At 69.9% G+C, this 51,740-nt stretch carries 45 protein-coding genes and 4 pseudogenes; 20 read left to right on the top strand and 29 right to left on the bottom strand.

Going from position 1 to position 51,740, the window contains the following annotated elements; translation table 11 throughout:
* Positions 1-91 precede the first annotated feature (91 nt).
* The 4 genes and pseudogenes from ABZ070_RS07990 to ABZ070_RS07975 all read right to left on the bottom strand — a co-directional run.
* Positions 92-1,300 carry a cytochrome P450 gene (locus ABZ070_RS07990; protein WP_356631147.1) on the bottom strand — a complete coding sequence of 403 codons (1,209 nt, stop codon included), beginning with the start codon at positions 1,298-1,300 and terminating at the stop codon, positions 92-94.
* The gene (locus tag ABZ070_RS07985) at positions 1,290-2,039 is read right to left on the bottom strand and encodes a tRNA-dependent cyclodipeptide synthase (RefSeq protein WP_356631145.1); all 750 of its coding nucleotides are present in this window, start codon (positions 2,037-2,039) and stop codon (positions 1,290-1,292) included. Before ABZ070_RS07985 ends, ABZ070_RS07990 begins: the two co-directional genes overlap by 11 nt.
* A 308-nt stretch (positions 2,040-2,347) precedes the next feature.
* Positions 2,348-5,767: a CARDB domain-containing protein gene (locus ABZ070_RS07980; RefSeq protein ID WP_356631143.1), complete on the bottom strand. Its 3,420-nt coding sequence runs from the start codon at positions 5,765-5,767 to the stop codon at positions 2,348-2,350.
* A gap of 361 nt (positions 5,768-6,128) precedes the next feature.
* Positions 6,129-6,382: pseudogene (locus tag ABZ070_RS07975) on the bottom strand (DUF4032 domain-containing protein); the annotation flags it as partial.
* A 110-nt stretch (positions 6,383-6,492) separates the two neighbouring features.
* Between ABZ070_RS07975 and ABZ070_RS07970 the strand changes: the two are divergent.
* The 3 genes from ABZ070_RS07970 to ABZ070_RS07960 all read left to right on the top strand — a co-directional run bounded on the left by ABZ070_RS07970 (position 6,493) and on the right by ABZ070_RS07960 (position 9,685).
* The gene (locus ABZ070_RS07970) at positions 6,493-8,028 is read left to right on the top strand and encodes an SDR family oxidoreductase (RefSeq protein ID WP_356631141.1); all 1,536 of its coding nucleotides are present in this window, start codon (positions 6,493-6,495) and stop codon (positions 8,026-8,028) included.
* Positions 8,029-8,072: 44 nt separating this feature from the next.
* Positions 8,073-8,567, top strand: a complete 495-nt coding sequence (locus ABZ070_RS07965; protein WP_356631139.1) for an MSMEG_6728 family protein — start codon at positions 8,073-8,075, stop codon at positions 8,565-8,567.
* 212 nt (positions 8,568-8,779) lie between these two features.
* Positions 8,780-9,685: an SDR family oxidoreductase gene (locus tag ABZ070_RS07960; protein ID WP_356631137.1), complete on the top strand. Its 906-nt coding sequence runs from the start codon at positions 8,780-8,782 to the stop codon at positions 9,683-9,685.
* 197 nt (positions 9,686-9,882) lie between these two features.
* Here ABZ070_RS07960 and ABZ070_RS07955 read toward each other — a convergent pair whose 3' ends face one another.
* The 3 genes from ABZ070_RS07955 to ABZ070_RS07945 form a co-directional block, all read right to left on the bottom strand.
* Complete coding sequence (locus tag ABZ070_RS07955) at positions 9,883-10,551, bottom strand: dienelactone hydrolase family protein (protein WP_356631135.1); 669 nt, start codon at positions 10,549-10,551, stop codon at positions 9,883-9,885.
* Positions 10,552-10,668: 117 nt separating this feature from the next.
* Complete coding sequence (locus ABZ070_RS07950) at positions 10,669-11,031, bottom strand: hypothetical protein (protein WP_356631133.1); 363 nt, start codon at positions 11,029-11,031, stop codon at positions 10,669-10,671.
* A gap of 116 nt (positions 11,032-11,147) precedes the next feature.
* Positions 11,148-11,588: an ATP-binding protein gene (locus ABZ070_RS07945; protein ID WP_356631131.1), complete on the bottom strand. Its 441-nt coding sequence runs from the start codon at positions 11,586-11,588 to the stop codon at positions 11,148-11,150.
* A gap of 248 nt (positions 11,589-11,836) precedes the next feature.
* Here ABZ070_RS07945 and ABZ070_RS07940 point away from each other — a divergent pair, with 248 nt between their 5' ends.
* From ABZ070_RS07940 to sbnA, 7 genes are all read left to right on the top strand, one after another.
* Positions 11,837-13,384 carry a SpoIIE family protein phosphatase gene (locus ABZ070_RS07940; protein ID WP_356631129.1) on the top strand — a complete coding sequence of 516 codons (1,548 nt, stop codon included), beginning with the start codon at positions 11,837-11,839 and terminating at the stop codon, positions 13,382-13,384.
* Positions 13,384-14,148 carry a 4'-phosphopantetheinyl transferase superfamily protein gene (locus tag ABZ070_RS07935; RefSeq protein WP_356631127.1) on the top strand — a complete coding sequence of 255 codons (765 nt, stop codon included), beginning with the start codon at positions 13,384-13,386 and terminating at the stop codon, positions 14,146-14,148. Before ABZ070_RS07940 ends, ABZ070_RS07935 begins: the two co-directional genes overlap by 1 nt.
* Before the next feature lie 286 nt (positions 14,149-14,434).
* Positions 14,435-16,969 (top strand): Pls/PosA family non-ribosomal peptide synthetase, encoded by a 2,535-nt coding sequence (locus ABZ070_RS07930; RefSeq protein WP_356631125.1) that lies wholly within the window; start codon positions 14,435-14,437, stop codon positions 16,967-16,969.
* The gene (locus ABZ070_RS07925; protein WP_356631123.1) at positions 16,969-19,440 is read left to right on the top strand and encodes an amino acid adenylation domain-containing protein; all 2,472 of its coding nucleotides are present in this window, start codon (positions 16,969-16,971) and stop codon (positions 19,438-19,440) included. The genes ABZ070_RS07930 and ABZ070_RS07925 overlap by 1 nt, the downstream gene beginning before the upstream one ends.
* A gap of 21 nt (positions 19,441-19,461) precedes the next feature.
* Positions 19,462-20,451 (top strand): TauD/TfdA family dioxygenase, encoded by a 990-nt coding sequence (locus ABZ070_RS07920; RefSeq protein ID WP_356631121.1) that lies wholly within the window; start codon positions 19,462-19,464, stop codon positions 20,449-20,451.
* A complete protein-coding gene (sbnB, locus tag ABZ070_RS07915) occupies positions 20,448-21,515 on the top strand; it encodes a 2,3-diaminopropionate biosynthesis protein SbnB (protein ID WP_356631119.1) in 1,068 nt (355 codons plus the stop codon). The genes ABZ070_RS07920 and sbnB overlap by 4 nt, the downstream gene beginning before the upstream one ends.
* Before the next feature lie 165 nt (positions 21,516-21,680).
* Positions 21,681-22,688: a 2,3-diaminopropionate biosynthesis protein SbnA gene (gene sbnA, locus ABZ070_RS07910; RefSeq protein WP_356631117.1), complete on the top strand. Its 1,008-nt coding sequence runs from the start codon at positions 21,681-21,683 to the stop codon at positions 22,686-22,688.
* Between the two features lie 34 nt (positions 22,689-22,722).
* Here sbnA and ABZ070_RS07905 read toward each other — a convergent pair whose 3' ends face one another.
* The 4 genes from ABZ070_RS07905 to ABZ070_RS07890 all read right to left on the bottom strand — a co-directional run bounded on the left by ABZ070_RS07905 (position 22,723) and on the right by ABZ070_RS07890 (position 26,230).
* Positions 22,723-23,076: a transglycosylase family protein gene (locus tag ABZ070_RS07905; RefSeq protein WP_356631115.1), complete on the bottom strand. Its 354-nt coding sequence runs from the start codon at positions 23,074-23,076 to the stop codon at positions 22,723-22,725.
* Between the two features lie 157 nt (positions 23,077-23,233).
* Positions 23,234-24,025 carry a GntR family transcriptional regulator gene (locus ABZ070_RS07900; protein WP_356631113.1) on the bottom strand — a complete coding sequence of 264 codons (792 nt, stop codon included), beginning with the start codon at positions 24,023-24,025 and terminating at the stop codon, positions 23,234-23,236.
* A gap of 170 nt (positions 24,026-24,195) precedes the next feature.
* On the bottom strand, positions 24,196-24,852 hold the full coding sequence (locus tag ABZ070_RS07895; RefSeq protein ID WP_356631111.1) for a maleylpyruvate isomerase N-terminal domain-containing protein: 657 nt from the start codon (positions 24,850-24,852) through the stop codon (positions 24,196-24,198).
* A 100-nt stretch (positions 24,853-24,952) separates the two neighbouring features.
* On the bottom strand, positions 24,953-26,230 hold the full coding sequence (locus tag ABZ070_RS07890; RefSeq protein ID WP_356631108.1) for an FAD-dependent oxidoreductase: 1,278 nt from the start codon (positions 26,228-26,230) through the stop codon (positions 24,953-24,955).
* 103 nt (positions 26,231-26,333) lie between these two features.
* On the opposite strand from ABZ070_RS07890, the gene ABZ070_RS07885 reads away from it, so the two are divergent.
* Positions 26,334-27,563 (top strand): cytochrome P450, encoded by a 1,230-nt coding sequence (locus ABZ070_RS07885; protein WP_356631106.1) that lies wholly within the window; start codon positions 26,334-26,336, stop codon positions 27,561-27,563.
* Here the strand turns inward: ABZ070_RS07885 and ABZ070_RS07880 are convergent.
* The 3 genes and pseudogenes from ABZ070_RS07880 to ABZ070_RS07870 form a co-directional block, all read right to left on the bottom strand.
* Positions 27,538-27,930: pseudogene (locus tag ABZ070_RS07880) on the bottom strand (crosslink repair DNA glycosylase YcaQ family protein); the annotation flags it as partial. The gene ABZ070_RS07885 and the pseudogene ABZ070_RS07880 overlap by 26 nt on opposite strands.
* 2 nt (positions 27,931-27,932) lie before the next feature.
* Positions 27,933-28,940 carry an MASE1 domain-containing protein gene (locus tag ABZ070_RS07875; RefSeq protein WP_356631104.1) on the bottom strand — a complete coding sequence of 336 codons (1,008 nt, stop codon included), beginning with the start codon at positions 28,938-28,940 and terminating at the stop codon, positions 27,933-27,935.
* Between the two features lie 54 nt (positions 28,941-28,994).
* Complete coding sequence (locus ABZ070_RS07870) at positions 28,995-29,825, bottom strand: PP2C family protein-serine/threonine phosphatase (protein WP_356631102.1); 831 nt, start codon at positions 29,823-29,825, stop codon at positions 28,995-28,997.
* A gap of 270 nt (positions 29,826-30,095) precedes the next feature.
* Between ABZ070_RS07870 and ABZ070_RS07865 the strand changes: the two genes are divergently transcribed.
* On the top strand, positions 30,096-30,893 hold the full coding sequence (locus ABZ070_RS07865; protein ID WP_356631149.1) for an inositol monophosphatase family protein: 798 nt from the start codon (positions 30,096-30,098) through the stop codon (positions 30,891-30,893).
* Between the two features lie 283 nt (positions 30,894-31,176).
* Here the strand turns inward: ABZ070_RS07865 and ABZ070_RS07860 are convergent, their stop codons facing one another.
* A complete protein-coding gene (locus ABZ070_RS07860) occupies positions 31,177-31,467 on the bottom strand; it encodes a hypothetical protein (protein ID WP_356631100.1) in 291 nt (96 codons plus the stop codon).
* A gap of 363 nt (positions 31,468-31,830) precedes the next feature.
* Here ABZ070_RS07860 and ABZ070_RS07855 point away from each other — a divergent pair, with 363 nt between their 5' ends.
* Positions 31,831-33,888: a phosphocholine-specific phospholipase C gene (locus ABZ070_RS07855; RefSeq protein WP_356631098.1), complete on the top strand. Its 2,058-nt coding sequence runs from the start codon at positions 31,831-31,833 to the stop codon at positions 33,886-33,888.
* Between the two features lie 9 nt (positions 33,889-33,897).
* Here ABZ070_RS07855 and ABZ070_RS07850 read toward each other — a convergent pair.
* The 12 genes and pseudogenes from ABZ070_RS07850 to gvpO all read right to left on the bottom strand — a co-directional run bounded on the left by ABZ070_RS07850 (position 33,898) and on the right by gvpO (position 42,769).
* Positions 33,898-35,359, bottom strand: a pseudogene (locus tag ABZ070_RS07850) (3-hydroxybutyrate oligomer hydrolase family protein).
* 177 nt (positions 35,360-35,536) lie between these two features.
* The gene (locus ABZ070_RS07845; RefSeq protein WP_356631096.1) at positions 35,537-37,054 is read right to left on the bottom strand and encodes a PHB depolymerase family esterase; all 1,518 of its coding nucleotides are present in this window, start codon (positions 37,052-37,054) and stop codon (positions 35,537-35,539) included.
* Positions 37,055-37,289: 235 nt separating this feature from the next.
* On the bottom strand, positions 37,290-37,568 hold the full coding sequence (locus tag ABZ070_RS07840; protein WP_356631094.1) for a gas vesicle protein K: 279 nt from the start codon (positions 37,566-37,568) through the stop codon (positions 37,290-37,292).
* On the bottom strand, positions 37,565-37,792 hold the full coding sequence (locus ABZ070_RS07835; RefSeq protein ID WP_356631092.1) for a gas vesicle protein: 228 nt from the start codon (positions 37,790-37,792) through the stop codon (positions 37,565-37,567). The genes ABZ070_RS07840 and ABZ070_RS07835 overlap by 4 nt, the downstream gene beginning before the upstream one ends.
* Positions 37,793-37,795: 3 nt before the next feature.
* A complete protein-coding gene (locus ABZ070_RS07830; RefSeq protein WP_356631090.1) occupies positions 37,796-38,605 on the bottom strand; it encodes a GvpL/GvpF family gas vesicle protein in 810 nt (269 codons plus the stop codon).
* Positions 38,602-38,964 (bottom strand): gas vesicle protein, encoded by a 363-nt coding sequence (locus ABZ070_RS07825; RefSeq protein WP_356631088.1) that lies wholly within the window; start codon positions 38,962-38,964, stop codon positions 38,602-38,604. Before ABZ070_RS07825 ends, ABZ070_RS07830 begins: the two co-directional genes overlap by 4 nt.
* A gap of 9 nt (positions 38,965-38,973) precedes the next feature.
* A complete protein-coding gene (locus ABZ070_RS07820; protein ID WP_356631086.1) occupies positions 38,974-39,936 on the bottom strand; it encodes an SRPBCC family protein in 963 nt (320 codons plus the stop codon).
* 6 nt (positions 39,937-39,942) lie between these two features.
* On the bottom strand, positions 39,943-40,923 hold the full coding sequence (locus ABZ070_RS07815) for a histone H1-like repetitive region-containing protein (RefSeq protein WP_356631084.1): 981 nt from the start codon (positions 40,921-40,923) through the stop codon (positions 39,943-39,945).
* Complete coding sequence (locus tag ABZ070_RS07810; RefSeq protein ID WP_356631082.1) at positions 40,920-41,180, bottom strand: gas vesicle protein GvpG; 261 nt, start codon at positions 41,178-41,180, stop codon at positions 40,920-40,922. The genes ABZ070_RS07815 and ABZ070_RS07810 overlap by 4 nt, the downstream gene beginning before the upstream one ends.
* A gap of 1 nt (position 41,181) precedes the next feature.
* Positions 41,182-41,934 (bottom strand): GvpL/GvpF family gas vesicle protein, encoded by a 753-nt coding sequence (locus ABZ070_RS07805; protein WP_356631080.1) that lies wholly within the window; start codon positions 41,932-41,934, stop codon positions 41,182-41,184.
* A 1-nt stretch (position 41,935) separates the two neighbouring features.
* Complete coding sequence (gene gvpJ, locus ABZ070_RS07800; protein ID WP_356631078.1) at positions 41,936-42,412, bottom strand: gas vesicle protein GvpJ; 477 nt, start codon at positions 42,410-42,412, stop codon at positions 41,936-41,938.
* Positions 42,413-42,448: 36 nt separating this feature from the next.
* Entirely contained in the window at positions 42,449-42,769 is a 321-nt protein-coding gene (gene gvpO, locus ABZ070_RS07795; protein WP_356631076.1) for a gas vesicle protein GvpO, read from the bottom strand.
* A gap of 189 nt (positions 42,770-42,958) precedes the next feature.
* On the opposite strand from gvpO, the pseudogene ABZ070_RS07790 reads away from it, so the two are divergent.
* The 3 genes and pseudogenes from ABZ070_RS07790 to ABZ070_RS07780 all read left to right on the top strand — a co-directional run.
* Positions 42,959-43,084 (top strand): annotated as a pseudogene (locus tag ABZ070_RS07790) (helix-turn-helix domain-containing protein); the annotation flags it as partial.
* Between the two features lie 686 nt (positions 43,085-43,770).
* The gene (locus ABZ070_RS07785) at positions 43,771-44,928 is read left to right on the top strand and encodes a globin domain-containing protein (RefSeq protein WP_356631074.1); all 1,158 of its coding nucleotides are present in this window, start codon (positions 43,771-43,773) and stop codon (positions 44,926-44,928) included.
* Entirely contained in the window at positions 44,925-45,584 is a 660-nt protein-coding gene (locus ABZ070_RS07780; protein WP_356631072.1) for a pyridoxamine 5'-phosphate oxidase family protein, read from the top strand. The genes ABZ070_RS07785 and ABZ070_RS07780 overlap by 4 nt, the downstream gene beginning before the upstream one ends.
* A gap of 30 nt (positions 45,585-45,614) precedes the next feature.
* Here the strand turns inward: ABZ070_RS07780 and ABZ070_RS07775 are convergent, their stop codons facing one another.
* The gene (locus ABZ070_RS07775) at positions 45,615-46,727 is read right to left on the bottom strand and encodes an amidinotransferase (RefSeq protein ID WP_356631070.1); all 1,113 of its coding nucleotides are present in this window, start codon (positions 46,725-46,727) and stop codon (positions 45,615-45,617) included.
* Between the two features lie 21 nt (positions 46,728-46,748).
* A complete protein-coding gene (locus ABZ070_RS07770) occupies positions 46,749-47,327 on the bottom strand; it encodes a DNA starvation/stationary phase protection protein (protein ID WP_356631068.1) in 579 nt (192 codons plus the stop codon).
* A 196-nt stretch (positions 47,328-47,523) separates the two neighbouring features.
* Here ABZ070_RS07770 and ABZ070_RS07765 point away from each other — a divergent pair, with 196 nt between their 5' ends.
* The 4 genes from ABZ070_RS07765 to ABZ070_RS07750 form a co-directional block, all read left to right on the top strand.
* Positions 47,524-48,897 carry a deoxyribodipyrimidine photo-lyase gene (locus tag ABZ070_RS07765; RefSeq protein WP_356631066.1) on the top strand — a complete coding sequence of 458 codons (1,374 nt, stop codon included), beginning with the start codon at positions 47,524-47,526 and terminating at the stop codon, positions 48,895-48,897.
* 149 nt (positions 48,898-49,046) lie between these two features.
* Positions 49,047-49,265, top strand: a complete 219-nt coding sequence (locus ABZ070_RS07760; protein ID WP_356631064.1) for a hypothetical protein — start codon at positions 49,047-49,049, stop codon at positions 49,263-49,265.
* Positions 49,262-50,827, top strand: a complete 1,566-nt coding sequence (gene crtI / locus ABZ070_RS07755) for a phytoene desaturase family protein (protein WP_356631062.1) — start codon at positions 49,262-49,264, stop codon at positions 50,825-50,827. The genes ABZ070_RS07760 and crtI overlap by 4 nt, the downstream gene beginning before the upstream one ends.
* Positions 50,814-51,740 (top strand): phytoene/squalene synthase family protein (locus ABZ070_RS07750; RefSeq protein WP_356631060.1); only part of this gene is annotated, 927 nt, incomplete at its 3' end. The genes crtI and ABZ070_RS07750, both read left to right, overlap by 14 nt.

Raw genomic sequence — 51,740 nt, 5'->3', positions numbered from 1 at the left:
ACGCCCGGGACGCGGACCAGTCGGCGCGAGGCCGGGCACATCGGGGAAGGCCTTCCGGGCGAAAACCCGGAGGCTTCCATCCGATGGTCGATCACCACATGACGGGAAGCCTTTCCGGTATCCGCTTCATGAATCCGGTCCGCCACACGAGCTGTTCAACGGGGACCGCGAGTTGGAGGTCCGGCATCCGGTCCAGCAGAATGTCCACACCGATCTCCGCGTGCTTCTTTCCCAACGCCGTCGCCGGGCAGTAATGCCGGCCCCCGCCGAAGGAAAGGTGCGCGGTGTTGTTCTCCCGGCTCAGATCCACGGTGTGCGGGTCGACGAACACCTCGGGGTCGAAATTGGCGCCCTCGACCAGGACCAGTACCAATTCGCCCTTCTTGACCTCCACCTCCCCGAGAGTGACGTCCTCGACGGCGAGGCGCGGCAGACCGTCGCCGATCGACAGATTGATCCTCAGCAGTTCGTCGACGGCGGCCGGGATCCTGCCGCGGTCGGCAAGCAGCTCTTCCTTCAGTTCGGGGTGCTGGATGAGGGAGACGAGGGCCATGGCCAGGAAGCCCGAGGTGGAGATCACACCCGCGCCGAACATGGTCACGCCGACCGTCGCGAACATCTCGTCCGAGACGTGGGAGTACTCCGGGTCCCGCCGCAGTGCCGCGAGCTCCGCCATCAAGCCGGAGGTGGACGGGTCGTCCAGACGCTCCACCATGTAGGCCATGTCGCGGTCCCAGTTCAGCTTCGCGCCGGCGACCGGGCAGGCGGAGTTCATGAACGCGATGTCCAGGCTCCTCATCAGGCGGGGTGCGTCCTTGGGCGGGATGCCGAGAATGTGGCAGTGCATGGCGGCCGAATAGGGGTCGGTGAAGCCGCCACGCAGGTCCGCCGGGGCGCCCTCGGCCATGAGGCGGTCGACGAGATCGGCGGCGTTCGACCGCATCCACTCCCCAAGGCCCTGAGCCTTCGGGTTCAGCGCCTTGAGCACCGCCTTGCGCAGTCCGGCCCCGGTGATGTTTCCCATGTTGTTGACGACCTCGGGCGGGATCGTCAGTGCGTACTGACGCGGAACTCCCGGCGCCGAAGTGTCCTTCAGACTGAACCGCGGGTCCTCCAGCACCTGCTTGCACAGAGCATGGGATGACACCAGCCATGCTTCGTCGCCGGCGATCGTCCGTACCTTTTTGACGGGCTCCTTCCGCAACTGCTCCAACTCGTCGGGCAGTCGGTCGCCCCGCCAGGAGAACGGAAAGGCCATCAAGGCATCTTGGGACCGGTCGAGAGGCGTCTCAACGGACATCGGCGTCTCCTTCTGCGGGCGCGACGATGGCATGGCCCTGGTTTCGGGATGCGCGCAGTCCGGACCCACGCGAGTAGAGCAGCTCGGCCATCGGCAGGAGCTGGTGATAGCAGTTGAGCGAAGAAGGCACTCCGAGAATGGCGGAAGTGTCCAGGAACAGGGGCGCTTCGGCGCATACGTAGTCCAGGCACACCTGGCGCTGCCGCGCGGTGGTGGCCTTCCCGTCCATGACCTTGGACGAGAGGAAGCCGTCCACGAGTGTGTCGCACGTCGTTCGGAACTCGGCGTCCTTCTCGAGAAGGGACCGAAGGTGTTGGTAGAGGCGTTGGTAGGCCGGATTGTCCGCGAAGCTCGACATCGCGTAGGCGCCGATCCTGCCCGCGGCGGTGCCGGCCACCTCGAGTGCGTTGCCCACCTTGGCCCGCACACCGCGCAGATTCTTCACCGCCTTGCGGCGCGCGTCCTCGGGGCTGTATCCGAACGTCTCGTACATCTCGGCCACATGGAGATCGGTGTAGACGAAGTCCACCCTGTCGAAGTGTTCGACACCCCAGCGAGCCAGGTCGATGAGGCGCTGGGCGGAGAAGTAGCTGTTGCCGGGAGAGACGCCGATCACGGCGTGAGCGCCTTCCGCGCATATCACCTGGCAGTGAGCCGTATAGGGCTGAACATCGAAGGTCGCGGCCGCTGACGGCGGCGGGGAGAAACCCTGGACCTTGGAGAGTGTCTCAGTTGTCAACTGGAGAGCTTCCCTTGCGCCGCTAGTCCCGGAGGAGCCTTGTGCTCCTGGTGTGGCGACGCCGCCGAGAAGTTACCGATCGAACACGGAGAGTGTCAACGTGCTGTCCACCGCGAGAAGCCACAGCTCACGGGGGTTAACCCGGCATTGAACTTCCCGTCACCACCCGTTCATGCGTACGCCGCACCCGCCGGTCGGCGGGTGCGGCGGTGCTGATCATCCGTCAGCCAGGTCGTACGGACCACGGAAGCGGTGGTCCGCACACGTCCTGGCCGGGCGCGCGCCGGGCGCGGGCCGACGGGTTGTGATCAGTACGGCAGCGCCTGTCGCAGCGCTCTCGGTGTCGCCGCCGGTCCCGTGCCGCCGTTGATCACGAACTGCGATCCGGGCTCGACGAGGATGTCGCCCTGGGCCGAGTCGGTGATCGTCACGTTCGTCAGTGTCGCGCTGCCGCGGGCACCGCCGTGGGCCAGGATGCCGGACCCGTTGTTGGACTTGTCGATGGTCACGTTCCTGATCTGCACGCCGGGCACCGCGCCGCCGCCCGACTTGAACTGGATGCCGTCGTAGGTGGAGTCGTGGATGTCGGTGTCGCGGATCGTGACGCCGGGGATGTCCTGGCCCGCCGCGAACAGGGTGATGGCGCCGAACTCCTGCGCCTCGCCCCAGAACGCGCCCCCGGTACGGTGCAGTGCGTTGTTCGCGATCAGGGTCTGACCGGAGAACGGCAGCGGGTCGTGGTCGGTCGCGAGCATGATGCCGGGGTAGTTCATGGTGTCGGCGATGAGGTTGTTCTCGATCGTGTTGCCGTGGCCTCCGTAGATCGCGATGCCGTTGGCGCGCCATGGGAGCTGGATGGTGTTGTTGCGGAAGTGGTTGTCGTGGCCGATGTCGACCGACGGGTCCTTCACGTAGCGGCTTGCCCACACGGCGAGCGCGTCGTCGCCGGTGTTGCGGAAGGAGGAGTTGTACACCGTTGAATTGCGGGTGCCGTTGGCGAAGTTGATGCCGTCGGCGTAGGTGTTGCGGATCCGCATTCCGCTGAATTCGAGACCGTCGCCCGGCCCCCACAGTTCCGGGATGTTGGAGTGGTCACGGCCGGCCCAGACACCGACGTTGGCGTGCTCGATCCACACGTTGGTGATCCTGGTGTCCTTGCCGAAGCGCCCGTTGAGGCCCACTCCGCCCTCGTGGTTGCCGTCGCCGCCCCTGATGGTGCCCGAACCGAAAATGGCGATGTCGGAGATCGTGGTGTTGTGGTCGATGTCGAAGCCGAAGTTGCCCTCGTGCGGGTGGTTGATGCCACCGGCCTGGTGCGGCGGGGTGAGGGTGTAGAGCTGGGAGTGCCACATGCCCGCGCCGCGGATCGTCACGTCCCTGATGCCGACCTGGTTGAACTGCCCGCGGTCGAGCGGGTCGTCGGTGAGGATCTTCTGCTCCTGGCGCCACTGGCCGGCCGGGATCCACACGCAGGCGATCTCTCCCTTCTGGTCCGCCGTCACGGCGCGCTGGATGGCGTCGGTGTCGTCGATCCCGTCGCCAGGCACCGCGCCGTAGGAGGTGATCGAGGCGCATTCCCCGGGCTTGTCCGCCGGAGCTGCGACCTGCTCCAGGTCGACGAGGTCGATGATGTAGAAGGCGGCGTTGTCGCTCGCGTCGCGCTGCAGTCGGAACGTGGTGCCTGTGGGGTACGTCCGGGTCAGCAGCGCATGGGATTCGTCGAAGAGACGGCGTGCGTCGCCGCCCGGGGTGTTGGTGAGGCCCTCCGGACTGTCGGTGTTGCCGTAGAGCCAGCTGTGTTTCGAGGACAGACCCAGCTTGCGCACGAACTGGCCGTCGGCGTACAGGCTGATGGTCGCCTCCTGCCCGCCGCCGGACGGGGCGTCCGGGACGGAGTTGCGCACGACGATCGAGTTGGCCGGGCTGACCGACGTGAACTCGACGTACTGACCGGTTGAGTTCAGGCGGACGGATTCGCGGCCGGACGACTCGGTGGCGAAGTTGGTGTGCCCGAAGGTGCGCTCCGGATCGGCCTGCAGAAGGGCGCCGTCGTACTGGGCGTCCTCCGCCTCGTACTCGGTGTACGGCACGGCCGCGCCGCGTCCGACGACAACGGAGCGGGCAAAGGTGTTGTTGTTCTCGTTGGTTTCGGTGACCGCGCCGGTCGCGTCGGCCGTCGCGGTGAGGGTGACGCCGCCACTGGTCGCGGTCCAACTGCCGCTGATCGGCACCTGGACGGTGTCCCCGGCGTCGATCCGGCCCGTTGTGCCGTTCAGTGTGGTGCTGCCTGCGACGAGGCGGGTGGCCGTGCCGGCGTCCACCGCGGCCGTTCCGCTGTTGCGCACGGCGACGGTGAAGGTGACCATGGCCCCGACGGCCGGTGCACTCGGGTTGGAGGTGATCCCGGTGACCTCGAGGTCGGGTCCCGGGGCCTTCGCCACCACCAGCTTGTCGGCGGCCGTGCGGCTGTTGTTGGTGTCGTCCTGCTCCGCGACGGTGTCGGTCGGGTCGACGACGGCGGAGACGGTGTAGCTGCCCTTCGCCCGTTTGCCCACGTCGACCCGCACGGTGGTGGCGGCTCCGGCGGCGAGAGCGCCGACCGGGGCGCTGCCGGCGACGGTGCCCTCCAGGCTGACGTTCACCGTGGTCGCGGCAGCCGCGGCGGATCCGGTGTTGCGCACCGTGGCGTCGACGGTGACGGTGTCCGTCTCCGACGGGGATGCGGGCGACCATGCCAGGTCGGTGACCGTCAGATCCGGGTTGGGTGCGGCCGTGCCGATGACCTGGATCTCGGCGACCTGGGCACCGTAACCGCTGGTGTTGGCGTAGAACTGCAGCCGGATGTCGGCGTACCGGCCGCTGACCGGAATGGTCACCGTGTTCTGGTTCGACTGCGGATCGAACGGGTAGTCGGCCCGTGCCTTCAGCGAGGTGAATCCGCTCGCCGACTGCTCGCGCCCCAGCACCTGAAGGTTCTCGGACCGCGGCGCCCACGACGGGTCCGGGTTGAGCTTGACGACGACCGCCTCGAGGTCGGCATCGGCTCCGAGCTTCACGGTCAGGGTCGACGGGAAGCCGGTGGACTCCCAGTAGGAGCCCAGCTGATCGTCGTTTGCGTTGGTCGCCACATACGTCTGGGCCGTCGAAGAGCCCTCGATCGGCTTGTGACGGGCCAGGTTGGTGCCGTCGGCCGGCGGGTCCCCGGGGCCCGCGTCGCCGTTCCCGTAGACCTCCAGTTCGGACAGCTGGGCGGCGTTCCACCCGGTGTTGCCGGTTACCTGCACACGCACGTATCGGACGGTGGCGGCGGTGAACGTGACGGTGACCGTGTTCGCGTCGGACGAGGTGAACGCCCTGGCGGCCGACGCGGCGAGCGGGTCGAAGTCGGCCCCGTCGGTGCTGCCCAGAACGCTGAGGGTCTGCGTCCGGGCCTCCCATGCGGTCGGGAGTTTCAGCGCCACTTCGTCGATGCTGACGCCGCGGCCGAGATCGACCTGAACCCACTGCGGAAACGCGCCGGCGGGACCCTCCCAGTAGGAGGCCTGGCTTCCGTCGGTGACGTTGCCGGCCGGGTAGCCGCCGTGCGCTCCGCCGGCCGTGGCCGGCCTGCCGAGGGCCAGATTGGGCCCCTCGGCGGCGTGCGCGGTGACGGGCAGCAGCCCGACGGCGATCAGGCCGGCCGTCAATAAGCCGGTGACTGTCCGCAAGCCCAGTTGTTTCCCTCTCATGGTGCCCTCTCGTTCCGTGGCCTGGGGCGTCCGGCAGCGGGCGACACTCGCACCCACCGACACGCACGGTGTCTTCGGGAGCGGGCGACGAGGCGCGCGTGCCGATGCGCCGGGTGGACGATGGCGGGTCTCGTCAGGGCGGCCGTAGGCGACCTGACGACAAGAAGCGCGAGCTGCCTGAGTTTTTGAGTAATTCCGTCAATCTTTTGCGCTGTCGAGGTGACAGGTTTCTACCAGGCGTCGACTTTGTCAACGGCCCGGCCCCTGGCTCCCGTTGAAGGGCACGCCGAATCCGCCTCGGTGCATCCCTGCCGACCGTCGGTGACTCGCTGCCGACCGACGGCTCACGGTGGCCGGTGCGTCATCCCCTGGGCGGAAGCACCTTGTTGCCGAAGTCCGCCACCGCCGCCTCCAGGCCGATGTCGTGCTGGGCACGTTCGTCCGTCCCGGGGCCGCGGCCGGGTACCAGCGGTGTTCCAGCAGCTCGTGGTAGAGCTCGGCCGGGTCACTCGAGCCCCGCAGATGCTGCGGAACGGCCCGTACGGCGGGCCGGAAGACCTCACGGACCCAGCGATGGGCGAGCACTTCGTCGCGCGCACCGAGGGGGTCCCCCGGTGTGCACGGCGCACCGCAGCGGCCGGCCTTGGGCAGGTCACGCGGCTCGGGCCGTGGTCGGGCAAGGTGGAAGCCGGAGGAGAGCGGTACCACCGGTCGAGGAGGCTCCCATGGACGGCGACACGGCGGACGATGCGACAGGCCTGACGTGTCTGGTGACCGGGGCCTCCGGTTACATCGGAGGGCGACTCGTTCCGGAGCTGCTGAAGGCGGGGCACCGGGTGCGGTGTCTGGCGCGGACGCCCGAAAAGCTGCGCGACCACCCGTGGGCGAAGGACGTGGAGGTCGCCAAGGGTGACGTCAGCGACGCCCACTCGGTGGCCGAGGCCATGCGGGGCGTCGATGTCGCGTACTACCTGGTGCACGCTCTTGGTACCGGCGCAGGCTTCGAGGCGACCGACCGGCAGGCCGCCCGGGTCTTCGCGGAACAGGCCGGGGCCGCCGGTGTGCGGCGCATCGTCTATCTCGGCGGGCTGACACCTCGGGGCGTACCGCCGAGGGAGCTGTCCCCGCATCTGCGCTCCCGCGACGAGGTCGGGCAGATCTTCCTCGACTCGCCCGTACCGGCCGCCGTCCTGCGGGCGGCGGTGATCATCGGCTCGGGTTCGGCCTCCTTCGAGATGCTGCGCTATTTGACGGAACGGCTGCCGGTCATGGTCACACCGCGGTGGGTGCGCACCCGCATCCAGCCCATCGGTGTACGGGACGTCCTGCGCTATCTCGTGGGTTCGGCCCGGATGGCAGCGGACGTGAACCGGACGTTCGACATCGGCGGGCCGGAGGTGGTCACCTACCTCGACATGATGCGCTGCTACTCCGACGTCGCCGGCCTGCCCAAGCGCCTCATCGTGCCCGTGCCCGTCCTCACCCCCAAGCTCTCCAGCCACTGGGTGGGACTCGTGACGCCTGTTCCGCACTCCATCGCCCGGCCGCTCACCGAGTCGCTGCGCCATGAAGTCGTCTGCCACGAACACGACATCGCCGACTACGTCCCCGACGGCCCCGGCCAACCCCTGCCGTACGGCGAGGCACTCGCCCTGGCCCTGCGCAGGGTCCAGGACGCCGAGGTGACGACGCGATGGTCGTCGGCCGCATTGCCCGGCGCTCCGAGCGACCCGCTGCCCACCGATCCCGACTGGGCCGGCGGCAGCCTGTACCGCGACGAGCGGCACGTGACGGTCGACGCCCCGCGGGAAGCGCTGTGGAAGGTGATCGAGGGCATCGGCGGGGACAACGGCTGGTACTCCTTCCCGCTCGCCTGGGCCGCGCGGGGCCGGCTGGACCGCTTCGTCGGCGGGGTCGGACTGCGGCGCGGCCGACGGGACGCCGAGCGGCTGCGCGTCGGCGATTCGCTCGACTTCTGGCGGGTGGAGGAGATCGAGCCCGGTCATCTGCTGCGACTGCGCGCGGAGATGCGACTGCCGGGGCTGGCCTGGCTGGAGATGTACGCGGAGGACGACGGTCACAGCCGCACCCGGTTCCGGCAGCGGGCTCTGTTCCACCCCAGGGGGCTGCTCGGGCACGCCTACTGGTGGAGCGTCTCGCCCTTCCACGCTCTCGTGTTCGGCGGCATGGCCCGCAACATCGCCCAGGCTGCGGTCAAGGGCATGAGCGAGGGAACGGGCGACCGGCACGCGGTCCGGTGACACCCGGGCGGCGAAATGTCGGGGCGCGCGGGTAAGCACCTCACATGCAGACGTTCCTCCCCTTTCCGGACTTCACGCGATCAGCCGCGGTGCTGGACCCCAGGCGACTCGGTAAGCAGCGGGTCGAGGCACTGCAGGTGCTGCGCAGTCTGACAGTGCCCGGTTACGGCTGGCGCAGACATCCGGCGGTCCGCATGTGGGCCGGCTACGAGGAGGCACTTGTCCGGTACGGGCTGGACATCTGCGGGGTGTGGACGAGCGAGGGCCGCTCCGACACCTGCGCCGTCACCCTGGTGAACGACTTCCTCGTCGGGCACCCCGGCGTGGGCGTGCGCTCCCAGGGCCGTCTCGCGGCGGACGGCGACCTTCCGCCGTGGTTCGGCGCCCCGGACTTCCACCGCAGCCACCAGTCGGCGCTGTTGCGCAAGGACCCGGACTTCTATCGGGAGCGGTTCCCGGGGGTGCCGGACGACCTGCCGTACGTCTGGCCGCGGTCCGACCGCGATCCCGAACCGGGAGGGGACGCGGGACCGGGGTGACACCGTGGCCGCACTGTGCCGGCCACGGCGCGGTACCGGGTCGTCTCCGCTCGTCGTCACCGGCGCCCCCGCCATGGTGTTCCGCCCCGGGCACGACCGCCACAGCACGGGCGGGCACCGCGCGCCCTCCCCTGCCTATGGTGAAAGGACGGCCTGCCCGCTCCCGCTGGGCACCGCCGCCCGCCCCGCGCCCTTCCCACCAAGGAGGACCCGTGAGAGACGCAGCATGCCCACTGCGCGGCCGCACGGCCGTCGTGACCGGTGCCGCCCGGGGTATCGGGGCGGCGATGGCGGTGCGACTCGACCGGCGCGGTGTCAATGTGGCCCTGCTCGGCCGGGAGGGGTCGCGGCTTGCCGCGGTGACGAGCTCCCTCTCCGGGCGGGCCCTGTGCTGGGAGGTCGATGTCACCGACGAGGACGCGATGGAACGGGTGGCCGGCGACGTCCGCGACCGCCTCGGTCCCGTTTCCGTGGTGGTCGCCAATGCGGGAGTGGCCGAGGGCGGGCCCTTCGCCCGGTCCGACCCGGCGACCTGGCGACGTGTGATCGAGGTGAATCTCATCGGCAGCGCGATCACCGCACGTGCCTTCCTGCCGGACCTGCTGGCGTCGCACGGCTACTACCTGCAGATCGCCTCTCTCGCCTCCATCGGCGCGGCACCCATGATGAGCGCCTACTGCGCTTCCAAGGCCGGTGTGGAGTCCTTCGCACACTCGCTGCGCGCCGAGCTCGCCCATGAAGGGGTCGGGGTGGGGATCGCCTACGTGAACTGGACCGACACCGACATGATCCGCGACGCGGACCAGCATCCGGTGCTGCGGGAACTGCGGGCCCACATGCCGAAGCCCGCGAGGAAGGTCTACCCGGTGGAGACCGTGGCTGCTCGTGCGGTGCGTGCCGTGGAACGCCGCAGCGCGGCCGTGTACGCCCCCGCATGGCTCCGTGCCACGCAATTCGTCCGCGCCGCCATGCCTCCGGTGGTCACACTGTTGTCCAAGTACGAGCTCCCCCGCCTCGAGCGGAAGAACACTTTCGCGGCCACGGGGCTGCTCGGGGCCGGCGGCCGGGCGGACACGACCGGGAGCGAGCGGTCACGCAGCGGGCAGCCGGAAGGCTGACGCCGGCTACGGCCGGTTGCAGCCGCACTGACCGCCGAGATCCCGACGAGTCGCCACGCGACCAGGCGCGGTGGTGGAAGCCGTACGCCGTCTGGTCGGCGCTCACGCTCCGTGGCTGACGATCCGCTACGTGTTCTGACCGTCCGCGTGCCGGCCCGGGCTTCCACCCTGCCTCAGCGCGAGGGAACCCTTGCGCCTTACTGCCACGCGTCCTCGGATCCGTCGGCCCCGGGCCGGAGGAACCACTCGCCGGCGACCTCTGCCACTTCCTCCAGCGCACCGGGCTCCTCGAAGAGGTGCGTCGCTCCGAGCACCACATGCACGCGGTGCGGGGTGCGCAGCAGACCTGCGGCTTCCCGATTGAGTCGCAGCACCTCCGTGTCGTCGCCGCCCACGATCAGGAGCACGGGCGCCTGCACATGGGGCAGAGCCTGATCGGCGAGGTCCGGGCGACCGCCGCGCGAGACGACGGAGTGGACACGAGCGGGCCGTTCGGCCGCCGCCACCAGCGCCGCGGCGGCGCCGGTGCTCGCGCCGAACAGCCCCACCGGCACCGTGGCGGTGGCGGGGTGCTCTTCGAGCCAGTCGATCGCCGCCACCAGGCGCCGTCCCAGCAGGCCGATGTCAAAACGGTGCTCCGCGGTCACGGCGTCGACCCGTTCCTCCTGCACGGTCAGGAGGTCCATCAGCAAGGTGCCCAGGCCGGCCCGTTGCAGGGCTGCTGCCACCGCCTTGTTGCGGGGGCTGTGCCGGGAACTGCCACTGCCGTGCGCGAAGAGCACCACTCCCCGGGCATCCGGGGGGACCACCAGGTCACCTGCGTTCGTGGACCCGTCGGCAGGGAGTGAAACCGCTTCCAGGATCATCGCCACCGTCTCCCTCCGAGCTTCCCTGCATCCGTCGCGGTCAAGGGGCGGGTAGCCCTCCTTCATCACGCCATGCGGGAGGCGGGGACGGTCCCCGGCGGGGCGGCTGTCTCCGCGTCACCACCCCGGCCGCGTACCGGCTCGGCCGAGCTGGTCGCTGTGTCCGCAGAGCCAGGCCAGAGCGTCGTGCACACCGTGCATGTAGTCGCGGTTGCCGGAGGCGGTGGTCGGGTCCTCGAGGTGGACGACGGCCGCGTCCACCTCGGCCGTCAGCAGTTGCAGGTCGGGAATGGCCTGTGCGTGCGCCCCGGTGACCGGCGAACGGTCGGTGCGGCCCGTGGCCCATTCGAAAGCGGCGGCCTCACCTGCGGAGAACTGCGCGCCGTCCCCTCTTGCCGCCAGGTCCTTGAGCGCCAGATCGACGTCCGCGTACGTCCGGACGCCCACGCGCCGCTCGTCCTGGCCCATGTTCGTGCTCACGTTGACCGCCTCTCCTCGTCGGCGCGGACCGACGCCCGCCGTCCGCGTGGGTCGGTGGACTTCCCGGGGCCGCTTCCGCTGTCCGTGGTCCCGGTCCCACCTGATCTCATCCGATCTCACCACGGGAGGAACACATGGATTTCCTTCCCGCCCGAATCGTGGACCACGCTGACCTGCTGGCAGAGCGCCTGGATGAGATGCCAGCCGAGCCCGCCGGTACCGCGTGCCGGATCGCAGGGCCGCGGCACGGGTGGACGCGGGTTGGTGTCGCGTACGGTCACGTGCAGGCCGTCGAAGGTCCGGCGCATCCGCAGCACGAAGGGGCCGGGGGCGTACTGGACGGCGTTGGCGGCCAGCTCCGTGACGACCAGCCGAATGTCGCCGTGGCTCTGCGGGCAGCCCGGCGGATCCCTGCGCGCGAGGGCGTCGAGAGACGCCCCTGCCGCCAGGCGGGCACCGGTCACGTCGTCGATGTCGCCGTCGAACCGAGCGGTGAGCTCCTCGACGACCTCCGGGTAAGGCCGGCTCCTGTCGTACTTTCGCGGCCCGGGAGCCATGTGGCGTCCTCCTGCCTCTCGTAACAACCGGTCCGTTCGGCATTGAACTGCGTGTTCCCACTCGTGCAAGGACTACGCGCGACGCCTGGGGGTGGGGCGGCGGCTCTTGCGCCAGGCGCCGCTCGCGGCGGTGGCGTGCGGGAGCGGGCGGCGGAGGGGGACGATGGAGAGGCCGGGGCTCCGGCCGCTGGGGGCGCGGCCTTCGCCGGGGCCATGCGTGGCGGCCGGTCGGAAGGAGAGCCTGGGACATGGTGGCGGCAGAGCCCTTCCGGGGCGATCGCGGGGCGGCGAGCGCTGTCGCGTCAGGCCCGGGCGGACTGATGGATGTGCTGGGCGTTGCCGCCGTCGTGCTGGATGCCGAGGGGCGGATCGTGCTGTGGAGTCCGCAGGCCGAGGATCTGTTCGGCTACAGCCCGCAGGAGGCTCTGGGGCGCTTCGCCGCCCCCCTGCTGGTCCATGAGGACCACATGGACCAGGTACTGGAGCTGTTCGCCCAGGTCATGGCGGGCGGCGGCAGCTGGGCCGGCGTTTTTCCGGTCCGGCACAAGGACGGCAGTACCCGCATGGTCGAGTTCCGCAACATGCGGCTGCTGGACGAGCGCCAGGGCTTCTACGCCTTGGGGCTGGCCACGGACCAGGAGACCCTGCGGCAGGTCGAACGGGACCTGGCCCTGTCCACGCGGCTCGTGTCCCAGTCGCCGATCGGCCTGGCGGTGCTGGACACCGACCTCCGGTACGTCACCGTCAACGCGGCCGAGGAGCGGCTGAGCGGTGTGCGCGCGGACGACCATGTGGGGCGGACGGTCCATGAGGTGCTGCCTGCCCTGTCCACCGCCTTCGAGTCGACGATGCGCAGGGTTCTGGAAACGGGCGTCCCCGTGCTGGACCGTTACACGGTCGGCCGGACCCCGGCCGACCCGGACAACGAGCACGCCTGGTCGATCTCGTTCTTCCGGCTCGAGGATTCCAACGGAAAGGTGCTCGGCGTGGCCACAGCAAGCGTCGACGTCACCGAACGTCACCGTATGGTGCAGGAGCAGCGCCGCACCGCCCTGACGCTCCAGCGCAGCCTGCTGCCCCACCCGCCGCCCCAACGGCCCGGGCTGGACATCGCCTACCGCTACCGCCCGGCGCGGGCCACGAGCGAGATCGGCGGCGACTGGTTCGACGTCATCCCCCTCGGGGCCGACAAGTCCGCCCTGGTCGTCGGCGATGTGATGGGAAGTGGCATCAACGCCGCCGCCACGATGGGGCAACTGCGCACCGCGACCAGGACCCTGGCAGACCTGGACCTGCTGCCCGACCAGGTCATGCACCACTTGGACCGCGTCACCGCCGGCCTCGGGGAGGCCATCGCCACCTGCGTCTACGCCGTGTACGACCCTCACCACGCCCGCTGCCGCATCTGCCTCGCCGGGCATCTGCCTCCCGTACTCCTCCGTCGGGGCGGCAAGGCCGAACTGCTCGAACTGCCCACCGGCGCTCCCCTCGGCGTCGGTGAGGTCCCGTTCGCCACCACCACACTGAGCCTGTGTCCGGGCGACCAGCTCGTCCTCTACACCGACGGGTTGGTGGAGACCCGCGGCACCGCCATCGACAAGCGGCTGGATGCCCTCGTCTCCCTCCTCGACCGTCCGGGCCGGCCGCTGGAGGACACCTGCGACTGGCTCCTGGACGCCCTGCGACAGCCCGGAGACCACGACGACGTCGCCCTGCTCGTCGTCAGAGCAACCGGAGACGGCGACGCCGGCATCGACCCGGATCCGTCGTCCGACCGGGAAGGCGACCGTGCGTGATGGCCGATGACGCTCAGGCTCATGCACCGGGCGCACCGCACCGGTGTGCCGCGCCGCGCAACGCGCAACTCCGCACACCGCAACCGCTGCCGGGGCTGGAACTGTTGTGGTCCGGCAGCGTGCCCGACCACGCCGAGGAGGCTGCCGCCCAGCGCCATCTGCTGGACGCCTCGGAGTCCGCGCGTCTCGCGGCACTGCGGTGGCCACAGGACCGGGACGCCTACGCGGTGGCCCATGTGACGCTGCGGCGGCTCCTCGCCGAGTGGCTGGGGCAGGCACCGGAGACTGTGCCGCTGTTGCGTGAGCCCTGCTCACACTGCGGTGGACCGCACGGGCGGCCGTATGTGCCGGACAGCGGCGTCCACTTCTCACTCTCGCACACCCGGGGGATGGTGCTGATCGCGCTCGCGTCGAGGCCGGTGGGCGTCGACGTCGAGACGCTTCTGGGCACGCCGGCCGTCGACGAACTGACCTCCCAGCTGCATCCGGACGAGGCCGCGGAGCTGGCCGTTGTGCCGTACGAGGCCCGTCCCCGGGCGTTCGCCCGCTGCTGGACCCGCAAAGAGGCGGTACTCAAGGCACTGGGCGTAGGGTTGAATCTGGAACCGGCTCTCACCTACGTGGGCACAGGAGCCCAACCGGCGTGGCAACAGGCATGGTTGCTGGCCGATGTGGCCACGGAACCCGGGTACGCGGCAGCTGTCGCCGTGCGGCGGCCGGATCGCGACCCGGGAGATCACAGACCGCTCCGGTCCTTGTCCTGAAAGGTCACGGGACCGGAGAGGCGCCGAGCACAGCGGTCACCGCGGCCGCACTGAGCACGGGTGGTCCATATGGCGAGATGGGCGATCATTGAGCAAGAAGGATTCGCCTGGTCCGTACCCCTTCCCAGCAGAACAACGGTCATGGAGACCGACCATTGCGCGCTCCGAGGGGGCGCGCGGGAGTTGCGGGGCCGCTGCCCAGCCGACTCCCCCTCCGCACTCCACAGGCCCGCCGGCACGGCGCGGCGTGGAGCGACGGTGGTGTGACCTTCCCCAGGGAGACCTCATGGCCGGAAAGCCTGTCGAAGCGTTGCCCATGGATCTGAAAGAAGTCACCCTCTCCCGCGTCGACGTCGGCGCGGGATCGCCCTCCGACACCGAACAGATACTCACCGAGCTGCTCGCCGATGTGGCGGGCGGCAGTGAGATACGGCCCGACAGTCACTTCTTCGACGAGCTCGGTGCCGATTCGCTGGTCATGGCACACTTCTGCGCAAAGGTGCGGAAGCGGGCCGATCTGCCGTCGGTGTCGATGAAAGACGTGTACCGGCACCCGACCATCAGGGCACTCGCGACGGCTCTCGCGGATCCCACTCCGGCTCCCCCGGTTGAGGCGCACGCCCCACAGGCCTCGGAGCCGACCGCCCCGACCCGGCGGTCGCACTACGTGCTGTGCGGTGTGTCCCAGCTGTTGTGCTTTCTCGGTTACGCCTACCTCCTCGCAGCGGTCACGGTGCAGGGGTACGAGTGGATATCCGCGGCAGCGGGCCTGTTCGACGCGTATCTGCGGGCAGTGGTCTTCGGTGCTGTGACCCTCGTGGTCCTGTGCGGCCTGCCGATCCTGGTCAAGTGGGTGCTCATCGGCCGCTGGAAGCCCGTCCGGTTCGAGGTGTGGGGACCGGCCTACATCCGGTTCTGGATCGTCAAGACACTGGTGCGGTCGAACCCACTGGTCCTCTTCGTCGGATCACCCCTCTATTCGCTGTACCTCAAGGCTCTGGGCGCGAAGATAGGGCGCGGCGTCACGGTCTTCTCCCGGAATCTTCCCGTGTGCACCGACCTGCTGACCATCGGCGACGACACCGTGGTCCGCAAGGACTCGTTCATCAGCTGCTACCAGGCGCACGACAGGATGATCCAGACGGGCTCCGTGACGCTCGGGAAGAACGTGTACGTCAGCGAGGCGACGGTGATCGACATCGACACCTCGCTGGGCGACAGCTCGCAGCTGGGCCACGCCTCCACCCTGTACAGGGGACAGGCGGTGCCGGCGGGCGAGCACTGGCACGGTTCGCCGGCGCAGCAGACCGACGTGGACTTCCGGGTCGCGGCTCCCGCCTCCTGCGGTCTTCTGCGCAGGACGACCCACGGGGTGCTGCAGTTGGTGACCGTGCTGCTGCTCTACGTACCGCTCGTGATCGGCGGTGTGGACGTCCTTCTCGCCGCGATGCCACAGCTCGCGGTGGCGCTGGAACCGGGGCCGACGGTCCTCACCAGCTGGGTGTTCTACGTCGACATGCTGGGTGTCACCGCCGTTTGGTTCTTCGGCGGCATCCTGGCCGGCCTCCTCGTCATGGGCACCGTCCCCAGGCTGCTCGGCAAAATCGTCACACCGGACCGGGTCCACCCCCTCTACGGCGTGGCCCACGCGGCGCACCGGGTCGTGGTCGTGCTGACCAACCGGCGTTTCATGACCCGTCTGTTCGGCGACAGCGTCGCCATCGTCCACTACCTCCGCTGGGCCGGCTGGAACCTCTCGACGTTCGAGCAGACCGGGTCGAACTTCGGCACCATGGTGAAACACGAGACGCCGTACCTGAGTTCGGTCGGCAGAGGCACGATGGTCGCTGACGGTCTGTCGATGATGAACGCCGAGTACTCGAGTACGTCCTTCCTGGTGTCCCGTACCTCCATCGGAGCGCACAACTTCCTCGGGAACCGGATCGCCTACCCCTCGCGGGGAAGGACCGGCGACAACTGCCTGCTCGCGACGAAGGTGGCGATCCCCGTCGATGGGGAGATCCGTGAAGGGGTCGGGCTGCTCGGCTCGCCCAGCTTCGAGATCCCGCGCTCGGTCGCGCGGGACAGTACGTTCGACGATCTGACGAGCGGCGACGCGCTGCGCACCCTCCTGCGGGCCAAGACCCGGCACAACGCCGGCACCATCGCTCGGTTTCTGCTGATGGGCTGGTTCTACTTCTTCGTCGTCACGGTGCTCTTCTCGGCCGCCGCGGAGCTCTACGGACGGCTCGGGGTGTCGGCAGTCGCACTGGCGAATGTGCTCGTGCTGCTGTTCAGCACCCTGTACTTCGTGTTCGTCGAGCGCATCACCACGGCGTTCAACCCGCTGGGTGCGCTGTTCTGCTCCATCTACGACCGCCGATTCTGGCGCCGTGAACGCTACTGGAAGGTGCCGTCGGAGAACTACCTGCGGATCTTCAACGGGACCCCGTTCAAGAACGTCGTCTGGCGGCTGCTGGGCGTCCGCATCGGGCGCATGGTGTTCGACGACGGCTGCAGCATCACCGAGCGGGCGATGGCCACCATCGGCGACGAGTGCACGCTCAACGCCGGCAGCGTCGTCCAGTGCCACTCGCAGGAGGACGGCACCTTCAAGTCCGACTTCATCGCGATCGGCTCGGGCTGCACCCTCGGGGTCGGCGCCTTCGTCCACTACGGCGTCACGATCGGCGACGGCGCCCTGCTCGAGGCCGACTCCTTCCTCATGAAGGGCGAAACCGTCCCGGACGGGGCGCGGTGGGGCGGGAACCCCGCACGGCCGCTCGACCAGGAGCGCGGCGCCACGGGAGGTGGATTCTGATGGCAACGTCGTTGACCGAACGCAGGGCCGTACCCGGTGGCTTCACCGTTGTACCGCGCTGGACCACTGCTCCGGTGCCGGGCAGCGCGGAACACGAGACGGCCATCCCCGACGACCTGGTCTCGGCACTGAGCCGCCTGGCCGACGAGACGGGCGTGCCGCTGGAGTCGGTGCTGCTGGCCGCGCATGCCAAGGTGCTCGCCTCGCTCTGCGGTGAACAGGCCGTCGTCACCTCGTGCGTGACGTCACCGGGCGCCGCGCCGTCACCCTGCCGGCTGACGACTGCGGCCGGCACCTGGCGCGAGCTGCTGGCCGACACCCATCGGGCCGTGTCCATGCTGCTCGCACGCCAGGACCTCCCGCCGACCGGTGCCGGCGAACCAGTGACGGCCGGAACACGGCCCGAGGTCGTGTTCGATGCGGTGGGTGACGGCCGCGGCCCGGCCGAGGACGCCGTGCTCTGCGTGGCTCTTCCCGACGTCGACGGCCGCCGCGCCCTCCGGCTGCGGTACCGGACCGACGCGCTCGACGAGGACGCGGCGGCGAGGATCGCCGGCTACCACCTCACCGCGCTCGAGTTGATCGCCGGTGATCCGGACGCCGAACACGGGCGCAGCAGCCTGCTGTCCGCCGAGGAACTCCGGGCCCAGATCGACGGGCTCGCAGGGCCGCGCCGCGAGCTGCCCGACCGCCGCTTCCACGAGCTGTTCGAGGAGCGGGTACGGGACCATCCGGACGCCGTCGCCGCCGAACACGCCGGCCGCCGGCTGACCTACCGCGAGCTCAACGCGCGCGCCAACCGGCTGGGGCACGCCCTGCTGGAGAACGGGCTGCGCCCCGAAGGTGTCGTCGCCGTCGTGACCGAACGCAACCTGGACTGGATGGCCGCCGTCCTCGCGGTCTTCAAGGCCGGGGGCGCCTACCTGCCCATCGAGCCGCACTTCCCGGCGGACCGCATCGCCACCATGCTCTCCCGCGCCGAATGCCGGCTCGTGCTGACCGAAGCGGCCGCCACGGTGAACGTGGACCAGGCGCTGAAGTCCCTGCCCGGGACCCGCAGGCTCTTCATCGACGCCACACTCATCGAGAGTCCGGCCGACGGCGACCTCGGCATCACGTTCCCCGCCGACCGGCTCGCCTACGTCTACTTCACCTCCGGCTCCACCGGCACCCCCAAGGGCGCGATGTGCGAGCACGCGGGCATGCTCAACCACCTGTACGCCAAGATCGACGACCTGGGTATCGGCGAGGGCACGGTCGTCGCCCAGACCGCCCCGCAGTGTTTCGACATCTCCATGTGGCAGCTGGTGGCACCGCTTCTCGTGGGCGGACGGACCCTGCTGGTGGAGCAGGAGGCGGTCCTCGACGTCCAGCGGTTCCTCGACACGATCGTCGACGGCCGGGTCGGCGTGCTCCAAGTGGTGCCGTCGTACCTGGACGTCGTGCTGTCCGGGCTGGAGCGCCACCCCCGCACCCTGTCGGATCTGCGGTGCGTGTCGGTCACCGGCGAGGCGCTGAAGAAGGAGCTCGTGCAGCGCTGGTTCGCGGCCGAACCAGGTATCCGGCTGGTCAACGCCTACGGCCTGACCGAGACGTCGGACGACACCAACCACGAGGTCATGGACCGTGTGCCGGACACCGGGCGGGTCCCGCTCGGACGGCCCGTCAACAACGTGAGCGTCTACGTCGTCGACGAGAACCTGTCGCCGGTCCCGCTCGGCGCCCCCGGTGTGATCGTCTTCTCCGGTGTCTGCGTCGGCCGGGGTTACGTCAACGACGCCGAGCGCACCCGGCTCTCCTTCATGGCGGACCCGCACCGCCCGGGCAGCCGGCTGCACCGCAGCGGGGACTTCGGCCGCTGGCGGCCGGACGGGAAGCTCGAGTTCCTGGGCCGGCGGGACGCACAGGTCAAGATCCGAGGGTTCCGTATCGAGCTCGGCGAGATCGAGAACACGCTCCTGACGGTGCCGGGGGTCGGCGACGGTGCGGTGGTGGTCGTCGAACGGGCGGGACGCAAGGACCTGGTCGGGTTCTACTCGGCCGGTGCGCCGATCGGGACGGACGTCCTGCGGGAACGGCTTGCCAGGTCGCTGCCGGAGTACATGGTCCCGACGACCCTCCACCACCGGGAGAGCCTGCCGCTGACCGCGAACGGGAAGATCGACAAGAAGGCACTGGCGGTACTCGCCGAGGAACTCGACGCGACGGAGGACGGCTACCGGGCCCCCAGCACTCCGACCGAACTGCGCCTGGCGGCAGCCTGGGCCAAGGTGCTCGGCATTCCGCTGGAGCGGGTGGGCAGGCAGGACCACTTCTTCGACCGTGGGGGCACCTCCCTGTCGGCGGTGCGGCTCGCGATCTCCCTCGACCGAGCGGTCTCGCTCACCGACCTGACCGCCCATCCCGTCCTCGCCGACCTGGCCGCCCTGATCGACGGCCGGACGAGCCGCCCCTCACCGGCTCAGCGCTGAGCCGTGACGAAAGGAAGAAAGATGCCCGCACTGCTCCCAGTCGAGACAGACCCCGGCGCACCCGCGACCCTGCGGGTGGCAGCCGCCGCCGACCCGGCACGTTGGGCAGCCGAACAGCGGGACCCGCTGCGCGCCTTCGTCACCGAGCACGGAGCGCTGATGATCCGCGGTCTGGATCTCCGCGATGCGAGCGGGGTCACCGCGGTCGTCCGGGAGTTGACCGACGCTCCCGTCACCGAGCGGGAGGCGTTCACTTCCCGGCAGATCTACTCCGAGGGCGTGTACTCCTCGGCGAAGTGGCCGCCGAACCAGCCGATGTGCATGCATCACGAGCTGAGCTACGCGACCGAGTTCCCCGGTCTGATGCTCTTCGCGTGCCTCGACCCGCCCGAAGAGGGCGGTGCGACCTGCGTGGCCGACGCGGCCGCTGTGCTGGGGGCACTGCCGCCGGAGCTCACGGACCGCTTCGAGCGGGAGGGCTGGCTGCTCACCCGCAGCTACAACGACGAGATCGGGGCCACCGTGGCCGATGCGTTCGGCACCGACGACCGGGAAGCGGTCGAAAGCTACTGCCGTGCCAACGCGATCGAGTTCGCCTGGCAGCCCGACGGCGGACTGCGCACCCGGCAGCGCCGCAGCGCGGTGGTGCACCACCCGGTCACGGGCCTGCGCTGCTGGTTCAACCAGATCGCGTTCCTCAACGAGTGGACGATGGCCCCCGAGGTAAGGGAGTACCTGATCGAGGAGTACGGCGCCGACGGCCTGCCCTTCAACACCTGCTACGGCAACGGCGATCCCGTCACCGAGGACATCGTGGACCTCCTCAACAAGACCTACGACGCGCACACCGTACGCAGGCCGTGGCAGGCCGGTGACCTTCTGATCGTCGACAACATCCGTACCGCGCACAGCAGGGAGGCCTTCCAGGGCCCGCGTGACGTGGTGGTGGCGATGGCGGATCCGGTTCGTACGAAGGACTGTGCACCCGACTCCGGGAGGGCTGTCGCATGACCACCGCCCGATTCACCTCGACTGAAGCAGCGTCCGACCAGCTGGCGGTACCCCCGTTCGCGGTCATCTCGGGAGCCCAGGTCAAGAACGCCCTCCAAGGGCGCGAGAAGGCTGTCGTGGAGTTGGTGGAGGCCACGTACCGGCTGCACGGCAGCGGTCGTTCGGTGAACCCACCGTCCTCGTTCCTGCGTTTCCCCGACCGGCCGTCGTCGCGCATCATCGCGCTGCCCGCCTCGATCGGCGGGGACTCACGGGTCGACGGCCTGAAGTGGATCTCCAGCTTCCCGAGAAACGTGGAGTCCGGCATCCCCCGGGCGTCGGCCGTGCTCATCCTCAACGACCACGCCACCGGCTACCCGTTCGCGTGCATGGAGAGCTCGATCATCAGCGCCACCAGGACGGCAGCGTCCGCAGCCGCGGCAGCCGACTGGCTCAGCCGTGACCGTCAGCGCCCCGCCCGCGTCGGATTCTTCGGTGCGGGCCTGATCGCCCGCTACATCCACACCTTCCTGGCGGGCACCGGCTGGTCCTTCGACGAGATCGGCGTGCACGACGTGTCCCGCGAGAGCGCGGCGGGCTTCCGCCTCTATCTGGAGCAGTCGGGCACCGACAGCCGCATCACCGTGCACGACAGCGCCAGGGAACTGATCCGGCAGAGCGACCTGGTCGTCTTCGCCACGGTCGCCGGTGAGCCGCATGTCGACGACCTCTCGTGGTTCGTCCACAACCCGCTGGTCCTGCATGTGTCCCTGCGCGACCTCGCACCGCAGATCCTGCTTGCCTCGACCAACATCGTCGACGACGTCGACCACTGCCTGCGGGCGGCCACGTCACCACATCTGGCCGAACAGCTCACGGGTAGCCGGGACTTCGTCCACGGCACGTTGGACGACGTGATGGCCGGGCGGGTACGTGTGCCGGCGGACCGGCCGGCGGTGTTCTCGCCGTTCGGCCTCGGTGTGCTCGATCTGGCGGTCGGCAAGTACGTCTACGACGAGGTGGCCCGCGCCGGAGAACTGCGGATCATCGACGACTTCTTCGAAGAACTGCGCCGGTACGGATGAGCAGCCGGCCGGCCCCGGACGTGACGACAAGGAGGCACATGTCCGCCCCATCCCAGGAGAGTTCGGCGTCGACGGCGCCGCACATCAACGCCCGACCCGCCGCGATCCCCGGTACGGCTCCCCCCATGAGCCCCCGAGGTGCCGGCCACTGACGAGGAGGCCGTCGTGCCCGTAATATCCGTTCCTCAGGCCTTCAACGAGGAGGAGCTCTACGTCGACCTCCGGTCGATCCTGGGGCACCCCCTGTTCCTCAAGTGCGAAGGGTTCAACTTCGCCGGTTCGATCAAGCTGAAGGCCGCGACCGAGATGGTGGAGGCCGCCGAGCGGAGCGGGACTCTGGCACCTGATTCGGTCCTTGTCGAGTCCTCGTCCGGGAACCTCGGCGTGGCACTGAGCATGATCGCGGCGAGCAAGGGCTACCGGTTCATCTGCGTGACGGACTCCCGGTGCAACCTGTCGACCCGGCTCATGATGGAGGCGCTGGGCAGTCAGGTGCATGTCGTCGCCTCGCCGGGCTCGCACGGCAGCCTCCTGGCGGCGCGACTCGCGTACGTGCGGGAGCTCTGCGACTCGGACGACCGGTGCCTGTGGCTCAGCCAGTACACCAACGCCAACAACTGGAAAGCCCACTACGCGCGGACCGGTCCGGCAATCGCCCGCGCGTTCCCACGACTGGACGTTCTCTTCATCGGTGTCGGCACCACCGGGACGCTGATGGGCTGCGCCCGCTACTTCCGGCGGTGGCACCGCCCGGTGCGGATCGTCGCGGTGGACGCCGCCGGCTCGGTCATCTTCGGCGGCGAACCGGGCCGCCGGATGATTCCCGGCCTGGGCATGAGCGTACGGCCGCCGCTGCTCGACGAGTCGTATGTGGACGAGGCGGTGCGCGTCGAGGAGGTGGACACCATCCGCACCTGCCGCCGCCTGGCCAGAAGGGGTTTTGTCTTCGGCGGTTCCACGGGCACGGTGGTCAGCGGCGCGACGGACTGGCTCGACCGGCACGACGCGCGGGGACTGACCGCGGTGGCCATTGCCCCGGACCTGGGCGAGCGATACCTCGACACCGTCTACCAGACCAACTGGGTGCAGGGCCTCTACGGGGACGAGGTCCTCGACGACGACACCTCCCGCGGGACACAGGTACAGGGCTCGCAGCCGCACCACCGGCGCTGAGGCCGGACGACCGGCCTGCGGCGAGTGCCGCTGCTCACCGCCGGGCGCAGGACCAGGCACCCATGCCCTGCAGGTCGGCCAGCCTCCTTGCCGTGGCGATCTGCTCGGACCGTGTCGCCAGGTCGGCCCGCGACGCGTACCGCAGGCCGCCCGCCGCCGCCCAGCTCGACCGGGTGAACTGCAGACCGCCGTACTGCCCGTTCCCGGTGTTGGCGCGCCAGTTCCCGGAGGACTCGCACCGGGCGATGGCGTCCCAGTCGACACCTCGGGCCGTGTGCCCCATCGCCTGGACGGGTGCTGCGAGCAGGAGGACGGGCGCGCACAGGAGGGCTGTCACCAGCGTCCTGACGAGCAGTCGGTTACGGGTGGTGGGGGCAGGACGTGACATCAGAAGCCTTTCTGTTCGCCTGCCCCGAACGTAAGGCGGCTTGCCGGAGCCGGCACATGGTGCTAGGCCCATCGGTGGGCGCCGGCGCCACGTCGGCCCCCGACCGGCGTACGCACCGTCGGGGCGAACCCGTTCGAGCAGCGGCTCGGGGGCGGCGTCACGGCCGGGTGACCACGACCGTTTTCCCAAGGGGCAGGGACCGGCCCGAGAACTCGAAAGCGACCTCTTCCCAGCGCGGACTGAAGCAGAGATCGGTGACTTCCAGCAGGCGGCCGCGCGCGTCGTGCACCTGGCGGCGGACCGACAGCCGGGGGTGCCGCTCTTGCGACGGTGCGGTGTCCGGACGGGTCACGGTGATGGATTCGCGTACCCGGGGCGCAAGGCCCGCGCGGTCCATCCACTCGTACCGCAGGCGCAGTTCGGGCTGACGGCCGGGCGGCCGGCGGTGATAGCGGCGGAGTTCGGGGACCTCGGTGATCGCGGTCCGGGTGAAGTGGGTGATGGCGTCCTGGACCGACTCTCCGTCGGCGTCGAAAGTGCGGTGGTGGTGCACCAGGGTCGTCTCGCCGGGCGCCAGGCCGAGGACTGCGGCCATTTCGGGCGCGACACTGACCGCGTTCAGCCGCGCCTCGGTGCGGGGGCCGAGAAGGGAGTCCGCTCCGCCGGGAAAGTACGACGGTTCGACGAGGGGCGCCGCCGCGGCGGGCGCACGGGTGAAACTTCCGCGTTTTTCCGTCGTGACGAAACCCTGCTCGCGCAGAAGTTGCAGTGCGACGCGGACGGTCTGGCGGTTCACGCCGAAGCGACGGGCCAGCGCCCGCTCTGCGGGCAGCCGGCTGCCCGGCTCGATGCGCCCGTCGCGGATGTCGCGACCCAGGGCGACGGCGATGCGCCGATAAGCGGGGGTGGCTGGTGGGGCGAGGGGTTCGTGCTCGTGCTGGCTGGACACGGAGGATCTCCGATCACGGCAGATACTGCGGGTGACGGTGTCGCGCCGACGTTAGCAATGGTCTACACCTCTCCTGAAGGGCGACGAGAGGGCTTGTCCTGATTTCGTTCCGCGCCGACCATCGGCCGTCGGCCCCATCCCGTGGGCGCCGGCCCCGTCAGGCCGGACGGTCACCCGACGACGTAGGGCAGTTGCTTGGCCAGTTCGCCCAGTTGGGCCGTCTCCGCGTCGGTCGGGGCACGCCGTCCGGTGCCGACCAGCAACGCGTCTTTGTCGGAGAACGACGCGGGGAACGCGGCTCCGGCGATCTTCTCCAGCAGGAGGCGTGACTGCGCCAGTGCCTCCGCGGACGGCCCTGCCACGTCCGGCAGATGCGCGATCAGGTCGAGGTGGTGCAGTGTCCACTCCAGGACGTACGCGCGAAGGTAGTCGCCCGCGGTGAGAACCTCGTCGCGGGTACTGACCCGGAGGGCGGGGTCGGCCAGTTCGGCGGCGCGACCGGCGGCGGCGGCGACGTCACCGAAGTGGAACTTGAGCATCCACGGCTCCTCGTACGCGGCGGCCAGCCGGACGATCAGCGCGTCGAACGGGCCGTCACCGGTCGGCGGTGTCCTGGCGACTTCCCAGTACGTCACCGCGTCGCGCGTCGGTTCCGTGTCGGCGGGGGTCACCAGGGTGATCAGGACGTCCTGTGCGTCGATGATCAGGTGGCACACCAGGTCCCGTACGAGCCAGCCGGTGCAGCCGGACGGCTGGGCGAAATGTTCGTCGGGAAGCTCGGCGACCGCCGTGCGCAACGCCGTCCACGAGCGTGAGAAGAGATCCACATCGGCACGGTAGTGCGGTGCCGGAACGACGGACAAGCGGATGCGGGCGGCCGGCTCGCGTGTCCGGGTCCAAGGCCGTCGCGGCCCGTCGTCACCGGCCTCAGCGCGTGGCCGTTCGGCGCACCGACGCTGCCGGGGGTCGCTCGCGCAGGGCCCCGTAGGCCAGGAAGTACGCCGGCAGCCGGTTCAGCCGGCGCGAGGTGGTGACCAGCTCGGCCAGGCGCTTGGCACGCTTGGGGTTGCCGAAGGGCGGCAGTCCCAGCAGTACGGGTTCGATCACGTGGGCGTGGGCGAAACGCTGGAGGGCCTGGGTGGCGGCCGTGGTCGGCAGGCGGCGGCGTTGGACGCGGCGCACGGCCGCCGGCAGGCCGGCCGCGCCGTCACCCAGCGGTCCGACGAGGTGGCGCGCCGCAGCCACGGCGTCCTGGACCGCCAGGTTGATGCCGATACCGAAGACCGGCGACATGGCGTGCGCCGCGTCGCCGATGCACAGCAGCCCCGGCCGGTACCAGCGCCGTAGCCGGTCGAGCCGTACGTCGAGCAGCTTCACCTCGTCCCACGACCCGAGGCTGCGCATCCGGTCCGCGATCCACGGAACCGCCGCCCCGTACACGCCCCTGAACCGGTCGAGACCGGCCTCGCGGAGCGGTGCGTCGCTGCCCTTGGGGATCAGCGCGGCGCACTGCCAGTAGTCCCCACGGTCGATCATGGCGCTGAGGAACCGGTCGCCGACGCCTCCCACGAGCCCGTGAGGGTCATGCTCGCGCCGCGGCAGCCGGAACCACCACGCGTCCATCGGGCAGCCGAAACTCCGCAGCCCCAGGTCGGGCAGCGAGCGGGCCAGCGACCCCCGCCCGTCGCAGGCCACGGTGAGGGTGGCCCGCAGCTCGCCGGTGCGGCCGTCGGCGGTGCGATAGGCCACCCCGGTGACGCGTCCCCGTTCCATGAGGAAGGAGGTCGCCTCGGTGCTCATGCGCAGAGAAAAGGACGGCTCCCGCCGGGCCTCGTCGGCCAGGAGGTCGAGCAGGTCCCACTGCGGCACCAGCGCGACGTAGTTGTACCGGCCGCGCAGCGCGCCGATGTTTCCGACGGTGACCAGCGAACGATCGGGGCCGAGGGGCAGCTGGATCGTCGTGACCCGGCGCTGCGGCAGCCGGGCGAACCGCTCGCCGAGGCCGAGCTCCTCCAGCAGCGCGAGGGTGGTCGGATGCACGGTGTCGCCGCGGAAGTCGCGCAGGAAGTCGCCGTGCTTCTCCAGGACCGTCACCTCCACCCCGGCCCGGGCCAGGAGCAGGGCGAGGACCATTCCGGCGGGTCCGCCGCCCACCACGCAGCACGTGCTCCGCTCCCCCGCCTCCGTGGCGTTCTTCGCGTCCATCACGACCCTCCCTTCGCTTGTTCCGCGGATCGGTCACTCTTGGGTATATACCCTCAAGCAGCAGCAAACCGCGCCCATGGTCGCTACGTGCCCGGGAGGCATGATGAGTCAGCAGCCGGTCCTTCTCCCCTACGCGGACCCGGCCTTCGTGACGGATCCCTTCCCGCTCTACCGACAGCTGCGTGAGGACGGCCCGGTCCGGCGCGCCGTCATCGCGGGCGGGCTGGACGCCTGGCTGGTCACTCGCTATGAGGACGGGCTCGCCGCCCTGTCCGACCCGAGGCTGAGCAGCGATGTCCGTGACGCCTCTGACCCGCGGCTCATGGAGCAGCTGCCCGACTTCGAGCGCGAGTCGATGATGAGCAACATGCTGCGCTCCGATCCGCCCGACCACACCCGGCTGCGCCGTCTGGTCTCGAAGGCGTTCACCGCGCGCAGGGTCGCCGAGCTGCGGCCGCGGATCCAGGAGATCACCGACCGGCTGCTCGACGCAGTCGTGCCGGCCGGCCGGGCCGAACTCGTCGCGGACTTCGCGCTGCCCCTGCCGGTCACGGTGATCAGCGAGATGCTCGGCGTGCCGGTGGACGACCGCTACGACTTCCAGCGCTGGACCGACGACATGCTCATGCGCGGCGAGAAGATGCCGGACCCGGCTGTCGTGAACGAGGCGTGGCAGCGGATGCGTGCGTACGTCACGAAGCTCCTGGAGGCCAAGCGCGCCCGGCCCGCGGACGATCTCCTCAGTGCGCTGATCAGCGCCCGCGACGAGGGGCAGCGGCTGAACGAGGACGAGCTGATCGCCATGACGTTCCTGCTGCTGGTGGCCGGGTACGTCACGACGGTCAACCTGATCGGCGGCGGCATCGCCGCGCTCCTCGCCCACCCCGGCCAACTAGAGCTGCTGCGGGCCGATCCCGAGCTGCTGCCGGGCGCGATCGAGGAGTTCCTCCGCTACGACGGCCCGGTCAGCCCGGGCATCGCCCGGTTCGCACGCGAGGACGTCGAGATCGCGGGCGTGACCGTCCCGCGGGGGGCGACCGTGGTGATCGCTTCCGCGATCGCCGACCGCGATCCGGCGCGGTTCCCGGAACCGGACCGGCTGGACGTCACCCGGCGTGACAACGGCCATCTGGCGTTCGGGCACGGCATCCACTACTGCCTGGGCGCGCCGCTCGCCCGGCTGGAGGGCCAGATCGCCATCGGCACGGTGCTGCGCCGCCTTCCCGACCTGGCCCTGGCCGTGCCGCCGGACGAGCTGAGGTGGCGACCGGGCGGACTCCGCGGCCCGGTGCGACTCCCCGTCACGTTCACCGCCGGCCCGCGGACCGGCTGACCGCTCGAGGGGCCCGTCGGCTCAGTCTCCCCGGCAGCAGCCGCGCCTCCGCGCTCGGCGGTCCCTTGGCCCACCCGTGGTCGTAGCGGCTGTGGACCCGTTGGTCACGATCGGCGAGGAACCCCGTCAGCGACCTGTCCTCGGCGGCCAGCCCCTCCCAGACATGGCCAGGCAGGTAGTGGAAGGCCGTGGCCTCGACACCTCCGTCGACGGGGCGCCAGACGCCGGCGAGGTAGCCGTCCACCAGCAGAGTGGGCAGTACGTCGCCGTTCACGCGGATCACCTGCCTGCGGCAGGCGGGCGGGATGACGCGGCTGCGGTCGGCGTATGCCGGCAGGATGCTGTCCCACATGGCCATGAGCCTCGGTGTTACGGCGGTGGATCCTCGGGCGGGAGTTCGTACGACTCGGGCCGAGGCTCCAACTGCGCCACCATCTCCGCGAGCCGCGCGCAGACCCGCTTGATCTCCTCGTGGGTCTCGTCGCGTTCGGTGATGACGGCCGCGACGAGGAGAGCCGTCAGCGCTGTCGTCCCGTTGAAGGCCTGGAGCGTGACCATCGCGGAGAGGAGCCCCTCCCCGGTGAACGGGCCGCTGTCCCCGGCGGCAGCCAGAATCGCCAGCGTCGACACCACGAGTGCGCAGGGGGCGGCACCCGCCAGGCGGAAGCGGAAGGCCGCCCAGATCAGGAAGGGAAAGACGAGGAAGAGCAGGGTCGAGTGGGGCGTGCGCGTCGCCAGAAGTGTGGCGCACACCGTCCCGAACGCCAGCAGCAGCGCTTCGAGCCAGCGGCGACCGGGCACGGACCGCGACGGCCACCGCGCTCTGCGGAGCACGAGGAGGAAAGGTGTGACGACGAGGATCCCCATCGCGTCTCCGGTCCACCACACCGACCAGGTCGGCCAGAAGTCGCCCGGGGCCAACGCCCCGGAGAGCACCAGCACTCCGCTGCCGACGGTCGCGCTGAGCAGCATGCCGGCCAGCGCGCCGAGGAAGACCAGGGACAGCACGTCCCGCAGACGGTTCAGTTCCGTGCGGAATCCGACCCCGCGCAGCATCAGGTACGCGCAGACCGGTGCCACCGTGTTGCCGGCCGCGATGGCGAGGACGGAGACCACCGACGGTCCCAGAGACACATTCACCAGGAACGCGCCGAGCGCGATGCCCGGCCAGATACGCAGCCCCAGGACGAGCAGCCCGGCCAGCGCGACGCCCGTCGGCGGCCACAGGGGCGTGACCTGGCCACGCACCAGTTGCTGGAGAAGCCCGATCCGGGCGGCGCCGTAGTAGACGGCGGCGAAGACGAGGATGCGCAGAGCGGCGGCCCCGTAGTGGCGCAGCGCAGCGGACCCGCGGCTGCCGACCTCCGTATTGCGCACCACAGCAGTCTGCGCCCGCATCCCGGGCGCTGCGACTCCGGGGACGCCCAGGGGTCACAGTGGCTCCTGCGCGCCGTCGTAGCGGACGACGAGGACCGCCGCGTCGTCGCGGTGTCCCGTCATGTCGGCCACTTCGACGACCGCGGAGGCCAGCACCTCGGGATCGGCGTCGAACCCCGCGCGCACCAGCCGGACCACCTCGGCCAGGCCGGTCTCCATCGGGTACTCGGGGCCCTCCACCACTCCGTCGGTGACCAGCACGATGACCCCGGCCTCCGTCAGACGCCGGTGGGTCACCGGATAGCGCTCCCCCGACACCACGCCGAGCGGCGGCCCGCCGCTGTCGAGCGCGACCCCCGAGCGGCCTCCGGCCGTTGCCCAGACCATCGGGACATGACCGGCCCGCGAGACCGTGAGATCGCGGGTGACCGGGTCGAAACGCAGGAAACAGCAGGTCGCGAACAGGCCGCACCCCATGGAGATCAGCAGGTCGTTGGCGCGGCCCAGCACCTCCCGGGTGTCCTTCGTGGACTCCGCGATGGCCCGCAGGCTGGTCCGCACCTGCCCCATGAACGCGATGGCCTCCACATCGTGGCCCTGTACGTCGCCGATCGCGATCCCCAGCGACCCGTCGTTCATCACGAAGGCGTCGTACCAGTCGCCACCCACGTCCAGACCGTCACGGGACGGCATGTACCGTGCGGCGAAGTGCAGTCCGGGCAGCTCCGGCAGTCCGGGCGGCAGCATGTGGCGCTGCAGAGCCATGGCCAGCTCGACCCTGGCCCGCTGGAACTTGATCCGTTCCAGGGCCTGATCGACGAGCTGCCCGAGAGCGGTCAGAAGTTGCTGCGCGCTGTCGGGCTGTTCCGGACGATGTCCGCGCATCACGGCTCCGGGTTCCCGCGGGCTCTCACCTCACCCTAGCCGCCACTCCCCCAGGCCTCCACGGGGTGAGCGCAGGTGGTAGCTGCTCTCGGTGGTCGCTGGGGCGCGACCGAGGCAGCCCGCGTCGTGTCACCCGTTCTGCGCCGATCAGGCTTTGCCATGGCCGGCGATGACGCCGGCTTCACGCCGGGGGCGGACACCGAGGGCGTCGCCCCCGCTCGCGGAAGGAGCCGCCCGACGGCATTTCTCGCCGCCGATATCCTGCCGGACGTGATCAACTCGTATGCGGATCTTGACGATACCGAGGTCGCGACAGCCGCGGCGCGGGCGGGCGCGGACGTCGTGCGCAGCATGTACGGCCGGCGGCTCACCCGCATCGACAAGGGCGCCGGGGACTTCGCCACCGCCGCCGACCTGGAGGCCGAGAAGACGATACTCGGCATCCTTCATGCCGCCAGACCCGATGACGCCGTGCTCGGCGAAGAGGGCGGGCAGCAGGGCGTCGCGGGGGCCGCGCGCCAATGGCTGGTGGATCCCTTGTGCGGCACGTTGAACTACGCCGTCGGCAACATGCTGGTGGCCGTCAACGTGTCCCTGCGCGGCGGTGCGGCGGCGGTGGCCGACCCGTTCAGCGGTGAGGTCTTCTTCACCGACGGTGAGACCGCCCGGGTACGGCACGACGGCGCCGATGCCACGCTGGCGCCCACGCCCGCCACCCGACTGGTGGATGTCAATCTGGACCCGCCGTTCCCCAGCGCGCCCGGCTTCCGGGCTGTGGACCTGCTGGCGCACACCGGGTTCGCGGAACGGTTCCGGCCCCGCGTCGTGTCCACGACGCTGGCATTGGCCTGGGTCGCCGCCGGCAGGCGCGCCGCGTACGTCACGGACGGGGGCGACCTGTCCGGGAGCGTGCATTTCGCCGCCGGCATCGCCCTGTGCCAGGCAGCCGGCTGCGTGGTCACCGGGATCGACGGCGCTCCGGTCGGGCAGTCAGGCCGGGGACTCGTCGTGGCCGCCGACGGCAAAACCCACCAGCTGCTGATGTCGATGATCGGGGGCGGAAGCTAGGTCCTCATCCTGGCGACCTTTGAGGATCGGCCCGCGGCGTCAGATGCATGGGGCCTCCTCGGGCGGGCCCGCCAGGGCCGAGGGGACGTATCGCAAGGCGGAGGATCGCCCTCGTACGCATGGGGGCACCTCCCGGCCGCCCGGCTGGCGGAATCGCGTGGGCGACTGGCGACACCACAGCGAGGTGCCGTAGCCGGCGTCGCGGGCCCGAGAAGACCGCTCGGACAGGCGCTGCGCAAGCGCCCGCACGGCGTCGGCCGGGCCCATGGCATGGGGGACCCGGTCAGGCGCCGAGCGACCAGACGAGGGTGGTGGCGGCGGTGAATCCGATGGCACCGAGGGTGGTTCCGGCGACGGCGGTCCACAGGCGGCCGATGCCGTTGCGGGCGTAGTGGATGCCCGCCAGGCCGAGGGTGACGGCAAGGGCTCCGGCGATGGCCCCCCACGGGAGCGTGAAGAATGCGAGCACGGGCACCCATGCGCCCACGGCGGAGACGGCTCCGAGAGCCAAGGCCGTGCGGCCCAGGGCGACGGCCGGTGTGTCGGTTCGGTCGGGCACGGTCGACTCGATCATGACCTGCTCCCCCTTTGAACGGGTTCAAATTCTCCGCCGATCGTATCAACCGGCCTCTGCCGGCCGTCCGGTTGGGGGGTCGGTTCGCGAGCAAAGCCCCGCCGGCCGGAAGGGGTCGGCATCGGCCACGCCGGCCGCCTCCTCCGCGAACACCTCTTGACGCACGGGCGATTGACCCCCAAAGTCTTGCGCAAAGATGCGTGAACTTCAGGCGAACGAAGCACTTTCACACACCTCTCCTCCTCCCGGTCGGATATGACACAGGTGACGGACTCACGACGCGTCCGTCATGTCGCCGACAGCCCAGCGCGCCAGGGCCTCCGGCGACAACGGGCCACCCCCACAGGAAGGGACCATCCATCCATGACGCCGCTGAACCGCCGCCGCTTTCTTCAACTGGCCGGTGGTGCCACCGCATTGACCATGCTGTCCGACAGCATCGCCCGCGCGGCGGCCATCCCCGCCCAGGGCAGCACCGGCTCCATCCAGGACGTGGAGCACATCGTCGTCCTGATGCAGGAGAACCGTTCCTTCGACCACTACTTCGGCGCGATGAAGGGCGTGCGCGGCTTCGGTGATCCCCGGCCCGTCACCCTGCCCAGCGGCAAGAGCGTCTGGAACCAGTCGGACGGAAAGACGGTGACCCTCCCGTTCCGCCCCGCCGGCGACGACCTCGGCATGGAGTTCCTCCAAGGCCTCAACCATGACTGGGCGGGCGGCCAAAAGGCGTTCAACAAGGGCCGGTACGACCAATGGGTGCCGGCCAAGACCGCCACCACCATGGCGTACCTGTCCCGCGAGGACATCCCCTTCCACTATGCACTCGCCGACTCCTTCACCGTCTGCGACGCCTATCACTGCTCGTTCATAGGCTCCACCGACCCCAACCGGTACTACATGTGGACCGGCCACACCGGCAATGACGGCACAGGCGGAGGCCCCGTCCTCAACAACGCCGAGGCCGGTTACGGCTGGACCACCTACCCGGAGCGCCTGGAGGCGGCCGGGATCTCGTGGAAGGTCTACCAGGACATCGGCGACGGACTCGACGCCGCCGGGTCATGGGGCTGGATCAGCGACGCCTACCGGGGCAACTACGGCGACAACTCCCTGCTGTACTTCAACACCTACCGCGGCGCCCAGCCGGGCAACCCGCTCTACGACAAGGCCCGCACCGGCACCGACGCCCGCCGCGGCGACGGCTTCTTCGACATCCTGAAGGCCGACGTCCAGGCCGGACGCCTGCCCCAGGTCTCCTGGATCGCGGCGCCGGAGGCGTTCTCCGAACACTCCAACTGGCCGTCCAACTACGGTGCCTGGTACATCGCGCAGGTCCTGGACGCCCTGACGTCGGACCCCGATGTCTGGGCCCGGACCGCGCTGTTCATCACCTACGACGAGAACGACGGCTTCTTCGACCACGTCGTGCCGCCGTACGCCCCCGCGGACGCCTCCCAGGGACTGTCCACGACGCCCACGAAGCTCGACCGCTTCCCCGGCGCCCCCGGCTATGTGGCCGGACCCTATGGTCTTGGCCCCCGTGTGCCCATGCTCGTCGTCTCGCCGTGGAGCACCGGTGGGTACACGTGTTCCGAAACCTTCGACCACACCTCGATCATCCGCTTCATGGAGCGCCGCTTCGGGGTGCGCGAGCCCCAGATCTCGCCGTGGCGTCGTGCCGTCTGCGGCGATCTCACCGCGGCGTTCGACTTCGCCAGCGCGCAGGCTCCGCCGTCCGGGCTTCCGCCGACGGCCGGCTACTACCCGCCGGACCGGGACCGCCACCCCGACTTCCGTCCCACCGCCCCGGCCGTCGGCACGATGCCGCGACAGGAACCGGGCCGCAAACCCACCCGCCCGCTGGCCTACGCGCCGTACGTCGACGGCGCCGCGGACCCCGCCGCCGGCACGTACCGGCTCTCCTTCAGCGGTGGCCCGGCCGCGGGCGCCCAGTTCTACGTCACCTCCGCGAACCGCACCGACGCCCCCTGGACCTACACGGCGGAGCCGGGCGCATCGATCGCGGACACGTGGAACACCCGGTATTCGAAGGGCACCACCGATCTGACCGTGCACGGCCCGAACGGCTTCCTGCGCGGCTTCCGCAATCCGGGCAGGACGCCGGGCCCCGAGGTCACCGCACGTCACAACATGTCGACCGGCAACCTCGAACTGGTCCTCACGAACGCCGGAACCACCGCCGTCCGACTCACCGTGACCAACGCGTACGGCGGCGCGTCCAGGAGCATCACAGTCGGCGCCGGCGGCACCGTCAAGCACTCTGTCGGTCTGGCGGCTTCGGACCACTGGTACGACGTGACGGTCACGTCCGACGCGTCCGCGGTCTTCCTCCGCCGGTTCGCGGGCCATGTCGAGACCGGCAGCCCGAGCATGTCCGACCCCGGGATCCTCACGGACTGAGGGGTCTGCTCAACCACGTGCGTTCAGTGCGCAGTTGGCGACCAAGGCGGCCGGATCCGTGTTCCGCGGGCGGGGCAGGGTCCGGCTCGCCGGGGGCCGGTGACCCTTGTCGAGCCACTTCTCGAGCGCCGTGAAAGCGGAGCGATGACACGGAACCAAGGGCCTGAGCCGGTCGGGGAACGTATCGAAGAGCGAGTCGACATGTGTGCCGCCGTCGACGCGGTAGTAGCGGAACAGGCTGCCACGGCCGGCCTTCTCGACCATGTCGGCGTAGACGTCGGAGTCGCGGCCGGCCGATGGGCAGCAGAACGTCGAGAGTGCCGTGAAGGGTGATCAGGGGCTTCCCGATGCGTCCGGTGAGCGCGACCTTCTCGACGGCGTCGTGGACCTCCGGCGGGCGGGCCGCGTAGCCGTAGTCCGCGTCGCAGCCCGGCGTTGTGGGCAGGCAGTACGGCGTACCCGCTTCAGTGGCCCCGTCGAAGGCCGGGTCGAACTCCTCGCGGAAGATCCGCTGGGTCAGATCCCAGTAGACCTTGTGGTGGTACGGCCAGAGGAACTCCGAGCCTGCGGGGAAACCGGCCGAGACCATCTCCCGGTGTGCACGGTCCGCCCCCTGGCCCCCGGCCGCGTACGCGGGGTAGGAGGTCAGGGCGGCGGGAAGGAACGTGAACAGATTGTGTCCCTTCTTGCGCCAGAGCGTGCCCTCCCAGTCCACGCCCCCGTCGTACAGCTCGGGGCGGTTCTCCAGCTGCCAGCGCACCAGGTAGCCACCGTTGGAGATGCCGGTCGCCAAGGTGCGTGCGGGTGGCCGGTGGTAGCGCTGCGCCACCACGGAGCGGGCTGCGCGGGTGAGTTGGGTGACCCGCTCGTTCCATTCGGCGACGGCGTCACCCGGTTTCGCGCCGTCGCGATGGAAGCCGATGCCGGTGTTGCCCTTGTCCGTTGCGGCGAACGCGTAGCCGCGTGCGAGGGCCCAGTCGCCGATGGCCCGGTCATTGGCGTACTGCTCGCGATTTCCCGGGGACCCCGAGATCACCAGACCGCCGTTCCAGCGGTCGGGCAGCCGGATGACGAACTGGGCGTCGTGCTTCCAGCCGTGATTGGTGTTCGTCGTGGAGGTGTCCGGGAAGTAGCCGTCGATCTGGACCCCGGGCACACCCGACGGTGTGGCCAGGCCGGCGGGTGTCAGCCCTGCCCAGTCGGCGGGGTCGGTGTGCCCGGAGGCGACGGTCCCCGCCGTGGTCAACTCCGTCAGACATGCGGCCTGTTGCCGTTCCGCTCCGGGGACCTTGAGCCGGTGGGCCCACCGGCAGCCGGTGTCGTCGGCGGACGCGGGAGCCTGTGCGCCTGCCGGGGGTGCGGCGAGGGCCAGGAGCAGTGCGACCCCGGCGGCGCCGGTGCGCACCCAGCGGCGACCGGCGGGGATGTGCGGCTCGACGGGCGCGGGGGGAGATGGCGTGGCAAGGGGCATGGGCAGACCTCCGTTGCGGGGTGTCACTCGACAGTGGCCGGACGTTATCGACGGCGCAGCGCGTAAACAGGGTGGCGCAGCGCCACACTCCGAGCCGTGGCAGTGGTGCTCTCCACCATGTGGCAGGCGAAGGGGTGGGCCACTCGGGCCCACCCCTCACCGCGGCAGAGCATCCGCTCAGGGGCAGCCCCCGTCGGCGATCACGTAGTGGCCGGCCGGTGATTCCTTGAGGGTGTGGGTGACAAACGTGTTGTAGAGGCCCATGTTCTGAGCCGAGCCCTTGGCGTAGGCGTAGCCGCCGTTCGTGGTGGCTCGTCCTGCTTGCACATGCTGGTAGTTGTCGGCGGTCCAGCAGGCTGCCGGGGCGCCCGTTGTGGTCGCGCCGACCGCCGTGGACCGGGCACCTTCCGCACCGGCGCTGTCGCGGGCCGCGAGGGTGTAGGTGTGGCTGGTCCCGGGGCTCAGACCGCTGTCGGTGAACTCCGTGCCCGAAGGAACCGCGATGCGTGAGCCGTCGCGGTACACCGCGTACGAAGCCGCTCCAGTGACGCTGTTCCACCTCAGCCCGACCGAGGTGTCCGTGGTGCCGGTCACCGTCACCCCGTTCGGAGCGGGCAGACCGCCCGGGTCGGGGGTGGAGCCGTCCAGCCCGAAGAAGGCCGTGATCCAGTGGCTCGAGCAGATGGAGGCGATGAAGTTGGCCGTCCCTGTGGCGCCGCACTGCTGCGCTCCCGTGCCGGGATCCACGGGTGTGCCATGGCCGATCCGCGGCACTCGGTCGACCTCCACCGCGACAGTGCCGGCCGGCGCCAGATGCTGCTCCCTGCGGGTCGAGTCGGGGCCGATCGTGGACGTGCGGTCCGGGCTCTGGTCGAGGCCGTGCACGGCGGTCCACTGGTCGCGCAGTTCGTCCGCGTTCCTCGGCACGACCGTGGGGTCGTTGTCCCCTTGCCAGATGGCGACCCTCGGCCACGGGCCGCCGTAGCCGGGATTCGCGTCACGGACGCCCTGCGCCCAGGCCGCGGGGGACCGGTCGACCCCGGGGCTCATGCAGGTGAACGCCGACGGGATGTCGGCGGCACAGCCGTACGGCAGCCCCGCGATCACCGCCCCGGCCTCGAAGACATCGGGGTAGGTGGCCAGCATGACCGACGTCATCGCTCCGCCGGCGGACAGGCCCGTGACGTACGTCCGTGCCGGGTCCGCGTTGTAGGCGGAGTCGGCGTGGGCGACCATCTGCCGGATCGAGGCGGCCTCGCCCTTGCCGCGAGCGGTGTCCGCGGGCTCGAACCAGTTGAAGCACTTGTTGGCGTTGTTCGATGTCGTCGTCTCGGCGAAGACGAGGAGGAAGCCGTGCCGGTCCGCGAACGTGGTCAGCCCCGCGTTGTCCGCGTAGAGCTGAGCGTTCTGGCTGCAGCCGTGCAGAGCCACGACCACAGCCGGGTCCGCGGCCAGTGATGCGGGCCGGTACACGTACATGTTGAGTGCGCCCGGGTTGGACCCGAAGTTCGTGACCCTCTCCAGGGTGACCGCCGCGTGCGCCTCGGGGGCGGGGGCGACCAGGGCCGCACCGAAGGCGAGTGCCAAGGCGGTCGCGGTCCTGACCGCGCCTGCGAACCGTCGTGCGAGCCGCCCCGAACGGCGGGGCGAGCGGCTGCCCGGTACGGGCGGCGATGGTCTTCTGACGAGCAGCATACGAGCCTCCTGCGGGTGGCGGCACCGGGGCCGGTCGGCCTGCGGCTCAGCCGCCCGCGAGGGGGCGTGCGGCTGAGGTGCCGTCACATTAGGAAGGTGCCTGGCACCTCGAAATGTCGCCGGATGCCACAACCGCGGCACCCGCACAGGCGCACAGCCCGTTGCGGAACGGACCGTTCTGCTGCTACCCGCACGCGGTCCGGTGGTGCGGCTTCGGCTGACCCGGGCGTGCGGCTCAGCTGCGAGGGAGGAGCGTACCGAGAGGCCCGAGGTCGAGGTTCAGATCGTCGGGACTCAACCCGTGCTGTTCGCAGAGCTCGGTCATCCGTTCGTCGAGCAGCATCAGCGTCGTACCGATCCGTTCGACCTGCTCCTCGTCGAGGTCGCCCTGGTCGATCCGGCGGATCGCCTGGCGCTCCATCAGCTGCCGCAGCAGCTCCACGATGGTGAGGACCAGGGCGACGAGGTCTCGTCCCATCTGTTCGCGGTCCAGATCCATTCGGGTGTCGGTCACAGGGGCCCTCCGTCCGCCCAGGGGGCGGGGACACGCTCGTTGACGGACGACAGCAGTGCGTGCAGAGAGAGCCGGACGAGGGGGACATCGGCGATCGCGATGACCACATCGCCGCTGATCACCACGCCCGTCGCCAGGACGCGGTCGAGGAGGTCGACCAACGGGACTCCGACAGGGCCCGACAACGGCTCCGGGCTGTCCCAGAGTGCTGGTTCGCGGGTCATCTCCTAGGCCTCGCCGACAAAGGAATAGGGGACCCAGGGCCCGGAGACCTCGATGCGCGCGCCCGCCCGGTGGCCGAGGGTGCGCACGAGGCGGGCGAAGTCGTCGGACCGGTGCGTGGCCACCAAGTAGGCAGCATTCAGGACCTGTGTCCCGCGCGGCGCCGTCAGCTCCACGCTGTGCAGGCGGAGCCGCCGTGCCGCTGTGGCCACCGTCCGCAGCTCGGCGTCGACGGCTTCGGCGGTCTGCAGCGTCTCTTCGCGATGCCGTTCACGCCGTTGCTGAAGGTCTCTCCTACGGTTCAGATAGGCGAGCCCCGCACCAGGGGCCGGTGGCACACGTCCGGCGGGCGCAGTGGGCCGGGGTGAGTCGTCGGCCTCGGTCGTGACGGTGGGGGCGTACACCTTCACTCCCCACTCCTGGTGACGGGCGACGCGCTCGAGGGCGGCATGGAAGCGGTCCGCCTCTTCGGTCACGGCCTGGCGTGCCCGGCTGTCGCTGCGGTACATGGTGGCCAGCGGCAGGGGGACGGTGGGACCACATGTGGCGGCCGCACACACGACGTCGTGGTGGGCACGGGCACACCGCTCGAGCTCGTGGCGGTCCGACAGCCGCTGCTGCCAGACGTCGTCGGAGAAGTCCGCCGCGTCGACGTGCTGGACGATCGCGGTGAGCGTGCCACAGGCCAGAGAGCGGACAGGTGCCTGCGGCGCGAGGCCCGGCAGGTGGGCGAGGACTGCCGGGTCCGCGTCGCGGCAGACCGCGAAGACGTAGGTCGCTGTGGCGGCCCGTCCGTCGGCTGCGAGCTGTGTCATGTGTCCCGCTTTCCCTTTCCGCGTTGTTGCCCCGCCGCCGCACCGTGCTCGCCGTTTTCGAGACGCTCCAGGCGTTCGCGGAGCTCCCGGTTCTCGTCCCGCAGTGCGTCGCGTGAGGCACGTGAACTCAACGCGGGGTCCGTCTCCCACCAGTCGATGCCTGCCTTCTTGGCGGTGTCGACGGACGCGACGAAGAGACGAAGGCGGATGGTCAGCAGCTCGATGTCGAGGAGGTCGATCTTGATGTCGCCCGCGATGACGATTCCCTTGTCGAGGACGCGTTCGAGGATGTCCGCGAGATTGGTGGTCGTCGGTCCGGGGGCCGGGTAGGTGCCGGGTCTGAAGTCCACGTCGGTCACGTGCGCACCTCAGTCCTCATCCTCATCCTCGTATTCGTCCTCGTACTCGTCCCCGTCGGCTTCTTCGTCCTCGTCCTCGCCGCCCTCCTCCTCGGCCTCTTCTGCTTCGTCCTCGTACTCCTCGTCCTCGCCGTTCTCGTTCTCCGCCTCTTCTTCTTCCATCGCCTCTTCGTGTGTGACGACGACCTCGCCGTCGCGGATTTCACCGCGCCAGCCGTCGGGCTCCTCGTCGGTGAGCGAGACATGGCGCTGGAAGTTCTTGAAGTCGAGCCGCACCCGGCGGCCTTGAGCGCGCCACAGGTTGCCGGTCTTCTCGAAGAATCCGGCGGGGTAGTACTCGAGGACCAGGACGATGCGGGTGAGATTGGGAGCCAGTTCGTGGAAGCTGACGGCCCCGCGCGTGGTCCCCTTGGCACCCTCCGAGGTCCACACGATGCGGTCGTCGGGAATCTGTTCCTGCACCGTCGCCTTGAAGCTCCGGGAAGAGGGGCCCACCTTGACCTGCCAGTCGCTGGTCACTTCGTCGCTCGACGAAACACTGCGGACGCCCTTGGCGAAGCTGCTGAAGTTCTCGTACTGCGTCCAGTGGTCGTACGCGGTACGCAGCGGCACTCCCACATCGAGAACCTCGATGATGTTCATGACCTTTCCGCCGGCCTTCCGGCCGCCGCCCTTCCCGCCGCCGAGAGCCTCCTTGGCTTTGCCCACCACCGAGTCCTTGACGCCCTTCGCCTTCTCGGACAGGAACGCCTTCACCGGCGATTCGCCCTGGAGGATCCGGGAGCCGATGGCCGGCAGCGAGCCTCCCTTCTCGGCGACGTCGGACAGCTGACCGGTGACGTCGGTCAGTTTGCTGCTCGCCTTCTCGGCAAGGTTCTCCAACTGGGCAGTGAGAAAGTTCGACAGTTCCTCGCGCAGCCGGTCGATGCCGGCTTCCGGTTCCGCGGGCTCGTTCTGCAGAGTCTTTGCCATGGCCGCCTACCTCCGGCGATCTGAGCGCTTGGCTGTCTTCTTGGCTGCTTGCTTCGACGACGCTGTCTTCTTGGCCGCCGTCTTCTTGGCCGGCGCAGTCTTCTTCGCTGTCGTCTTCTTCGCTGTCGTCTTCTTCGCCGCGGCTTTCCTTGCCGGAGCCTTCTTTGCGGCTTCCTTCTTGGCGGGGGCAGTCTTTTTGGCGGGCGCCGTCTTCTTGGCGGGGGCAGCCTTTTTGGCAGGGGCCGTCTTCTTGGCCGCGGCCTTCTTTGCCGGAGCCTTCTTGGCGGCTTCCTTCTTGGCCGGAGCCGCTTTCTTGGCCGCGGCCTTCTTCGCCACCGGCTCTCGGGCTTCCTCCCGACCTGCCCTCCGGTGCGCAGCAGAGGCCTTCCCCGGCTGACGGCTCGAGGTTCTCCTCCTGGCCTCCGACCTGGAAGGACGGCGCCTCGCGGGCGGCTCCTCCTCGGGCGCCTCTTCTTCCTCTTCTTCCTCAGGTCCCTCTTCTTCCTCTTCCTCCTCCTCGGGCTCTTCTTCCTCCTCCTCTTCCTCCTCATCAGGTTCTTCCTCGTACTCTGCCTCCGGTTCTTCTTCCTCTTCCTCCGGCTCTTCCTCCTCCTCTGCCTCCTCCTCGAACTCCTCCTCCGGCTCCTCTTCCTCTTCTGCCTCCGGTTCAGCCGCCCGACCAAGGCCGGCGGTCCGGTCGCGGAGGGCGTCGGCGAGGGAACCCATGCTGCGGTTCGCCGCGGCGGTCACCGCTTTGCGACCGGCTTCGAGGACTTCCCCTTTGAGCTGCTGCTGAAGTTCTGCGACCTGCGGAAGCTCGCCGAGTCTGCGCATACCCTCCGCGGCGAGCTGGCGCGGTTCGAGCCCGAATCGCCTGCCTGCCAGATAGGTGGCCACCGTGATGGCAAGCCGGCCCTTCTTGGTGCGGCCAAGTACGTAGCCGCCGACGACTGCCGCCGCGAGCGCTACCTTTTCCGAGTCGTTCATGAGCAAGTCACTTTCGATCGTTCGGCGCGTGTGACCGACTCGTGCAGCCGGTCGAGAAGCTCTTCTTCTTCTTGCTCGAACTCCTCTTCTCCAAGGAGTCCGTCTTCGAAGTCCTGGTTGAGCGCGGCGAGTTGGGCTCGCAGGACGAGCGGATCATTCAATTCCCGTTCGGCGGCGTCCTGAAGTTGCTCCGCCACCCAGACGACACCGCGCACCGGAGCGAGGGGCAATGTGAGGAGTCCCGTGATCAGCCCCATCTCAGGCTCCGGACGTTTCGAGAGCGGGCTCGAAAGAGCTGAAGCTGTAGCACGGCAGGGGACCGGCGACGCGCAGTTGGACGTGCGTGCGATTGCCTTCCGCGAAGGTCCGCACTGCCGCCTCGAATTTCTCGGCTTCTCCGCGATCGACGAGAAACGACGTGTTGAGAACGCAGCCGTGGACTTCCGGTCCAGCGGCCACCCCATGTGCCATCGGGGTGAGCTCGCGCACCATGCGCTGCCCTGCCTGGAAGGCTCTGCGCGTCAACGCCGTGTGAACGGCTTCGCCCAGCCGCAGGTTCGCGTCGTAGGCGGGCCGTGCGAGTGCCGCCTGCCTGAGCCTGCGGATTGTGTCGTCCTCGGCGACGAGGACCGGCAGGGCGTCCTCGGCGGGAAGCGCCTTGACGTTGATCTCGACCCGGTCGGCGAGCCGCTGCAACGTCTCGAGATGTTTGGCTTCATTCGCGACCAGTTGTCCGCGGACCGTCGCCTCGTCGGGAGCGACCATGCCGAAGCGCATGGGGATCAGAGGGCTTCCGGCGTCGGCGAGGTGATCGAGCAGCCCTTGGTGGGCGAGCAGGTCCCGCCGACGTGCGCGCAACTTCGGCGGCGCGTCGCTGACAATCGCGGCGACCGCCCCCTCTTCGAGTACGCGCAACAGCGCAGGAGGGCTTCCCACTCCGGTGATGTCCGCCGGCAGCGGTGCGGCGGCGGACCGGATGATCGCGTAGACGTATACGCCGCTGTCCCTCACGTCACGCCTCCACGCGCCGTCGACGGCTGCTGCTGCCGCTGCTCCGGGAGGGTGCACGGCGTCGCGGTCGCTCCTGCTCCTCCTCGTACACGTCGTCGGCATCGTCGGCCTCGTCCTCCCGGCCACCGCCGACTGCCCTGCGTACGGTGTCGCCGACGGATTCCGCCGCTTTCTTCACCTTGCGCTTGCCCACCGACCTGGCGACGCCGCCGCCGAGGAGTTCGGGGACGGTGGTGCTGGTCCGGTCCCGCTCCAGGTCGAGCCGGTTGCAGGCTTCGGCGAACCGCAGGTAGGTGTCGACGCTGGCGACGACGATCCGGGCATCGATCTTGACGATCTCGATGCCGACCAGTGACACCCTGACGAAGACGTCGATCACCATGCCCCGGTCGAGGATGAGCTCGAGTACGTCGTACAAGGTGCCGGAGCGCGTGCGGCACACGACCTCGTCGGAGTAGGTGGTCGTGGTCGTTGTCATGGGGGGTCCTTTCAGCTGGTGGCCACACACCGCGGGTCACTCGTCGGCGGAACCCCTCCGATAGCGGCGGATCCTGCGGTACTCCATGAGCTCGCCGCCCTGATCGAGCTGCACCTCGTAGGCTGCGAGCAGGCTCGTCGTGTCCGGGATACGGGGGACCTCGACAACGTCCACCACGACACACCAGCCGTCGTCGTTGCGCCGCACCGCCGAAACCCCCTCTGCGGGGTGCCCGATCAGCGCCTGCAACTCGTCGGAGGCAGCACGAGCGGCGCCCCGCAGCCCCGGCTGGGAGGAGTTGCGCCGACTGCTTGCTGCGGACGCAGGCCGGGCCTGGGTGCGACGTCGCTCTGCCATACGGCCAAGTCTGGTCACGATCCCGCCTCGCGCATCTTGGGAGGCGACCGCGACAAGGGGTGCCTCGCGGCCGGTTGGCGAGTCGCTTCGCCTGCGCCCCGGTTCAACGGCCGGCGCGTTGCCGCGGGAGCGGTAGGCCTAATGGGTGCGAGGACGGCCGTGCGGTGCCTGTGACCGCATCGGCCCGCGCCCGCCAACCTGGCGGTGCTCAGGAACGGCCGCGCCAAGGCGGTGCGCTTCGCGACGCTCTCCGCGCTCTGCGAGGTGCTCGAGTGCCGGCCGGGAGACCTGCTGCGCCGGGAATCCGAGGACGCGGGGGACGCCGCGGACCCGAGGACGCCGCGCACACTGACGCCGATCGCCTGTAAGGGCTGGGGCCTCCGGGCCGGACGTGACAACGACCTCGGAGGCCCCAGCTCGGCAACTCCGGCGTGGCTGCTGCTCAGAAGTTGCCCCGACCACTCTGACACCGGCCCACCGCCGCAAGGCCGACACCACCACGACGGGACGAGCCGGATCACCCGATCGGCCGACTGCCGTCGCGGGCCACCGAACGGCCGGACCGGCCGACCGACTGCCGCCCACCACAACCGCCTGGGCTACCCTGCGCATCGACGACTTCCCCAGCACCGGAGTGGACCCTCGACGAACCCTGATTGCGATCGACTCGCTTGCCCTGACCGGCATCAATGCATTACCAATGGTAAGCATTGCCGCAAGGCAAAGATCATCCGGGACCTCCCCCACAGCTATTCCGGCCCCGATCCCCCGCAAGCCATGAAAAGGACGTACGGCGTGAACGGGCACTTCGACGTAGGCACCCACAGACCAGAAGCGGGAAGCCTGCGAGCTCGGCGGTGACGCCCTTCTTCCGCCAGTCGCGCCCCGACGCACCTTCGCCGCTGAGCGGTTCAGGACCGGCTCCGCCGGCGGCCGGTCGAGCACCGACTTCACCGGGGCGCCCGCTCGCCGCCCTGCCGGGGGCGCTGGCACCCGAGGACGTGGCACTCATACGTTCCAGTCTCACGGTCGTCGAGCCTCAGGCCGCCGAGATGGCCGTGTACTTCTACGCCATCCTCTTCGTGCGCTATCCCGAGGTGCGGGGCCTGTTCCCGCCGGAGATGGATGTTCAGCGGGACCGGCTGCTACGAGCCCTGCTCCGCATCGTCGACCTTGTCGACCACCCGGACCACCTCGTCCAGTTCTGCTCCCGCCTGGGCCGCGACCACCGGAAGTTCGGCACGGTCAACGCCCACTACGCGGCCGTCGGCGAGTGCCTGCTCGACTCGCTGGCGCGATTCGCCGGCCCTGCCTGGACCCCGGAGCTCGCCGGCGCATGGGAGCGCGCGTACACCGCGGCCTCCCGAACCATGATGCTCGCCGCGGACAACGACGCCCGGCTCCGCCCCGCCGTATGGGATGCCCGGATCGTCGGCCATCGGCGGTTGGGTCATGGGCTGGCGGAGATAACGGTGCTGCCCGCACCGGAATACCCCTACATACCCGGTCAGTACGCGAGCGTCGAAACTCCGTGGTGGCCCAAGGAATGGCGCTACTACTCCCCCGCCAACGCTCCCCGATCGGACTCGACACTGACGTTCCACGTGCGGGCCGTAACCGGTGGTCGCGTCAGCAGTGCCCTTGTCGAGCACGCGCAGCCAGGGCACCTCCTCCGTCTCGGCCCGCCCGAGGGCGACATGACGTTGAACGCGGAATCACGGCGGGATCTGCTGTGCGTCGCCGGCGGCACGGGGCTCGCCCCGATCAAGGCTTTGATCGAGCAGATCGCCGCAGACCACACCGAGCGTCGCGTCGACTTGTTCGTCGGTGCCCGGACCGGGCAGGAGCTGTACGGCCTCGACGACATGCTCCGCATGTCGCAGCGGTACCACTGGCTCAACGTCAGAGCCGCCGTCTCCCATGAGCGCATCCCCGGGACCGAGGGGAACCTGCCTGACGTCATCGCCCAGTTCGGGCCGTGGCTACGGCACGACGTGTTCCTCAGCGGTCCTCCCGGCATGATCAGAGCGGCGACAGCGGTGCTGCTGGGGCGGGGCGTCGCGCCCTCACGCATTCACCACGATCCGCTCGACGTACCCGTGCTGAGCGTCCCCCCGCAATCCGCCTACGCCCAAGAGGAAGAGACCCAACTTCCGTGACCAGTCACAGCGTTCCGTCGCAGTCGATCGGTGAGCGTCAGCTGCAGAGCCGGCTCGGCACCACGCATCAGGCGTCGGGCTTCTACCGACGTCAGGTCCAAGGCAGCCTCACGTCCCGGATGCGGGAGTTCATAGCCCGGCAGACGATGGTCTTCATCTCGACGGCCGACGCGAACGGGGCCTGCGACAGCAGCTTCCGCGCCGGCCCGCCCGGCTTCGTCTCCGTTCTCGACGACCACACCCTCACCTACCCCGAGTACCGGGGGAACGGAGTGATGGCCAGCGCCGGAAACCTCACGGAGAACCCGCACATCGGTCTCCTGTTCATGGACTTCACCCACCACCACATCGGTCTGCACGTCAACGGGATCGCACGGCTGCACCGTGATGTGGACCAACGACTGGCATACCCGCAGCTTCCGGTCGACACCGCGCCCGGTCGCCGCCCCGACATGTGGGTCCACATCGTGGTGGAGGAGGCGTATGTGCACTGCTCGAAGCACATCCCTCACCTGGAGCCGGCGGCGCGGCCCCGCAGCGCGTCTGCCGGTCGTCCGAAGGACGCCGAGTACTTCGTCCCGCCAACGGAGGTCCGACACGATCGCGCGCCGGTACCCGCACCCGGCAGCAGCCCGCAGGCGCCGATCTACGGCTGACCCGTCTGACGCGCCGAACGTGCCCCGGCATCAGTCGACATACGATTCGAGGGTGCCGCGACGCCGGATGTCGAGTGTCGCGCAGTGGAACGAGCCGCCGAACGGCGCGTAGTGCAGCAGGTCGCAGGGGATCGGCTCGAACCCCCACTGTTCGAGCGCACGCAGCATGCCGGTGTGGTGCCGCTCCGCGATCACCTGCTTCTCGTTGACCATGAGCACGTTCATGCTGAGCCACGTGCCGCACATCGAGGTGACTTTCAGCAGGCGTTCGCCGATCGGGTCGGGCTTGGGGGCGACCAGGACGTCCCATGAACGCAAGCCGTCCGGAAGGCGGTCGACGTCGATGTATTCGGGATTGACCATGACCTTGCCGGGCGCGAGCAGGACGAACGTCGTGTCGATGTGCATCGGCGTGCGGCAGCGGCTCTCGATCTCGTGGATGCGATAGCCGGGTCCGAGGTGACGGCGCAACCAGTCGATGCCCATCCGGTTGGTCACATTGCTCCGCGTGACGAACAGGTCGCGTCCGGCGCGCACGAAATCCGCCGCGTCGAACACCGGCTCGAACTCGGTGAGGACGTAGCGCATGGGCTCTTCCGCCGTGGGAATACGGAAATCCGCCTCGAAGAGTTCGTCGGTGAGCTGCGGCTTCGGCGCGGCCGTCCAGCGCGCGCCGCGCCGGAAGTAGTCCTTGAGAACAGTTCTGTAGGAGTGGGTCTCGAAATAGCGGCACGGCCATGCCATCGGTGTCTCGATGATCTCGTCGCCGATCACGAGCATGCTGTCGCGCGGACAGGTGTTGCAGAAGCCGCGCGACGACCAGTCGGGTGTGCCGAAGCGCTGCTTGTGGTCGACCGCGTCCGGACGTCTGACCGTGACGCCGAGGGACTCCAGGAGAGAGATGAACTGATCCAGCTCGTGCTGCGCCCGCTCGATCAGCATGCGCGGATACTTGAAGCCGGCGGCGAGCCCCTGCAACCGGGCCGCCCAGGGCGGGATGTTGCAGGCGACGACGGGATGGTTGGAGGGGATGGTCGCGCCGTCGAGACGCCCGACGACGATTTCCTCGAGCGGGTCCCACTCGTTGTGCGAATTGACGGGCGACACCAGAGATTCGGCAGCGCCGGCAGGTTGCGCGCGCATCGGCGTCCCATACCGTCCCGGTCAGGGCTGCTTCCGGGCCTGGTCGGCGGCCTGGCCGGCGGCGGCGGTCTCCGTCGTGGCGCCGCGGGTGCTGAGCCTGCCTCCGCTGGACTCCAGGTGGGCGCGGACGAACCACTGGAAGAGCTCGAGGCTGCGCAGCTGCTCGATCAGCATGTCCTGAGTGACCGGGTCGGAGGTCTCCGTGGCCTCCATGGCCTCGCGGTGGTCCTTGATGAGCGAGGTGTAGACGAGGTCGAGGGCGCCGAGGTGCTCGATGGATTCCGCGCGGCCGATCGAGTAGTCGTTCCATGTGCGCTCGTCGACCAGGGCCCCGGGAGTGCCCTTCGGTTCGCCGCCGAGGGTGGAAATGCGTTCGGCCAGGTCGTCGGTCATTTCCCGGACCTGGTCGACCTGCGGGTCGATCATCTCGTGGACGGCGATGAAGTGAGGACCGACCACGTTCCAGTGGATGTGCTTCAACGTCAGGGTGAGATCATTGAGGGAGTGCAGGCGCATCTGGAGCAGCGTGATGATCCGGCCGCTGTCCTCGGTGCTCATGCCCGGCACTGTGTACGAGACGTCCTGAGCCTGGGATGCCATGGCTGTGCTCCTTGCAGGGTCTGTGCTGTTTTCTTCAGACAATCAGCCGTGGGGCCCTCTCCTTGGGTGGCCGCGCAGATCCGACCGCTCTTTCACCTTCGCGGACGTACGGGCGGGTCCGCGGCATCGGCGCGGCGGGGAAGCTACGGTCGGCATCCCCTCAGCACCTCCCGTACAGCGCCAGGAGTGACATCCCATGACCGTCGCGGTCGTCCTGTTCACGTCGGACCTGCGTCTCCACGACCATCCGCCTCTGCGGGCCGCCCTGAGCTCCGCCGACGAGGTGGTGCCCCTTTTCGTCCGCGACCCTGCCGTTCGTGCGGCGGGTTTCGACGCGCCGAACCGGCGTGCCTTCCTGGCCGACTGCTTGACCGATCTGGACGAGGGGCTGCGCGGGCGGGGCGGACGGCTTGTCGTGCGTTCGGGGCCGGTGGCCCGGGAGGTGGGCGCGCTGGTGACGGAGTGCGGTGCCCACGAGGTCCACATGAGCGCCGGTGTGACCCGCTACGCGCACCGCCGCGAAGAGCGGCTGCGTGAGGAACTGACAGTCCGCGGAGTTCAGTTGCACGTTCACGATGCGGTGGTCACCGCTGTCGCCCCGGGCTCGGTGCTGCCCGCGGGTTCCGACCACTTCGCCGTTTTCACGCCGTACTTCCGGCGCTGGTCCCAGGAGCGGCTGCGCGACCCGCTCCCGGCCCCGCCCGCGGTGCGCGTGCCGGCCGGCGTGCGTTCCGAGCCGCTGCCGTCCCGCAGCAGCGTGGCGGACGTCTCGCCCGGAGTCCCGGCCGGCGGGGAGACAGCGGCGCGGAGACGGTTGCTGAGCTGGACGCGGAAGTCTCTGGCCGCCTACGAGGACCGGCACGACGACTTGGCCGGTGACGCCACTTCCCGGCTGTCGCCCTACCTGCACTTCGGCGCCCTGTCCGCCGCCGAGGTGGTCCTGCGGGCCCGTGGGCACGCAGGCCCCGGGGCCGAGGCTTTCGTACGGCAGCTGTGCTGGCGCGACTTCCATCACCAGGTGATGGCCGCGCGGCCCGAGTCCTCTGTCAGGGACTACCGGTCCCGTCACGACTCCTGGCGCTCCGAGGAGGAGGCCGCGGAGGAGATCACCGCGTGGCGGGAGGGCCGCACCGGCTATCCCGTGGTCGACGCGGCGATGCGCCAGTTGCGTCACGAGGGCTGGATGCACAACCGGGCTCGCCTGCTGACGGCGAGCTTTCTCACCAAGACGCTGTACGTCGACTGGCGCATCGGCGCCCGCCATTTCCTGGACCTGCTGGTCGACGGCGATGTCGTCAACAACCAGCTCAACTGGCAGTGGGTCGCCGGAACCGGCACCGACACGCGCCCGCACCGCGTCCTCAACCCGGTGATCCAGGGCAAGCGCTTCGACCCGCAGGGCGCATACGTGCGCCGCTGGGTGCCGGAGCTCCGCGATGTGCCGGACAGGTTCGTGCACGAGCCCTGGCGGCTCCCCTCGGACGATCTGGCCGATCTCGACTATCCGGAGCCGCTGATCGGCCTCCCGGAAGGGCTGGCCCGCTTCAAGCACGCCCGCGGCAGGGACTGAGCGCCGGCACGGGGAGCGGAATTCTCCAGGGCCGTTGGAGTGAGCCGCGCTCCGACGGGGTCGCGCATCGGGCAGGGATAGGCGCATCCGAATCCCGCCGAAGGCGGAGTACCTGATGAGCCGGGAGCCAGGACGGAAGGAAGCTGCCCATGCCGGGTATGCGGATGAGACGGCTGCTGCCGGCCGACGGCGCCGACTCCGGTGCGGGCCCGTGCACGGCTCGCGAAGCGGCCGCGGCCGTCGACGGTGTCCTCGCGGAGCACCTCGAATCCAGGCTCCAGGCGGATCAGCACGCCCGGCGGGAGTTCGCCTCGCCGGTGGGAGGCGCGGTGGGCGACGTGCCCGCCCGGAGCAGGGAGAACGTGTGAGGACCGTGCGGGGTGCCACGGACCATGTGGTGGTCGTCGGCGCGGGTCTGTCGGGTCTCGCCGCGGCCCTGCATCTGCTCGGCGCCGGCCGCCGGGTGACCGTCGTCGAACGGGACGCCGACCCCGGCGGCCGCGCCGGCCGGCTCGCGCTCGGCGGCTACCGGCTCGACACCGGCCCCACCGTGCTCACCATGCCGCACCTGGCCGACGAGGCCTTCGCCGCCGTCGGCGACAGTCTGGACCGGCGGGTGGATCTGATGCCGCTGCATCCGGCCTACCGGGCGCGCTTCGCCGACGGCACCCAGGTGGACGTCCATACCGACGGCGACGCCATGGAGGCCGAGGTGCGGCGCTTCGCCGGTCCCGCCGAGGCCGCGGGCTACCGCCGGCTGCGTGACTGGCTGCGGCGGCTGTACCAGGCGCAGATGCGCCGGTTCATCGACACGAACTTCGACTCCCCCTTCCAGCTCGTGCACACCGATCTGGCCCGGCTGGCCGCCCTCGGCGGCTTCGGGAGGCTGGACCGGCAGATCGGCAGGTTCCTCTCGGACGCGCGGCTGCGGAGGGTGTTCTCCTTCCAGTCGCTGTACGCCGGAGTGGCGCCGGCCCGTGCCCTCGCCGCTTACGCGGTGATCGCCTACATGGACACCGTCGCGGGCGTCTGGTTCCCCCGGGGCGGCATGTACGCGCTCCCCCGGGCGATGGCGGACGCGGCGAGCGACGCGGGCGGACGATTCCGCTGGTCGGCCGAGGTGACGGAGCTGGAGAACTCGGCCGGTCGGGTACGGGCCGTGCGTCTGGCATCGGGCGAGCGGATCGCCTGCGACGCGGTCGTCCTGACACCCGATCTGCCCATCGTGCACCGCTTGTTGGGCCGGGCTCCACGGCGCCCGGTACGGCTGCGTCATTCGCCGTCCGCCGTGATCCTGCACGCCGGTACGGACCGGACCTGGCCGAAGCTCGCACATCACACGATCTCCTTCGGTGCCGCGTGGGAGCGGACCTTCGACGAACTGACCCGCACCGGCCAGCTGATGAGCGACCCGTCGCTGCTGATCACCAGGCCGACGACGCACGACCCGGGGCTCGCGCCCGAGGGCAAGCACCTGCACTACGTGCTCGCCCCGTGCCCCAACACCGCGACGGGCCCCTCGGCCGGCGCGTGGCGCGACCTCGGCCCGCGTTACCGCGACAGCCTGGTGGCCCAGCTCGAACGCCGGGGTCTGCACGGGTTCGGGGAGTCCATCGACCGGGAGGCGCTGATCACCCCGGTGGACTGGGGCGCACAGGGCCACGGGGCGGGAACGCCCTTCTCCCTGTCGCACACCTTCGCGCAGACCGGCCCGTTCCGGCCCCGCAATCTTGTGCGCGGGTACGACAACGTCGTCCTCGCGGGGTGCGGGACGACACCCGGGGTGGGCGTCCCCACGGTCCTCATCAGCGGGAAGCTCGCCGCCGCCCGCATCACGGGCACCCCTCGTCCGGTACGCGCGAGGCCGTCCGGCGTGCCGGCGCCCGCCGTTGTCCCGTCCTCGAAAGGCAGCGTCGATGACCCGTCGTGAACTGGATGCCGCCGGCATCACCGACCCGGGGCTACGCGCCGCCTACGCCCGCTGCCGAAGGCTCAACGCCCGCCACGGCAAGACGTACTTCCTGGCCACTCGTCTGCTGCCGGTCGAACGCCGCAGTGCCGTGCACGCGCTGTACGGCTTCGCCAGGTGGGCGGACGACATCGTCGACGACCTCGACCGCCGACAGACGCCCGAGGAACGGGACCGCCTGCTGCGCCGGCTGGAGAGCGACCTCGCACAGGGGCTGCGCACGGGAGGCGGCGACGAGCCGGTGGTGAAAGCTGTGGCCGACACCGCCGAGCGTTACGCCATCGATCCCCGGCTCTTCGCCGACTTCATGGCCTCGATGCGCAGCGACCTGAGCGTCACGGACTACCCGACGTACGCGGATCTGCGGGCCTATATGCACGGTTCGGCCGCGGTGATCGGGCTGCAGATGCTGCCGGTGCTCGGGACCGTCGTCGCCCGCGAGGAGGCGGCGCCGCACGCGGCGGCTCTCGGAGTGGCGTTCCAGCTGACCAACTTCCTGCGTGACGTGGGCGAGGACCTGGACCGGGGACGTGTCTATCTGCCCGCGGATCTGCTCGCCGCGCACGGCGTGGAGCGGCCGCTGCTCGAGTGGAGCCGTCGCACCGGCGGACGTGACCCGCGTATCCGGGCCGCTTTCGTCGAAGCCGACGCGATGACCCGGGCCGTGTACCGGGAGGCCGAGCCGGGCATCGCCATGCTCGACCCGCGCGTACGGCCGTGCATCCGTACGGCGTTCACCCTGTACGGCGGCATCCTGGACGCGATCGCCGACGGCGACTACGGCCACGGTCAGGGCGGGCACGGCGATTTTGGCGGCGAACCACCGGGTGGGCGGTACCAACTGCGACCAGACCAGCTGGTGCGTTCCGCTCTC

This window comes from Streptomyces sp. NPDC006283, from assembly GCF_040613325.1.
GTDB lineage: Bacteria > Actinomycetota > Actinomycetes > Streptomycetales > Streptomycetaceae > Streptomyces.
The sequence above is the reverse complement of the archived record's forward strand: the minus strand, read 5'-3'. Positions and strand labels throughout refer to the sequence as shown.

Bases quoted from the DNA above. Each gene is read 5' to 3' on its own strand.
- ABZ070_RS07955 (WP_356631135.1), bottom strand. From the start codon at position 10,551: ATGATCCTGGAAGCGGTTTCACTCCCTGCCGACGGGTCCACGAACGCA.
- ABZ070_RS07870 (WP_356631102.1), bottom strand. From the start codon at position 29,825: ATGCGCGGACATCGTCCGGAACAGCCCGACAGCGCGCAGCAACTTCTG.
- ABZ070_RS07885 (WP_356631106.1), top strand. From the start codon at position 26,334: ATGAGTCAGCAGCCGGTCCTTCTCCCCTACGCGGACCCGGCCTTCGTG.
- ABZ070_RS07830 (WP_356631090.1), bottom strand. From the start codon at position 38,605: ATGACACAGCTCGCAGCCGACGGACGGGCCGCCACAGCGACCTACGTC.
- ABZ070_RS07810 (WP_356631082.1), bottom strand. From the start codon at position 41,180: ATGGGGCTGATCACGGGACTCCTCACATTGCCCCTCGCTCCGGTGCGC.
- ABZ070_RS07815 (WP_356631084.1), bottom strand. From the start codon at position 40,923: ATGAACGACTCGGAAAAGGTAGCGCTCGCGGCGGCAGTCGTCGGCGGC.
- ABZ070_RS07980 (WP_356631143.1), bottom strand. From the start codon at position 5,767: ATGAGAGGGAAACAACTGGGCTTGCGGACAGTCACCGGCTTATTGACG.
- ABZ070_RS07965 (WP_356631139.1), top strand. From the start codon at position 8,073: ATGCAGACGTTCCTCCCCTTTCCGGACTTCACGCGATCAGCCGCGGTG.
- ABZ070_RS07970 (WP_356631141.1), top strand. From the start codon at position 6,493: ATGGACGGCGACACGGCGGACGATGCGACAGGCCTGACGTGTCTGGTG.
- ABZ070_RS07860 (WP_356631100.1), bottom strand. From the start codon at position 31,467: ATGATCGAGTCGACCGTGCCCGACCGAACCGACACACCGGCCGTCGCC.
- ABZ070_RS07920 (WP_356631121.1), top strand. From the start codon at position 19,462: ATGCCCGCACTGCTCCCAGTCGAGACAGACCCCGGCGCACCCGCGACC.
- gvpJ (WP_356631078.1), bottom strand. From the start codon at position 42,412: ATGACAACGACCACGACCACCTACTCCGACGAGGTCGTGTGCCGCACG.
- sbnB (WP_356631119.1), top strand. From the start codon at position 20,448: ATGACCACCGCCCGATTCACCTCGACTGAAGCAGCGTCCGACCAGCTG.
- ABZ070_RS07905 (WP_356631115.1), bottom strand. From the start codon at position 23,076: ATGTCACGTCCTGCCCCCACCACCCGTAACCGACTGCTCGTCAGGACG.
- ABZ070_RS07820 (WP_356631086.1), bottom strand. From the start codon at position 39,936: ATGGCAAAGACTCTGCAGAACGAGCCCGCGGAACCGGAAGCCGGCATC.
- ABZ070_RS07890 (WP_356631108.1), bottom strand. From the start codon at position 26,230: ATGGACGCGAAGAACGCCACGGAGGCGGGGGAGCGGAGCACGTGCTGC.
- ABZ070_RS07940 (WP_356631129.1), top strand. From the start codon at position 11,837: ATGGTGGCGGCAGAGCCCTTCCGGGGCGATCGCGGGGCGGCGAGCGCT.
- ABZ070_RS07760 (WP_356631064.1), top strand. From the start codon at position 49,047: ATGCCGGGTATGCGGATGAGACGGCTGCTGCCGGCCGACGGCGCCGAC.
- ABZ070_RS07990 (WP_356631147.1), bottom strand. From the start codon at position 1,300: ATGTCCGTTGAGACGCCTCTCGACCGGTCCCAAGATGCCTTGATGGCC.
- ABZ070_RS07935 (WP_356631127.1), top strand. From the start codon at position 13,384: ATGGCCGATGACGCTCAGGCTCATGCACCGGGCGCACCGCACCGGTGT.
- ABZ070_RS07835 (WP_356631092.1), bottom strand. From the start codon at position 37,792: ATGACCCGCGAACCAGCACTCTGGGACAGCCCGGAGCCGTTGTCGGGC.
- ABZ070_RS07775 (WP_356631070.1), bottom strand. From the start codon at position 46,727: ATGCGCGCGCAACCTGCCGGCGCTGCCGAATCTCTGGTGTCGCCCGTC.
- ABZ070_RS07765 (WP_356631066.1), top strand. From the start codon at position 47,524: ATGACCGTCGCGGTCGTCCTGTTCACGTCGGACCTGCGTCTCCACGAC.
- ABZ070_RS07770 (WP_356631068.1), bottom strand. From the start codon at position 47,327: ATGGCATCCCAGGCTCAGGACGTCTCGTACACAGTGCCGGGCATGAGC.
- ABZ070_RS07845 (WP_356631096.1), bottom strand. From the start codon at position 37,054: ATGCTGCTCGTCAGAAGACCATCGCCGCCCGTACCGGGCAGCCGCTCG.
- gvpO (WP_356631076.1), bottom strand. From the start codon at position 42,769: ATGGCAGAGCGACGTCGCACCCAGGCCCGGCCTGCGTCCGCAGCAAGC.
- ABZ070_RS07925 (WP_356631123.1), top strand. From the start codon at position 16,969: ATGGCAACGTCGTTGACCGAACGCAGGGCCGTACCCGGTGGCTTCACC.
- ABZ070_RS07930 (WP_356631125.1), top strand. From the start codon at position 14,435: ATGGCCGGAAAGCCTGTCGAAGCGTTGCCCATGGATCTGAAAGAAGTC.
- ABZ070_RS07945 (WP_356631131.1), bottom strand. From the start codon at position 11,588: ATGGCTCCCGGGCCGCGAAAGTACGACAGGAGCCGGCCTTACCCGGAG.
- ABZ070_RS07855 (WP_356631098.1), top strand. From the start codon at position 31,831: ATGACGCCGCTGAACCGCCGCCGCTTTCTTCAACTGGCCGGTGGTGCC.